This window comes from Sphaerotilus sp. (assembly GCF_031429695.1).
In the GTDB taxonomy this organism is placed as follows: Bacteria; Pseudomonadota; Gammaproteobacteria; order Burkholderiales; family Burkholderiaceae_C; genus Sphaerotilus.
Genome location: NZ_JANPAB010000008.1, coordinates 1 through 56425, shown reverse-complemented (window position 1 = coordinate 56425; position 56425 = coordinate 1). Strand labels below are relative to the sequence as shown.

51 protein-coding genes, 1 tRNA gene, 2 pseudogenes and 2 riboswitches are annotated in these 56425 nt (G+C 66.6%); of the genes and pseudogenes, 32 read left to right on the top strand and 22 right to left on the bottom strand.

Going from position 1 to position 56425, the window contains the following annotated elements:
• Positions 1-384 precede the first annotated feature (384 nt).
• On the bottom strand, positions 385-1221 hold the full coding sequence (locus RMP06_RS01220; RefSeq protein WP_310459953.1) for an AraC family transcriptional regulator: 837 nt from the start codon (positions 1219-1221) through the stop codon (positions 385-387).
• An 88-nt stretch (positions 1222-1309) separates the two neighbouring features.
• Here RMP06_RS01220 and RMP06_RS01215 point away from each other — a divergent pair, with 88 nt between their 5' ends.
• A complete protein-coding gene (locus tag RMP06_RS01215) occupies positions 1310-2572 on the top strand; it encodes an MFS transporter (RefSeq protein WP_310459952.1) in 1263 nt (420 codons plus the stop codon).
• 61 nt (positions 2573-2633) lie between these two features.
• Here the strand turns inward: RMP06_RS01215 and RMP06_RS01210 are convergent, their stop codons facing one another.
• The 3 genes from RMP06_RS01210 to RMP06_RS01200 form a co-directional block, all read right to left on the bottom strand.
• Positions 2634-3146 (bottom strand): phasin family protein, encoded by a 513-nt coding sequence (locus RMP06_RS01210; RefSeq protein WP_310459951.1) that lies wholly within the window; start codon positions 3144-3146, stop codon positions 2634-2636.
• A 188-nt stretch (positions 3147-3334) separates the two neighbouring features.
• Positions 3335-3817, bottom strand: a complete 483-nt coding sequence (locus tag RMP06_RS01205) for a copper chaperone PCu(A)C (RefSeq protein ID WP_310459950.1) — start codon at positions 3815-3817, stop codon at positions 3335-3337.
• A 180-nt stretch (positions 3818-3997) separates the two neighbouring features.
• Positions 3998-4558 (bottom strand): phasin family protein, encoded by a 561-nt coding sequence (locus tag RMP06_RS01200; protein ID WP_310459949.1) that lies wholly within the window; start codon positions 4556-4558, stop codon positions 3998-4000.
• Positions 4559-4655: 97 nt separating this feature from the next.
• Here RMP06_RS01200 and RMP06_RS01195 point away from each other — a divergent pair, with 97 nt between their 5' ends.
• From RMP06_RS01195 to msrA, 6 genes and pseudogenes are all read left to right on the top strand, one after another.
• Positions 4656-5654 carry a histone deacetylase family protein gene (locus RMP06_RS01195; RefSeq protein ID WP_310459948.1) on the top strand — a complete coding sequence of 333 codons (999 nt, stop codon included), beginning with the start codon at positions 4656-4658 and terminating at the stop codon, positions 5652-5654.
• 11 nt (positions 5655-5665) lie between these two features.
• Complete coding sequence (locus RMP06_RS01190) at positions 5666-6364, top strand: nitroreductase (RefSeq protein WP_310459947.1); 699 nt, start codon at positions 5666-5668, stop codon at positions 6362-6364.
• The gene (locus tag RMP06_RS01185; RefSeq protein ID WP_310459946.1) at positions 6357-6992 is read left to right on the top strand and encodes an LbetaH domain-containing protein; all 636 of its coding nucleotides are present in this window, start codon (positions 6357-6359) and stop codon (positions 6990-6992) included. Before RMP06_RS01190 ends, RMP06_RS01185 begins: the two co-directional genes overlap by 8 nt.
• Before the next feature lie 90 nt (positions 6993-7082).
• A pseudogene (locus RMP06_RS01180) lies at positions 7083-8497 on the top strand (sodium:proton antiporter).
• Positions 8498-8528: 31 nt separating this feature from the next.
• Complete coding sequence (locus RMP06_RS01175) at positions 8529-9497, top strand: 2-hydroxyacid dehydrogenase (protein ID WP_310459945.1); 969 nt, start codon at positions 8529-8531, stop codon at positions 9495-9497.
• Between the two features lie 31 nt (positions 9498-9528).
• On the top strand, positions 9529-10029 hold the full coding sequence (msrA, locus tag RMP06_RS01170; protein ID WP_310459944.1) for a peptide-methionine (S)-S-oxide reductase MsrA: 501 nt from the start codon (positions 9529-9531) through the stop codon (positions 10027-10029).
• A gap of 12 nt (positions 10030-10041) precedes the next feature.
• Here the strand turns inward: msrA and RMP06_RS01165 are convergent, their stop codons facing one another.
• Complete coding sequence (locus tag RMP06_RS01165; RefSeq protein WP_310459943.1) at positions 10042-10608, bottom strand: LuxR C-terminal-related transcriptional regulator; 567 nt, start codon at positions 10606-10608, stop codon at positions 10042-10044.
• A 77-nt stretch (positions 10609-10685) separates the two neighbouring features.
• Between RMP06_RS01165 and RMP06_RS01160 the strand changes: the two genes are divergently transcribed.
• The 12 genes from RMP06_RS01160 (at position 10686) to RMP06_RS01105 (ending at position 28973) form a co-directional block, all read left to right on the top strand.
• On the top strand, positions 10686-11387 hold the full coding sequence (locus tag RMP06_RS01160; protein ID WP_310459942.1) for a CoA transferase subunit A: 702 nt from the start codon (positions 10686-10688) through the stop codon (positions 11385-11387).
• Between the two features lie 29 nt (positions 11388-11416).
• Positions 11417-12055: a 3-oxoacid CoA-transferase subunit B gene (locus RMP06_RS01155; protein ID WP_310459941.1), complete on the top strand. Its 639-nt coding sequence runs from the start codon at positions 11417-11419 to the stop codon at positions 12053-12055.
• 82 nt (positions 12056-12137) lie between these two features.
• The gene (locus tag RMP06_RS01150; protein ID WP_310459940.1) at positions 12138-14396 is read left to right on the top strand and encodes an arginine/lysine/ornithine decarboxylase; all 2259 of its coding nucleotides are present in this window, start codon (positions 12138-12140) and stop codon (positions 14394-14396) included.
• A gap of 17 nt (positions 14397-14413) precedes the next feature.
• On the top strand, positions 14414-15379 hold the full coding sequence (locus RMP06_RS01145; RefSeq protein ID WP_310459939.1) for a DMT family transporter: 966 nt from the start codon (positions 14414-14416) through the stop codon (positions 15377-15379).
• A 131-nt stretch (positions 15380-15510) separates the two neighbouring features.
• Positions 15511-15762, top strand: coding sequence for a hypothetical protein (locus tag RMP06_RS01140; RefSeq protein ID WP_310459938.1), 252 nt, complete (start codon positions 15511-15513; stop codon positions 15760-15762).
• Positions 15763-15875: 113 nt separating this feature from the next.
• Positions 15876-17525, top strand: a complete 1650-nt coding sequence (locus RMP06_RS01135; protein WP_310459937.1) for an alpha-glucosidase family protein — start codon at positions 15876-15878, stop codon at positions 17523-17525.
• Between the two features lie 14 nt (positions 17526-17539).
• The gene (glgB, locus tag RMP06_RS01130; protein WP_409050070.1) at positions 17540-19801 is read left to right on the top strand and encodes a 1,4-alpha-glucan branching protein GlgB; all 2262 of its coding nucleotides are present in this window, start codon (positions 17540-17542) and stop codon (positions 19799-19801) included.
• Positions 19801-21888: a glycogen debranching protein GlgX gene (glgX, locus tag RMP06_RS01125; RefSeq protein WP_310459979.1), complete on the top strand. Its 2088-nt coding sequence runs from the start codon at positions 19801-19803 to the stop codon at positions 21886-21888. Before glgB ends, glgX begins: the two co-directional genes overlap by 1 nt.
• Positions 21889-21946: 58 nt before the next feature.
• Positions 21947-23581, top strand: a complete 1635-nt coding sequence (locus RMP06_RS01120) for an alpha-D-glucose phosphate-specific phosphoglucomutase (RefSeq protein WP_310459936.1) — start codon at positions 21947-21949, stop codon at positions 23579-23581.
• Between the two features lie 74 nt (positions 23582-23655).
• On the top strand, positions 23656-24930 hold the full coding sequence (glgC, locus tag RMP06_RS01115) for a glucose-1-phosphate adenylyltransferase (protein WP_310459935.1): 1275 nt from the start codon (positions 23656-23658) through the stop codon (positions 24928-24930).
• Positions 24931-24957: 27 nt separating this feature from the next.
• The gene (gene glgA / locus RMP06_RS01110) at positions 24958-26424 is read left to right on the top strand and encodes a glycogen synthase GlgA (protein ID WP_310459934.1); all 1467 of its coding nucleotides are present in this window, start codon (positions 24958-24960) and stop codon (positions 26422-26424) included.
• A 65-nt stretch (positions 26425-26489) separates the two neighbouring features.
• Positions 26490-28973, top strand: coding sequence for a glycogen/starch/alpha-glucan phosphorylase (locus tag RMP06_RS01105; protein ID WP_310459933.1), 2484 nt, complete (start codon positions 26490-26492; stop codon positions 28971-28973).
• A gap of 26 nt (positions 28974-28999) precedes the next feature.
• Here the strand turns inward: RMP06_RS01105 and RMP06_RS01100 are convergent, their stop codons facing one another.
• Positions 29000-30415 (bottom strand): sensor histidine kinase, encoded by a 1416-nt coding sequence (locus RMP06_RS01100; protein WP_310459932.1) that lies wholly within the window; start codon positions 30413-30415, stop codon positions 29000-29002.
• A 118-nt stretch (positions 30416-30533) separates the two neighbouring features.
• Entirely contained in the window at positions 30534-31268 is a 735-nt protein-coding gene (gene ompR, locus RMP06_RS01095) for an osmolarity response regulator transcription factor OmpR (protein WP_310459931.1), read from the bottom strand.
• 182 nt (positions 31269-31450) lie between these two features.
• On the opposite strand from ompR, the gene RMP06_RS01090 reads away from it, so the two are divergent.
• Positions 31451-32188 carry an SIMPL domain-containing protein gene (locus RMP06_RS01090; RefSeq protein ID WP_310459930.1) on the top strand — a complete coding sequence of 246 codons (738 nt, stop codon included), beginning with the start codon at positions 31451-31453 and terminating at the stop codon, positions 32186-32188.
• 18 nt (positions 32189-32206) lie between these two features.
• Here the strand turns inward: RMP06_RS01090 and RMP06_RS01085 are convergent, their stop codons facing one another.
• Positions 32207-32977: a 3-hydroxybutyrate dehydrogenase gene (locus RMP06_RS01085; RefSeq protein ID WP_310459929.1), complete on the bottom strand. Its 771-nt coding sequence runs from the start codon at positions 32975-32977 to the stop codon at positions 32207-32209.
• A gap of 85 nt (positions 32978-33062) precedes the next feature.
• On the opposite strand from RMP06_RS01085, the gene RMP06_RS01080 reads away from it, so the two are divergent.
• From RMP06_RS01080 to phaR, 4 genes are all read left to right on the top strand, one after another.
• Complete coding sequence (locus tag RMP06_RS01080) at positions 33063-33941, top strand: alpha/beta fold hydrolase (RefSeq protein WP_310459928.1); 879 nt, start codon at positions 33063-33065, stop codon at positions 33939-33941.
• Positions 33942-33996: 55 nt separating this feature from the next.
• Positions 33997-36216, top strand: a complete 2220-nt coding sequence (locus RMP06_RS01075) for a RelA/SpoT family protein (RefSeq protein ID WP_409050071.1) — start codon at positions 33997-33999, stop codon at positions 36214-36216.
• Positions 36217-36270: 54 nt separating this feature from the next.
• Positions 36271-36347 (top strand) — tRNA-Val (locus RMP06_RS01070).
• 174 nt (positions 36348-36521) lie between these two features.
• Positions 36522-37103 (top strand): polyhydroxyalkanoate synthesis repressor PhaR, encoded by a 582-nt coding sequence (gene phaR, locus RMP06_RS01065; protein WP_310459927.1) that lies wholly within the window; start codon positions 36522-36524, stop codon positions 37101-37103.
• A 7-nt stretch (positions 37104-37110) separates the two neighbouring features.
• Here the strand turns inward: phaR and RMP06_RS01060 are convergent, their stop codons facing one another.
• Positions 37111-37785 carry an arylesterase gene (locus RMP06_RS01060; RefSeq protein WP_409050069.1) on the bottom strand — a complete coding sequence of 225 codons (675 nt, stop codon included), beginning with the start codon at positions 37783-37785 and terminating at the stop codon, positions 37111-37113.
• Between RMP06_RS01060 and RMP06_RS01055 the strand changes: the two genes are divergently transcribed.
• From RMP06_RS01055 to RMP06_RS01045, 3 genes are read left to right on the top strand one after another with little or no spacing between them, the layout of a single operon-like run.
• On the top strand, positions 37784-38452 hold the full coding sequence (locus tag RMP06_RS01055) for an ABC transporter ATP-binding protein (RefSeq protein ID WP_310459925.1): 669 nt from the start codon (positions 37784-37786) through the stop codon (positions 38450-38452). The genes RMP06_RS01060 and RMP06_RS01055 overlap by 2 nt on opposite strands.
• A 16-nt stretch (positions 38453-38468) precedes the next feature.
• The gene (rlmB, locus tag RMP06_RS01050) at positions 38469-39218 is read left to right on the top strand and encodes a 23S rRNA (guanosine(2251)-2'-O)-methyltransferase RlmB (protein ID WP_310459924.1); all 750 of its coding nucleotides are present in this window, start codon (positions 38469-38471) and stop codon (positions 39216-39218) included.
• Positions 39215-39571, top strand: a complete 357-nt coding sequence (locus RMP06_RS01045) for a hypothetical protein (RefSeq protein ID WP_310459923.1) — start codon at positions 39215-39217, stop codon at positions 39569-39571. Before rlmB ends, RMP06_RS01045 begins: the two co-directional genes overlap by 4 nt.
• Positions 39572-39579: 8 nt before the next feature.
• On the opposite strand, the gene RMP06_RS01040 is transcribed toward RMP06_RS01045, so the two are convergent.
• The 5 genes from RMP06_RS01040 to RMP06_RS01020 are packed head-to-tail and all read right to left on the bottom strand — an operon-like array spanning position 39580 to position 44131.
• The gene (locus RMP06_RS01040; protein WP_310459922.1) at positions 39580-40128 is read right to left on the bottom strand and encodes a chromate transporter; all 549 of its coding nucleotides are present in this window, start codon (positions 40126-40128) and stop codon (positions 39580-39582) included.
• A gap of 4 nt (positions 40129-40132) precedes the next feature.
• On the bottom strand, positions 40133-40711 hold the full coding sequence (locus RMP06_RS01035) for a chromate transporter (RefSeq protein ID WP_310459921.1): 579 nt from the start codon (positions 40709-40711) through the stop codon (positions 40133-40135).
• The gene (locus RMP06_RS01030; protein ID WP_310459977.1) at positions 40704-41909 is read right to left on the bottom strand and encodes an MFS transporter; all 1206 of its coding nucleotides are present in this window, start codon (positions 41907-41909) and stop codon (positions 40704-40706) included. The genes RMP06_RS01035 and RMP06_RS01030 overlap by 8 nt, the downstream gene beginning before the upstream one ends.
• A 7-nt stretch (positions 41910-41916) precedes the next feature.
• The gene (locus RMP06_RS01025) at positions 41917-42930 is read right to left on the bottom strand and encodes a D-2-hydroxyacid dehydrogenase family protein (RefSeq protein WP_310459920.1); all 1014 of its coding nucleotides are present in this window, start codon (positions 42928-42930) and stop codon (positions 41917-41919) included.
• Positions 42931-42973: 43 nt separating this feature from the next.
• Complete coding sequence (locus tag RMP06_RS01020) at positions 42974-44131, bottom strand: tyrosine-type recombinase/integrase (protein WP_310459919.1); 1158 nt, start codon at positions 44129-44131, stop codon at positions 42974-42976.
• Between the two features lie 153 nt (positions 44132-44284).
• Here RMP06_RS01020 and RMP06_RS01015 point away from each other — a divergent pair, with 153 nt between their 5' ends.
• Complete coding sequence (locus RMP06_RS01015) at positions 44285-45175, top strand: DNA-binding protein (protein ID WP_310459918.1); 891 nt, start codon at positions 44285-44287, stop codon at positions 45173-45175.
• Positions 45176-45180: 5 nt separating this feature from the next.
• Here the strand turns inward: RMP06_RS01015 and RMP06_RS01010 are convergent.
• Positions 45181-45456, bottom strand: a pseudogene (locus tag RMP06_RS01010) (hypothetical protein); the annotation flags it as partial.
• Positions 45457-45812: 356 nt separating this feature from the next.
• Between RMP06_RS01010 and RMP06_RS01005 the strand changes: the two are divergent.
• The gene (locus tag RMP06_RS01005) at positions 45813-46379 is read left to right on the top strand and encodes a hypothetical protein (RefSeq protein WP_310459917.1); all 567 of its coding nucleotides are present in this window, start codon (positions 45813-45815) and stop codon (positions 46377-46379) included.
• A 205-nt stretch (positions 46380-46584) separates the two neighbouring features.
• Here RMP06_RS01005 and RMP06_RS01000 read toward each other — a convergent pair whose 3' ends face one another.
• From RMP06_RS01000 to RMP06_RS00990, 3 genes are all read right to left on the bottom strand, one after another.
• Positions 46585-47838 carry a D-amino acid dehydrogenase gene (locus RMP06_RS01000; protein ID WP_310459916.1) on the bottom strand — a complete coding sequence of 418 codons (1254 nt, stop codon included), beginning with the start codon at positions 47836-47838 and terminating at the stop codon, positions 46585-46587.
• A 36-nt stretch (positions 47839-47874) separates the two neighbouring features.
• Positions 47875-47983, bottom strand: a riboswitch (glycine riboswitch).
• Between the two features lie 6 nt (positions 47984-47989).
• Positions 47990-48079: riboswitch (glycine riboswitch) on the bottom strand.
• 17 nt (positions 48080-48096) lie between these two features.
• Complete coding sequence (locus RMP06_RS00995; RefSeq protein WP_310459915.1) at positions 48097-49296, bottom strand: M20 aminoacylase family protein; 1200 nt, start codon at positions 49294-49296, stop codon at positions 48097-48099.
• Positions 49297-49317: 21 nt separating this feature from the next.
• Positions 49318-50322, bottom strand: coding sequence for a Bug family tripartite tricarboxylate transporter substrate binding protein (locus RMP06_RS00990; RefSeq protein ID WP_310459914.1), 1005 nt, complete (start codon positions 50320-50322; stop codon positions 49318-49320).
• Positions 50323-50442: 120 nt separating this feature from the next.
• On the opposite strand from RMP06_RS00990, the gene RMP06_RS00985 reads away from it, so the two are divergent.
• Positions 50443-51372 carry a LysR family transcriptional regulator gene (locus RMP06_RS00985; protein WP_310459913.1) on the top strand — a complete coding sequence of 310 codons (930 nt, stop codon included), beginning with the start codon at positions 50443-50445 and terminating at the stop codon, positions 51370-51372.
• 3 nt (positions 51373-51375) lie between these two features.
• On the opposite strand, the gene RMP06_RS00980 is transcribed toward RMP06_RS00985, so the two are convergent.
• Genes RMP06_RS00980 through RMP06_RS00965 form a run of 4 tightly spaced genes read right to left on the bottom strand, consistent with a single transcriptional unit; the run spans position 51376 to position 55414 of the window.
• A complete protein-coding gene (locus tag RMP06_RS00980) occupies positions 51376-52353 on the bottom strand; it encodes a Bug family tripartite tricarboxylate transporter substrate binding protein (protein ID WP_310459912.1) in 978 nt (325 codons plus the stop codon).
• Positions 52354-52380: 27 nt separating this feature from the next.
• Entirely contained in the window at positions 52381-53082 is a 702-nt protein-coding gene (locus tag RMP06_RS00975) for a fumarylacetoacetate hydrolase family protein (RefSeq protein ID WP_310459911.1), read from the bottom strand.
• A 37-nt stretch (positions 53083-53119) separates the two neighbouring features.
• On the bottom strand, positions 53120-54178 hold the full coding sequence (locus RMP06_RS00970) for a cupin domain-containing protein (protein WP_310459910.1): 1059 nt from the start codon (positions 54176-54178) through the stop codon (positions 53120-53122).
• Positions 54179-54202: 24 nt separating this feature from the next.
• Positions 54203-55414 carry a 3-hydroxybenzoate 6-monooxygenase gene (locus tag RMP06_RS00965; protein WP_310459909.1) on the bottom strand — a complete coding sequence of 404 codons (1212 nt, stop codon included), beginning with the start codon at positions 55412-55414 and terminating at the stop codon, positions 54203-54205.
• Positions 55415-55513: 99 nt separating this feature from the next.
• Here RMP06_RS00965 and RMP06_RS00960 point away from each other — a divergent pair, with 99 nt between their 5' ends.
• Both RMP06_RS00960 and RMP06_RS00955 read left to right on the top strand, forming a co-directional pair.
• Entirely contained in the window at positions 55514-55954 is a 441-nt protein-coding gene (locus RMP06_RS00960; RefSeq protein WP_310459908.1) for a MarR family winged helix-turn-helix transcriptional regulator, read from the top strand.
• 60 nt (positions 55955-56014) lie between these two features.
• Complete coding sequence (locus tag RMP06_RS00955) at positions 56015-56218, top strand: hypothetical protein (RefSeq protein ID WP_310459983.1); 204 nt, start codon at positions 56015-56017, stop codon at positions 56216-56218.
• The last annotated feature ends 207 nt before the right edge of the window (positions 56219-56425 follow it).

Sequence of the window (56425 nt, the reverse complement as noted above, 5' to 3'; positions counted from 1 at the left end):
TCGTTGGTGCCGTCGGGATCTGTGCCGGCGCGATCATGGGAGCCGGGGGCTTGGACGGCGTCCGGTTGCAGGCGCTCAGCACCAGCGCCATCACGACCCAGCCCGCCACCTGGACCGTGGATGTACGCGACGCCCTCCAAGAGATGGGGGATCGGCGAACCACTGCAACGGCGTTCGAGGGATTCATGGGTTTCGCTCCTGCATCCGGATTCAGTCCTTGCGGGTCGTCTTCTTCTTCACGTGGCCTCGCTCAGCCACAGGCTCATGGTCGGTAACCCGGGCGTGTGAAGCACAGGCAACCGAGACTGGGGCCATCGAGTCTTGCGGTCTGTGCGTTAGCGAACCTCTCGGCGCCTCTTGGGTGCCCTGCGGGCCAGACCCGTTCTACCCTCGGCTTGACGCCGTTGAGCCGGTTGCCTCGCCGCCGAAGAAGCGGCTGGGTGCCATGCCCACGGTGCGGGTGACCATCGCGCTGAACGCGCTCGGGCTGGCGTAGCCCAGCTCGGCGGCGATGTGGCTCATCGGCTTGCCGCGCGCTGCCAGCGCCAGCGCGCGGGCCAGCAGCACCTGGTGTCGCCATTGCACGAAGCTGGTGCCCAGCTCGTCCCGGAACAGCCGCGCGACCGTGCGTGCACTGGCCCCGGACTCGGCGGCCCAGCCGTCCAGCGTGGCGTGGCGGGTCGGCGCATCCAGCACGGCTTCGCAGAGATGGCGCAAGCGCTTGTCCTGCGGCAGTGCCACACCCAGCGGAAGCGGCTGGGCGCGGCGCAGCTCATCGAGTGCCAGCGTGCCGAGGCAGCGTTCGCGCAAGGCATCGGCCTCGCCGGGCGGCGTGTCCGGGTCGATGTCGGTGAGGACGTGGACCAGTTCGCGCAGCAGGGGCGACACTTCGATGACGCGGCAGCGGCGCCAGGCTTCGTCCAGCGGCGCAGCGGGATGGACGTAGAGCGTGCGCATGTCCGCGTCCTGCACCACGGCGACGGTGTGCACCACCAACGGTGGAATCCAGACCGCCCGCGACGGCGGCACCAGGTAGGTGTTGTGGTCGGCGGTGACGCGGGTGACGCCGGTGGCAGAGAACGCGACCTGCGCCCAGGCATGGCTGTGTGGCGCGACGCGGGTATCGGCCTCCAGCCGGCGCGACTTGCCGCGCACCGGGCGGGCTTCGGTCGGCGCATAGCGCTGGGGATCGAGCGGGGCGATGCTGCGGTGCGGGAGCATGGGCACTGAGACCGGGTTGGCTGAATCGCGACAGAGAATGTCGTTCTATCGTAACCCGGCCGCTTCGGCGCCCTCTACAGTGGCTGGCATGAACTCCACCACCTTGCCCTCGAACGCCGCTGCTGCGACCGACGACGAACGCATCCGGGCGCGACGCGATTTTTCCACGATCGGCCTGATCGGCTTGGCGCACGGCACCTCGCACTTTCACCACCTGCTGCTGCCGCCGCTGTTTCCGCTGTTCATCCGCGACTTCGGGCTGAGCTACTCGGAGCTGGGGCTGCTGGTCACGGTATTTTTCGTGATCTCTGGCATCGGACAGGCTCTGTCCGGTTTTCTGGTCGACAAGGTGGGTGCACGGCCGGTGTTGTATGCCGCACTGGGGAGTTTCATCGCCGCGTCGCTCGCCGGGTTCATGGCGCAAGGCTACGGGGGGTTGATGCTGGCCTCGGCGCTGGCTGGGCTGGGCAATGCGCCGTTTCACCCGGTGGACTTCACGATCCTGAACAAGCGTGTTTCGCCGCAGCGGCTGGGCCATGCGTTCTCGGTCCACGGCATCAGCGGCAATCTGGGCTGGGCGGCGGCCCCGGTGTTCCTGATCGGGGTGTCGACGGCCTTCGGTGGATGGCGGTCGGCCTATCTGGCGTCGGCGATGGTGGCGGTCACGGTGCTGGTGCTGCTGTTCCTGAACCGGGATGCCATCGACGACCGGCAGGGCGCCTGGTCGCACCAGCGGGCCGGCGCCAAGGTCGATCCTTCCCTGGCGGACGAACACCCGATGGCCTTCCTGCGGCTGCCTTCGGTGTGGCTGTGCTTCTCGTTTTTCTTCTGGACAACCGCGGCACTGACGGCGATCCAGAGCTTCGCCAGCCCGGCCCTGGGCAAGATGTACGGTCTGCCGGCATCGGCCACGGCCTACGTCGTCACGGGCTACATGCTCTGCGGCGCCGTGGGCATGGTGATCGGCGGTTTTCTGGTGCCCCGCGTGGCCCGGCTGGAACGCACGATTGCCGTGGCCATGGCGTTGTCGGCGGCGCTGCTGCTGCTGGCGGGCACGGGCTGGTTGTCGGGGATGGCGTCGGCGGCGGCCGCTGCGCTCGCGGGGCTGGGCACCGGACTGGCCGGGCCGTCGCGCGACATGCTCATCAAGCGGGCGGCGCCGCCGGGGGCGACCGGGCGTGTCTATGGCACCGTGTATTCAGGGCTGGACGCCGGCTTTGCGCTGGCGGCACCGGTGTTCGGCATGCTGCTCGACCGCGGACTGGCCGGTGCCATCTTTTTTGGCTCCGCCGCCGCCCTGCTGCTCGGCATCGCGTCGGCCACCGTCGTCGGCCGCGGGATGCGGACGTGAAAAAGCCCGGCAGTTGCCTGCCGGGCTTTCATGGTCCATCAAGACCAGGGTGATCGGGTGATCAGACCTTGGCAGCCTTGGTCATCGACTGCATGTTGGCTTCAGCGGCGCTGACAGCTTGCTTGGCAGCCTTCTGGGCCGATTCCATGGCGGTGGTGCTGGCGGTCATGGCCTGCTTCATGAACGCGACGGCGCCTTCGCTGCCAGCGGGCACGTTCTTCAGAGCGGCTTCGACGAAGCCTTGCACTGATTGCTGCGAAGCGGCGACCTGGCCTTCGAACAGCTTGCTGATGTCGGCTTGCGTGGCAGCGGCAATTTCATAGATCTGGCGGCTGTAGGCGGTGGCCTTTTCAGCGGCGGGCTGCAGCACGGTGGCTTGCAGGGCGGCGAAACCTTGTGCGTCCTTGACCGACAGCAGGGCCTTCGCGCTGGCAGCCGATTCGTCCAGAGCGGCACGGGCGGTTTGCAGGTTCAGTTCCACCAGCTTTTCCACGCCACCGAAGGCCTTCTGGCCCAGAGCGACAGCAGTGTCCAGATTGGATTGGGCGGCGGCGGAGATTTGGTCAGCGTTCATCATGGTGAGCAGTCCTATTGTGGAAAAAGGATACCGGTGGACCCGGTTTTGCTGCACTGCAGCATGATTCTCAGTATAGGGATTGCAAGCGGGATTGCAAGTAGCCATGTTGCAATGCAGCATAAATTAGATCACAACCCCTAAAGGACAAATCACGGCGCGGTTGATGTTCGCTTCGATCTGCGCGGTCAGTGCTGGTGCTGGCCGGCCATCGGTTTGGCTGCACCCATTGCCTGTGCCACAGCCTTCACCTCGACCGTGGAACGCCGCTTGTCCGCGTCCTCGATGACGAGGGTGAGCGTCACGGTGTCGCCGGCCTTGATGGGCTGCTTCAAGTCCATGAGCATGACGTGGTAGCCGCCTGGTTTCAGCTCGACCGCCTTGCCGGCAGGCAGATCCAGTCCAGCGACGGCGCGCATGCGCATCGTGTCACCCTCCATGGCCATCTCGTGGAGTTCGACCACGCTCGCAGCGGCCGAGCGGACTTCCACCAGACGAACGGGCGCCGCAGACTGGAGCTTCATGAACGCGCCGGTGGCTTTCTGCTCGGTGGCGGTGGCGCGCACCCACGGGGCGCTCACGGTGACGGACTGGGCACGCACTGCACCGGCGAAGGCGCATGCGGATGCAGCAACCAGCAAGGCGCCGCGGACGAATCGAATGGTTTGCATGGCAATCCAAAAAAAAGCCCGATGGGTTCACCATCGGGACTGAAGGTACCTGAAAGCATTCTTTCGCGCGGTACCGAGGAGACAACCAGTCGCGCAACCCCGAAGCGGGAGCCACGCCCTTGAGATGATCAAGTCGATGCGCGAAAGTTCAACCCGATGCGGGAATCTTTTTGCACTGCCTCAACGCTTGCCGGTCACCCGGGTGGACTTTTCGGCGGGGGCTGCGGCTTGCGGCGCGGCGTGGCGCATCGCCTCGAAATTGGCCTCGGCCACGCTGACCGCCTGCTTGGCCGCCTTCTGGACGTTTTCCAGCGCACCATTCGCCGCGGTGACCGCCTGCTTGATCATCGCCAGCGAACCTTCACCACCGGCGGGAGCATTCTTCACCGCTGCATCGACCAGGGCCAGGATCTTCTCCTGCGCGGTGGCCATCTGGGACTCGACCAACTTGGACACCTCGGACTGGGTGCTGGTGGCGATGTCGTAGACCTGCCGGCCGTAGGCGGTCACCTTCTCGGTGGCAGGCTGCACCAGATCAGCTTGCAGCGAGGCCAACCCCTGCGCATCCTTGACCGCGAGCAGCGCCTTGGACCGCTCTGCCGAATCGCCCATCGCGGAGCGCATGGCCTGCAGGTTCAGCTCGACCAGCTTTTCGACGCCCTCGAAACTCTTGCGGGTGAGTTCGACCAGCGCATCCAGGTTGGCCTTGTTAGCGGCGGCGAATTGTTCCGGGGTCATCATGGTCGAGCTCCAGTCGAGGGGTGAAATGCTGCGTTGCAACAATATGTGACTATAGAGCGGCCTGTCCGACGGAGCAAGCCTTGGTCACAATGTCGCGATGCGCGCCTATTACGCCGACCATTTTGTCCTGCCATTGCCGCCCGGTCACCGGTTTCCGATGCAGAAATACCGCCTGTTGCGCGACGCGATCGTGGCGGAGCTGCCGGAGGTGCGCCTGTCGCAGGCATTGGCGGCCAGCGAAGGCGAACTTGCGCTGGCGCATACGCCTGGCTATGTCGACGCGGTGATGCATGGCACCCTCAGTGCGGCTCAGCAGCGCGAGATCGGCTTCCCCTGGTCGCCCGCCATGGCCGAACGAGCCCGCCGCTCGGTGGGTGCCACGGTCAGCGCGGCCCGTGACGCGCTGCGTGAGGGCATCGCGGCCAATCTGGCCGGCGGCACTCACCACGCCAGCGCCGACAGCGGTAGCGGCTATTGCGTCTTCAATGACCTTGCGGTCGCTGCGCGGCTGATGCAGGCCGAATGGCACCGTCTGCAGCGCCGCCTGCTGCGGGTGGCCGTGGTCGATCTGGATGTGCACCAGGGCAACGGGACGGCGGCCATCTTTCGCGACGATCCGACGGTCTACACCCTGTCGGTGCACGGCGCGAAGAACTTCCCGTTCCGCAAGGTGGCCAGTGATCTGGACGTCGATCTGCCCGATGGCTGCACAGACGAGCCGTACCTCGGCGCGGTCGATGCTGCGCTGGACAGGCTCTGGCTCGATCACCGTGACCAGATGCCCGGACTCGTTTTTTACCAGGCAGGGGCCGATCCGCACGAAGGTGACCGGCTTGGCCGGCTGAAAGTCAGCGCATCCGGCCTGGCCGAACGGGACCGGCGTGTGTTCACGGCCTGTCGGTCACGCGGCATCCCGGTCGTGCTGACCATGGGCGGCGGCTACGGCCATGTCATTGAGGACACGGTGGCGGTGCAACTGCAGACCTACCGAGAGGCGCTGACCGTCTGGCGTATCGGCAACCCCGGCAAACCCGAGGTGCCGGCCATGCTGCAACGCGGAAATAATGCACCGCACGCGACCGACACCCCGAACTGAAAGCCCACCCCATGCTCACCGACGACCAGCGCCGCACCGCCGTGGACGACGCCATCACCTCCCGCCGCTCGCTGCGGGCCTATCTGCCGACGCCTGTGCCACGCGAGACCATCGAGGCCATCCTGAGCGCCGCCTCACGGGCACCGTCGGGCACGAACACCCAGCCGTGGAAAGTGCATGTGCTGACCGGTACGGCCCGCGATGCCCTCAGCGCCAGCATCATGGCCGCACACAATGACCCCGCCGTCGCCGCGGCCCATTCCGAGGAATATGCCTACTACCCGACGCAGTGGCAGTCACCCTACATCGACCGCCGCCGCAAGGTGGGCTGGGATCTGTATGGCCTGCTCGGGCTGGACAAGACCGACAAGGCCGGCATGCACCGCCAGCACGGCCGCAACTACGCCTTCTTCGACGCGCCGGTCGGCCTGATTTTCACCATCGATCGCGTGATGCAGCAAGGATCGTGGCTCGACTACGGCATGTTCCTGCAGAACATCATGGTCGCTGCCCGCGGTCGCGGGCTCGATACCTGTCCGCAAGCCGCCTTCACCCAGTACCACCGCCTGATCGCCAAACACCTCGGCCTGGGTGAGCACGAGATGGTGGTCTGCGGCATGGCACTCGGTCACGCCGATCCGGACGCCGTGGAGAACACGCTGGTCACGGAGCGCGCGCCGGTGAGCGAGTTCGCACGGTTCCATGACTGACGGGATTCGCATCGGCGACCACATCGACCAGGTCGCGGCCTCTCCATTGGCACGGTTCGCGGACCGGACGCCATGGGCGCTGGTGGCGGAGGCACCGGTGATCGTGAGAGTGTTGTTGGCGGAACTTACCGCCACGGACTACGTATTCACCGGTGACATCGCTATCCACCGCAGCGCCACCGTGGAAATCGGGGCTGTGCTGAAAGGCCCTCTGATCATCGGCCCACGAGGGTTCCTCGCTACCGGTGCTTATGTGCGCGGCGGTAACTGGCTGGGTGCGGACTGCCTGATCGGCCCGGGTTCGGAGCTGAAGACTTCGTTCCTGTTCGCGGGCACCAAGCTGGCGCATTTCAACTTCGTCGGTGACTCGGTGCTCGGAGCAGGGGTCAACATGGAGGCCGGCAGCATCATCTGCAACTACCGCAACGAGCGGCCGGGCACATGCGTGCGGGTACTGGTCAATGGCCTGCTGCACGATACCGGAGTGGAAAAATTTGGCGCAATGGTGGGCGACGGGAGTCGAATAGGCGCAAATGCGGTGATCGCCCCCGGAGCGATTCTGCGAGCACGGCAGATCGTGCAGCGCGCATCACTGCTGGACCAGGAGTCATTCGTCAATCCTGCGTAAGGGATGCTGACGGCCAGCGACACGCCGAATTGCCGCTCGACTCTGACGACGGTCGAGACCACTGGGCAACAAGAGGACGATTCCCCATTTATGAATCTGAGCAAATCCGCACGCTGGCTGATCGCCTTCCTATTGAGCGCCACGCCGCTGCTGTCCCAGGCGGCCGAGATCGACGGCGCCACGCTCTCGGCGTGGTGGAGCGTGCCGTTCGCCGGCATCCTGCTGTCGATCGCGCTATGTCCGCTGCTGCTGCCGTCGGTCTGGCACCACCACTACGGCAAGATCGCCGCAGGCTGGGCGCTGGCCTTCCTGCTGCCGTTCGCGGCGTTGCATGGCGCGGTGCCTGCCGCTCAGGCGTTCGTGCATGCGCTGGCGGCGGAGTACCTGCCGTTCATCGTGCTGCTGACGGCGCTCTACACGGTGGCCGGTGGCATTTACATTCGCGGCAACTTCCACGGCAGCCCAGGCTTCAACACCGTGCTGATGCTGATCGGCGCGGTGCTGGCGAGTTTCATGGGCACGACCGGTGCGTCGATGCTGATGGTCGGCCGCTGATCCGCGCCAACGACAACCGCAGGCACGCCGCGCACGTGCTGGTGTTCTTCATCTTCATCGTCAGCAACGCGGGTGGCTCACTCACGCCGCTGGGTGATCCGCCGCTGTTCCTCGGCTTCCTGAAGGGCGTGGAGTTCTTCTGGACTGTCGGGCACATCTTCCCCGAGACGCTGTTCCTGACGGGGGCACTGCTGGCGATCTTCTTTGCGATCGATACCTGGTATTACCGCCGCGAGGGCGTCACCCGCGCTGATCCGACGCCGGATGACGACACCTTCGGCATCGAGGGTGGCGTCAACGGCTTGCTGCTGCTGGCCATCGTCGGGCTGGTGCTGATGAGCGGCACGTGGAAGCCCGGGACCGCGTTCGACCTGTTCGGCACCCCGGTCGGGCTGGAGCAGTGGGTGCGCGACGGCGCGCTGGTGGTCGTGACCCTGTTGTCGCTAAAACTGACCTCGGCCGATGCCCGCGAGAAGAACCAGTTCAACTGGGCGCCGATGCAGGAGGTCGCCAAGCTCTTCGCCGGCATTTTCCTGACCATCACGCCGGTGCTGGCCATGCTCAAGGCGGGCATGGGTGGCGCCTTCGCGCCCGTCGTGGCGCTGGTGACTGGGCTGGACGGGCAGCCGGTTCCGGCGATGTACTTCTGGGCATCTGGTCTGCTGTCCTCGTTCCTGGACAACGCCCCGACCTACCTCGTGTTCTTCAACCTCGCTGGCGGTGACCCGCAGGTGCTGATGACGACGCTGGCTCCCGTGCTGGCAGCCATCTCGGCCGGTTCGGTGTTCATGGGCGCCAACAGCTACATTGGCAACGCACCGAACCTGATGGTCAAGGCCATCGCCGAAGACCGTGGCGTACGGATGCCGAGCTTCTTCGGCTACATGGCCTGGAGCATCGGCATACTGGTTCCGCTGTTCGTGGTGATGACCTTCCTCTGGTTTTGCTGACTCCGCCGCCCATTGCTGAAAGCTTTTCGACATGACCCGACCCACCGTTCTCGTCACGCGCCGCCTGTTCCCGTCCGTCGTGGCGCGTCTGGCCGCCCAGTTCGACGTCGAGACCAACGACGCTGACACGCTGTGGACCCGCGATGAGCTGATCGCCCGGCTGCAAGGCAAGCAGGGTGTGTTCGTCACCACTGGCGAGCCGATCGATGCCACGCTGGTCACCGCATGCCCGGACCTGAAAGCCGTGTGCTCGATGGCGGTGGGTTACAACAACATCGATGTGGCCGCCTGCCGCGCGCGTGGCATCACCGTGACCAACGCGCCGGACGTACTGACTGAAACAACCGCCGACTTCGGTTTCGCGCTGATGATGGCGGCCGCCCGGCGCATCACCGAGAGCGAGCATTTCCTGCGCCGCGGCGAGTGGACCAAGTGGGCACCGGATTTCTTTGTCGGTTCGGACATCCACGGTGCAACGCTCGGCATCCTCGGCATGGGCCGCATCGGGCAGGCGATCGCGCGGCGCGGTGCGCTCGGTTTCGGCATGAACGTGATCTACCACAACCGGTCCCGGCTGGCGCCCGAGGCCGAAGCGCCGATCGGCGCCCGCTGGGTAAGCCAGGCGGAGTTGCTGGCCGAGGCCGACCACCTGATCATCGTCGTGCCGTATGGCCCGGCGTCGCACCACCTGATCGGCGCGGCTGAACTGGCCCGCATGAAACCCACCGCCACGCTGACCAATATCGCCCGCGGTGGGGTGGTTGACGATGCGGCGCTGGCGATGGCGCTGCGGTCGAACCGGTTGGCTGCTGCCGCGCTGGATGTGTTCGAGGGTGAACCGGCGGTTCACCCCGCGCTGCTGGCGGTGCCCAATGTCGTGCTGACCCCGCACATCGCCAGCGCCAGCCTGCCAACACGGCTGGCCATGGCCGATCTGGCCGCGGACAACCTGATCGCGCTGCTCACAGGCGGCGTGGCCCGCACCCCTGTGCCCGGATGAAAACCTGAACACCTGAAAGGAAGGCGCTGACATGACCAACGCTGCATTCGATACCACCTACCTCGCTGGCGGCTGCTTCTGGGGCATGGAAGAGCTGCTGCGCCGCATTCCCGGTGTCATCGACACGGAGGTCGGCTACACCGGCGGCTGGCTGGACAACCCTTGCTACGACGACACGCATGACTCGAAGTCCGGCCACGCCGAGGCGGTGAAGATCGTGTTCGATCCGGCGGTGCTGCCGTTCGAGGAACTGCTTGTGCACCACTTTTTCCACATGCACGACCCCACGACCCCGGACCGCCAGGGCAATGACCGTGGCACCCAATACCGCTCGGCGATCTTCCACGTCGATGACGCGCAGCGGGTGGCGGCGAACGCGGCGGTCGAACGTGTCAACCAGTCGGGGTTCTGGCCGCGGCCGATCGTGACGCAGATCACCCCGTTCAGCCGCTGGTGGCCAGGGGAGGGCTACCACCAGGACTATCTGGTCAAGCAGCCCCACGGCTACACCTGCCACTATTACCGGCGCTGACCAGCGCCCGGCTCAGTTGCTCAGCAGCTTGTTGACCAGCTCCGGCGTGGTCGCTGCCTCGTACTTGCGCATCAGCCGCGCCCGGTAGACATCGACCGTGCGCGGGCTGATCCCCAGGCGCCGCCCGATCAGCTTGCTCGTCAGGCCTTCGACCAGCAGGGCGGCAATCTCGCGCTCCCGCGGCGTCAGCTCGGCCTTGATCTGGCGCTTGGCCGAGAGATCGTCGAAGGACCAGATGCCCGCGGCGTGCGGGTCTGCCGGGTCCAGCGCACGGCCGGAGACATGGCACCAGAACAGCGCCTCCCGACCGGCGGGCGCGCTCAGGCGCTTCATGACGCGGTCGTCCGCATAACGCCCGGTCACGTCCAGGCTGGCGGCGATCCGGGCACCTGTGCGCTCGAATTCCGCGTGGCTGGGATACAGCACCTCGAAACTCAGCCCGATGAGCTGCTCGCGATTGGCGCCGAACATCCCCAGCACGTGCTGGTTGCAGTCCACCATCAGGCGGTGGCGCGACAGGATCAGCCCCATCGGGGCGAGATCGAACGCAATGCGGTAGTCGAGATCAAGGGCAACCATTACTCAATTCTACGTACCCCCTACGTAAAGCATTACGTATTACAGTGCGTCGTCGGAAATTTGCGGAGACTCTGCATATGAACAAGGTTTACCCGAGCGCCGCAGCCGCGCTCGAAGGCATCGTCCGTGACGGTCAACTGATCGCGGTGGGCGGGTTTGGTCTGTGCGGCATTCCCGAGGCGCTGATCGACGCGCTGGCGGCCAGCGGCGTCCAGAACCTGACCGCTATCTCCAACAACGCCGGCGTCGACGGGTTCGGCCTGGGCAAGCTGCTGAACACGCGCCAGATCAAGAAGATGATCTCCAGCTACGTGGGTGAAAACAAGGAGTTCGAACGCCAGTACCTGGCCGGTGAACTCGCCCTCGAATTCACGCCCCAGGGCACGCTGGCCGAGAAGCTGCGCGCCGGTGGTGCCGGCATCCCCGCGTTTTTCACCAAGACCGGTGTGGGCACGCTGGTGGCCGAGGGCAAGGAGTTGCGCGACTTCGACGGCGAGACCTACGTGATGGAGCGGGCGCTGATGCCGGAGATCTCGCTGGTCAAGGCGGATGTGGCCGACATGTCCGGCAACCTGCGCTTCAACAAGACTGCGCGCAATTTCAATCCGGCGGTGGCGATGGCCGGCAAGATCTGCATCGTCGAAGTCGAGCGCATCGTGCCAACCGGCGAGATCGCACCGGACGATGTCCACCTGCCGGGCATCTACGTGCACCGCATCGTGCTCAACGCGACCCCCGAAAAGCGCATCGAGAAGCGCACCACGCGTGACCGCGCCTAAGCCTCAAAGCACTCCAGGAGATCCACACCATGGCATGGACCCAAGACCAGATGGCCGCCCGCGCAGCCCAGGAGCTGCAGGACGGCTTCTACGTCAACCTCGGCATCGGCATTCCCACGCTCGTCGCCAACCACGTTCCCAGTGATGTCGAGGTCTGGCTGCAGAGCGAAAACGGGATGCTCGGCATCGGCCCCTTCCCCTACGACGACGAGGTTGATCCTGATCTGATCAACGCCGGCAAGCAGACTGTCACCACGATGAAGGGTTCGTCGATCTTCGGCAGCCACGACAGCTTCGCCATGATCCGTGGCGGCAAGATCAACCTGTCCATCCTCGGTGCCATGCAGGTGACCGACAAGGGCGATCTGGCCAACTGGATGATCCCCGGCAAGATGGTCAAGGGCATGGGCGGCGCGATGGACCTCGTGGCTGGCGTCAAGCGCGTGATCGTGCTGATGGAGCACGTTGCGAAGAAGAAGGACGGTTCGACCGACCTGAAGATCCTGCCTGCCTGCACCCTGCCGTTGACGGGCGTGGGCGTGGTGGACCGGATCATCACGGATCTGGGGGTGTTCGACGTGACACCTGAAGGGCTCAAGGTCGTGGAGATGGCAGCTGACGTGACACTGGAGGAAATTGCCTCCAAGACAGGCGTGCCGCTGGTCTGACGCACCGCCGCCGTGGCGGCGACTCCGGCTAGCCCTACACTTCGCGGTTTTCTTTTCGTCCACAGGTTCCGGAGTCGCCCGCATGCAGCGTTTCAACTTTCCCATCGTCATCATCGATGAGGACTACCGTTCGGAGAACACCTCCGGTCTGGGCATCCGCGCACTGGCGCAGGCGATCGAGAAGGAAGGGTTCCAGGTCCTCGGCGCCACCAGCTACGGTGACCTGAGCCAGTTCGCGCAGCAGCAGAGCCGGGCCAGCGCCTTCATCCTGTCGATCGACGACGAGGAGTTCACGCCCGGTCCCGAGCTGGACCCGGCGGTGCTGAACCTGCGCAAGTTCATCGAGGAGATCCGGTTCCGCAACACGGACATCCCGATCTACATCTACGGCGAAACGCGCACCTCGCAGCACATCCCGAACAGCATCCTGCGCGAACTGCACGGCTTCATCCATATGTTCGAGGACACGCCCGAGTTCGTGGCACGTCACATCATCCGGGAAGCCAAGAGCTACCTCGACGGACTGGCTCCGCCGTTCTTCAAGGAGCTGATGGACTACGCGCAGGACGGCTCGTACTCGTGGCACTGCCCGGGCCACTCGGGCGGCGTCGCGTTCCTGAAAAGCCCGGTCGGCCAGATGTTCCACCAGTTCTTCGGCGAGAACATGCTGCGTGCGGACGTGTGCAACGCAGTGGAAGAACTCGGTCAGCTGCTCGACCACACCGGCCCGGTGGCCGCGAGCGAGAAGAACGCCGCACGCATCTTTAACGCCGACCACTGCTTCTTCGTCACCAACGGCACGTCCACGTCCAACAAGATGGTGTGGCACCACACGGTGGCGCCGGACGACATCGTGGTGGTGGACCGCAACTGCCACAAGTCCATCCTGCACGCGATCATCATGACCGGCGCGATCCCCGTGTTCATGACGCCGACGCGCAACCACTACGGCATCATCGGTCCGATCCCGCAGAGCGAGTTCACCCGCGAGGCCATCGAGGCCAAGATCGCGCGCAATCCGCTGCTGGCCGGCATCGATGCCAAGACGGTCAAGCCGCGCATCATGACGCTCACACAGAGCACCTATGACGGCGTGCTCTACAACACCGAAGTCATCAAGGGCATGCTCGACGGCTGGATCGACACGCTGCACTTCGACGAGGCCTGGCTGCCGCACGCCGCGTTCCACAAGTTCTACGGTTCTTACCACGCGATGGGCAAGAACCGTCCGCGCCCGAAGCACGCGATGGTCTACGCCACGCAGTCCACCCACAAGCTGCTGGCCGGTCTGAGTCAGGCGTCACAGGTGCTGGTGCAGGATGCCCAGAACCAGAAACTTGACCGGCACCTCTTCAACGAGGCCTACCTGATGCACAGCTCCACCAGCCCGCAGTACGCGATCATTGCCTCGTGCGACGTCGCCGCGGCCATGATGGAGCCTCCGGGCGGCACGGCGCTGGTCGAGGAGAGCATCAAGGAAGCGCTCGATTTCCGCCGCGCCATGCGCAAGGTCGAGGACGAGTTCGGTCTGGACTGGTGGTTCAAGGTCTGGGGACCGGAGGCGCTGGCCGCCGACGGCATGGGCCATTCGGACGGCTGGATCCTGGAGGCCAACGAGACGTGGCACGGCTTCGGCGATCTGGCGCCGGGCTTCAACATGCTCGACCCGATTAAGTCCACCATCATCACGCCCGGGCTGAACATGTCCGGCTCCTTCGACAAGACGGGCATCCCGGCGTCGATCGTCACCAAGTTCCTGGCCGAACACGGCGTGGTGGTGGAAAAGACGGGGCTCTACTCCTTCTTCATCCTGTTCACCATCGGCATCACCAAGGGCCGCTGGAACACGCTGCTGACCGCGCTGCAGCAGTTCAAGGACGACTACGACCGCAACCAGCCAATCTGGCGCATCCTGCCCGAGTTCGCGGCCAAGTACCCGATGTACGAACGCATGGGCCTGCGCGACCTCTGCCAGCAGATCCACGAGGCCTACGCCGAGGGCGACATTGCCCGGCTGACGACCGAGATGTACCTGTCGGACCTGCATCCGGCGATGAAGCCGAGCGAGGCGTACTCCTACATCGCGCACCGCAAGACCGAGCGCGTGGAGATCGACCAGCTCGAAGGCCGCATCACCACCTCGTTGCTGACACCGTACCCGCCGGGCATTCCGCTGCTGATTCCCGGTGAGCGCTTCAACAAGAAGATCTGCGACTACCTGCGCTTCACGCGCAAGTTCAACGACCGCTTCCCCGGCTTCCACACCGACGTGCACGGACTGGTGGAAGAAGAGATTGGGGGCGGTCTTCACCGCTACTACGTCGACTGCGTGAAGCAGTGACCTGAGCGCTGCGGCACATGGCATTAGGGGTTGTCTTCGCCCTGATGGCGGGGCTCGTCTGGGGGCTGGTGTTCGTCGCGCCACTGCTGCTGCCGGAGTATTCGGCCGCGCTGCTGACCTGCGGGCGCTATCTGGCCTTCGGCCTGGTGGCGCTGCCGCTGGGCTGGTTCGACCGGGCGCGCCTGCGCCACTTCGCCGTGGCCGACTGGCTGGAGGCGCTCAAGCTCTCTGCCATCGGCAACATCCTGTATTACCTGTGTCTGGCTGCAGCGATACAGCGCGCGGGCGGGCCGCTGCCGACGATGGTCATTGGCACGCTGCCGGTGGTGATCGCGGTCAGCTCGAATCTGCGCGACGCGCGGCGCGACGGGCGCCTGCCGTGGCTGAAGCTGCTGCCGTCGCTCGGGCTGATCGCCACCGGCATTGCTTGCGTGAACCAGGTGGAACTGCAGCAACTGCGTTCGCAGGCGGATTTCAACGCCGCGCGCTATGCCAGCGGAGCCCTGCTGGCGGTCGGTGCCGTGGTGTGCTGGACGTGGTACCCGATGCGCAACGCGGACTGGCTGCGCGCACACGCCGACCGCAGCCCGCGCACCTGGGCCACCGCGCAAGGGCTGATGACGCTGCCGCTGGCGGTGGTCGGCTATGGCGCGCTCTGGCTATGGAGCGCGTTCGATGGTGACCCCGGGCAGTTGATGCCGTTCGGGCCGACACCGCAGCGCTACCTGCTGCTGATGCTGGCCGTCGGGCTATTGGCGTCCTGGCTCGGCACACTTTGCTGGAATGAAGCCAGCCAGCGCCTGCCGACGGCACTGGTAGGGCAACTGATCGTGTTCGAGACGCTCTCGGCGTTGACCTACGCGCTGCTGCTGCGCGGTGCCTGGCCGGACGGCATGACGCTGGCCGGCATCGGTCTTCTGGTGGCCGGGGTGGTGTGGGCACTGCGCATTCGCCCGGAATCCTTGCCTCTGCCAATCCCCTGAATGCGTGTCCGATCCCTGACGCCAACGTCAGCGGGATTCCGACACCGGTTTTGCCGGTTCTCCAATGGGCACGATACCGCTGCGTCCCTAGAGTTGCTCCATCGATCCTCTCCGGGTCGCTGGAGAACCCCATGAACGCTCAGCAGCACGTCAGCCATCCCTTCGCCCTGATGATCAACGCACAGGACGTCCTGGAGGCCATGGAATGCTCCGAGCGGCTGCAGCACCTGCAGCGCAGGATCTGCCGCCCGCTGGACAAGCCGCTGATCCCGCACGCGCTCAGTGATCTGGAGCTGTACGACCGCAGCGTCGACGCCGGCATGGTCGAGGACGACAGCACGGACCTGCCGGACCTGCCGGACCTGGCGCCGGTCGTCGAATGAGTCGCTGAGCGCCGCCGTCGCCGCATCGTCGCCAGCGCGCAGGTGCCTGCGGGAATTCCTCAGGCTGGGTTCCAGCGCGGTTACATGGCAAGATGGTTTGCATGTTGAAAATCATGCAAAACCGCTCGGACTGGTGGCGCGGTGCCGTCATTTACCAGATCTACCCCCGCAGTTTTCAAGACAGCAACGCAGACGGTGTCGGCGACCTGCCTGGCATCACTGGCCGACTGGACTACGTCGCCGCGCTCGGCGTGGACGCCATCTGGATTTCGCCGTTCTTCAAGAGTCCGATGAAGGACTTCGGCTACGACGTTTCGGATTACCGCGACGTCGATCCGCTGTTCGGCACGCTGGCGGATTTCGACGCGCTGCTGGCCCGTGCGCACCAGCTCGGTCTGCGCGTGATGATCGACCAGGTTCTCTCGCACACCTCCGACCAGCACGCCTGGTTCCAGGAGAGCCGCCTCAGTCGCGACAACCCGAAACAGGACTGGTACGTCTGGGCCGATGCAAAACCGGACGGCACGCCGCCGAACAACTGGCTCAGCGTCTTCGGTGGCTCGGCCTGGCAGTGGGACACCCGCCGCCGGCAGTACTACCTGCACAGCTTCCTTACCTCGCAGCCGGACCTGAACTTCCACAACCCGCAGGTGCAGGACGCCATGCTGGGCGAGGTGCGCTTCTGGTGCGAGAAGGGCGTGGACGGCTTCCGCTTCGATGCCTGCAACCACCAGGTGCATGACGCCTTGCTGCGCGACAACCCGGCGGCCGATGGCGGCGACGTGAGCACCGTGCGCGCCGACAACCCGTATGCGATGCAGCGCCATCTCTTTGACAAGAGCCAGCCCGAGAACCTCGTGTTCCTGGAACGCCTGCGCGGCGTGCTCGATGCGTTTGGCGCGGCCAGCATCGGCGAGGTGGGTGACGAACACTCCCCACCGATCATGGCCGACTACACCGAGGCCGGAAAACGCCTGCACATGGCCTACAGCTTCAGCCTGCTGACCAGCCGCTGCACGCCCGCCCATCTGCGCGCAGAAGTCTCGGCGCTGGAGCGGGAAATCGCCCGCACTGGCGGTTGGGGCTGCTGGGCGCTGTCCAACCACGACGTACCTCGCATCGCCACGCGCTGGTCCTCCGACGGACGGGCCGACCCACGGCAGGCCCGCATGCTGTTGTCGATGCTGCTGAGCCTGCGCGGCAGTGTCTGCCTGTACCAGGGCGAGGAGCTGGGCCTGCCGGAAGCGGACGTGCCCTTCGAGCGTCTGCAGGATCCCTATGGCATGGCGTTCTGGCCCGAGTTCAAGGGCCGGGATGGCTGCCGCACGCCGATGCCGTGGGTCGCAGCGGATGCGCAGGGTGGGTTTTCACCGGTCGAGCCGTGGCTGCCGGTGTCTGCTGCGCAACGGGCGCTGGCGGTCGATGTGCAGGAAGCCGATGCAGATTCGGTGCTGCACGCCACCCGTGCGCTGCTGGCCTGGCGCCGGGTGTCGGCGATGGTCCATTCCGGTGACTTGCATTTCCTCGGCACCGAGCGCGATGACGTGCTGGTGTTCGAGCGCGCACTCGGGGTCGAGCGCATGCTGTTCGCATTCAATTTCAGCGACACCGAGGTGTCGCTGGCACTGCCGCCAGGCTGGCAGTCTGCAACGATCGATTCCGCAGCTCCGTTGAGCGGTGCGCGCCTGGACATGGCCGCCGCCCGACTGATTCTTTCCCCTTTCGGCGCGCTGTGTTCACAGTCGTTGCCCACCCAGCACTGAGCGAGACCTGAACCATGGCGAACAAGACTCCTGCAGCAAAGCCCCCCGCCCGCAAGGCACCCGCCAAGAGCGTGACACCCGACGTCGGCCGCGTCGACGCCGACACGCTGGCTGCGCTGATGCGCGCCGACCATGGCGATCCGTTTGCCGTGCTCGGCATGCACCACACTGGCACGGCGCTGGTGGCGCGGGCGCTGTTGCCGATGGCGGAGCGGGTCGAGCTGCTCGACACGCTGGACCGCTGCCTGTGCGAGCTGACGCGGCAGGATGGCAGCGACCTGTTCACCGGAGCCATCCCGCGGCGGCGCAATGCGTTTGCGTACCGATTGCGCGTGCAATGGCGTGCCCATGACGGCCAGCCAGCGCATACCACCGAGCTGGAAGACCCGTACCGCTTCCCCGCTCTGATCACCGAAACCGACATCTATCTGCTCGCCGAAGGCACACACCACCGGCCCTACGAGTGGCTGGGTGCGCACCTGAACACTGTCGATGGAGTAGCTGGCACACGCTTCGCCGTCTGGGCGCCGAGTGCGCGCCGCGTGTCGGTGGTCGGCAACTTCAACCAGTGGGACGGCCGCCGCCACATGATGCGGCTGCGCCACGAATGCGGCGTGTGGGAAGTGTTCGTGCCGCAGGTGGGCGAGGGCGATCTCTACAAGTTCGAGATCCTGGGCGCGGACGGGGCCGTGCAGTCCAAGGCCGACCCCTTCGCCTTCCGCGCCGAGATCCGGCCGCAGACCGCATCGGTCGTCCAGCGCCTGCTGCCCGGCGTGGCCATCAGCGAGCAGCGCCAGCGTGCCAACGCACTGGACGCCCCGATCTCCATCTACGAAGTTCACCTCGGCTCCTGGAAGCGCAACGGCGAAGGCGAGTGGCTGACTTACCGTGAACTCGCCGAGCAACTGGTGCCCTATGTGCGTGACATGGGCTTCACGCACATCGAGCTGCTGCCGATCCACGAGCACCCGTTCGACGGATCGTGGGGCTACCAGCCGACGGGCCTGTACGCGCCCACCTCGCGCTTCGGCACTCCGTGGGACTTCCGCGCCTTTGTCGATGCGGCGCACGAGGCTGGTCTCGGCGTCATTCTCGACTGGGTACCGGCGCATTTCCCGACCGACGCCTTCGGTCTGGCGAACTTCGACGGCACGCACCTGTACGAGCATGCCGATCCGCGCGAAGGTTTCCACCAGGACTGGAACACGCTGATCTACAACTTTGGCCGGGCCGAGGTGCGCAACTACCTTGTCGGCAATGCGCTCTACTGGATCGAGCGCTACGGCATCGACGGGCTGCGCGTGGACGCCGTGGCCTCCATGCTCTACCGCGACTACAGCCGCAAGCACGGCGAGTGGATTCCCAACAAGGACGGTGGCCGCGAGAACCTGGAAGCGATCGAGTTCCTGCGCCGCGTCAACCACATCGTCGGCACGCAGCGCCCCGAGGCGATGACCGTGGCCGAAGAGTCGACCGCGTTCCCGATGGTGACCCGCCCGCCGTCGCCCGACCTGCAATCCGGCGGTCTCGGCTTCCACTTCAAGTGGAACATGGGCTGGATGAATGACACGCTGAGCTACTTCGCGTGTGACCCGCTGTACCGCAAGTACCACCACGACCAGATCCGCTTCTCGCTGATGTACGCGTTCAGCGAGAACTTCCTGCTGCCGCTCTCGCACGACGAGGTGGTGCATGGCAAGGGCTCGCTGCTGCAGAAGATGCCGGGGGACGCGTGGCAGAAGTTTGCCAACCTGCGCGCCTATTACGGCTTCATGTGGGGGCATCCGGGCAAGAAACTGTTGTTCATGGGCTGCGAGTTCGGCCAGAACACCGAGTGGAACGCCGAGGCCAGCCTGCCGTGGCACCTGCTGGACCAGCCGCTGCACGCCGGTGTGCAACGCCTGGTGCGTGACCTGAATGCCGTGCAGCGCCACTACCCGGCGCTGTACCAGCGCGATGTCAGCGAGGACGGTTTCGCGTGGATCAACCATTCGGATGCCGAACATTCGGTGCTGGTGTTCGAGCGCCGTGCGGCCAATGGCCAGCGGGTGGTGGTCATCAGCAGCCTGACGCCCGTGGTGCACCGTGGCTGGCGCATCGGGGTACCGACTGCAGGCGTCTGGCGCGAACTGATCAATACCGATCTGACCGTGTATGGCGGCTCCGGTGTTGGCAACGGCCTGATGCGCAGCGAGCCGGTGGCGTGGCACGGACAGGAGCAATCCATCACCGTCACGCTGCCGCCGCTGGCCACGCTGATGCTGGTGTGCGATTGATGATGGAGCGCGGCTCGGCCTGGCCCCTGGGGGCCGCAGTGGTCCCGCACGGGGTGAACATCGCCGTGTGGGCGCCGGATGCGACACGGCTGGAGGTCTGCGTCTTCGGTGCGGACGGTGCGCAGGAACTGGTGCGGCACGACCTGCCCGTCTGCACCGACGGGGTCTGGCACGGTTGCCTCGGCGGCGCAGCGGCGGGTCTGGTGTATGGCCTGCGCGCCCACGGCCCTTGGGATCTCGCGCAAGGGCACCGGTTCAACCCGGCCAAGGTGCTGCTGGATCCGTGGGCACACGCCGTGGTCGGGCGTTACGGCGGCACACCCGATGCCGATCTCAGTCTGTACCTGGGCCACAGCGAAGCCGATCCGACACAGCCCGACATCCGCGACAACGCCGGCGTGGCGCTCAAGGCCCGTGTGCTGCCACCAGCGCCTGCGGTGGACGACGCCGAACGCCCACGCCGCAGCGCCGACCGCACCGTGCTGTGCGAGCTGCATGTCCGCTCGACAACGATGCTGCACCCGGATATTCCTGCTGCGCTGCGCGGCAGCTATGCGGCACTGACACATCCCGCGATGCTCGATCACTGGCAGAGCCTGGGCGTGACGAGCCTGAGCCTGCTGCCCGTGCACGCGCGCGCGGACGAAGCCCGTCTGCAGCAGCAGGGCCTGAGCAACCACTGGGGCTATTCGAGCATCGCCTTCCTGGCACCGGAGCCGCGCTACTGGAGCGGCACGCCCGGCACCAGCCCGGAGTCCGAATGCCGCGAGATGGTGCGCGCTGCCCATGCAGCGGGGCTGGAGGTGGTGCTCGATATCGTGTTCAACCACACGGGGGAGACCGACGAACACGGCCCGACGCTGTCGATGCGCGGGCTGGCCAATGCCCGCTACTACCACCTGGAGGCCGAGCAGCGCGACCGCTACGTGAACTGGACCGGCTGCGGCAATTGCCTGAATCTGGCCGAGCCGCGGGTGGTGGAGCTGGTGCTCGGCTCGCTGCGGCATTGGGTGCAGGCGTACGGCGTGGACGGCTTCCGCTTCGACCTGGCGCCGGTGCTGGCCCGCGGGCGCGACGGACAGTTCAGCGCAGCGTCCGGCTTCTTCGCGGCGTTGCAATCCGACCCGGTGCTGTCACGGATCAAGTTGATCGCAGAGCCTTGGGACATCGGCCCTGGTGGTTACCAGCTCGGCGCCTTTCCGCCCGGCTGGTCCGAGTGGAACGACCAGTACCGCGACACCATCCGTGCCTGGTGGCTGCGTGGCGCGGGGGACCGCGGCGTGTTCGCCCACCGCTTCGCAGGCTCCAGCGCCCAGTTCCACCACGACCGCCGTCAACCCACCGCCAGCGTCAACTTCATCACTGCCCACGACGGCTTCACGCTGCGCGACCTCGTCACCTACGACCACAAGCACAACCACGCCAACGGCGAGCACAACCGCGACGGCCACCACCACAACAGCAGCTGGAACTGCGGCGTGGAGGGCGAGGCCAGCGCCGCTGCCGTGCTGGCCTTGCGTGCGCGGTTACAGCGGGCGCTGCTGGCCACCTTGCTGCTGTCGCAGGGCACGCCGATGCTGCTGGCGGGCGACGAGATCGGCCACAGCCAGCAGGGCAACAACAACGCGTACTGCCAGGACAACGCGCTGTCGTGGCTCGACTGGGCTGGCCTGGACACGGACCTGCTCGCCACCACCCGGCGCCTGACCACGCTGCGCAGCGAACTGCCCGCCCTGCGGATCGGCCAGTGGCTCGCGGGTCAACCGGATGCATTCGGCCGCACCGACGTGGTCTGGTGGCACCCGGACGGCCACCGCCTGCACGACGCCGATTGGCGCTCCACCTCCGACCGCGCACTGCTGGTGCAACTGCACGCGGACACCGGTGCGCAGGTGCTGCTCGTGTTCAATCCCGAGACGGACGACCGGCGTTGCCAGCTTCCGGCCAGTGCCGACTGGCGGGTGGTGTTCGACAGTGCCCGTACGCGGGCCGAGCCTGACCCGCGCGGCCTTGCACACGGCGCGGCCACGGTGGTCTGCTCGGCGCGGAGCGTGCTGGTGCTGGTGCGCCACGCGGGCGCGCAGTAGCCTGGATTCCCTGCAAACGTTCAACGACCCCAAGCCCCACAAGAAGGAGACCCATCCCATGTCCGCCATGACCGTTACCACCCAGCCATTCGTCGGCCAGCGCCCGGGCACCTCCGGCTTGCGCAAGAAAGTCACGGTCTTCCAGCAGCCGCACTATCTGGAAAACTTCGTGCAGTCGCTGTTCGACATCCTGCCGGACCGCGCCGGGAAGACCTTGGTGCTGGGCGGGGACGGCCGCTTCCACAACCGCGTTGCCGTGCAGACCATCCTGCGCATGGCTGCAGCCAATGGGTTCGGATGCGTGCTGGTGGGGCAGGGCGGATTGCTCTCGACGCCAGCAGCCAGTGCCGTGATCCGCAAGCGCGGCGCCTATGGCGGCATCATCCTGTCGGCCAGCCACAACCCGGGCGGCCCGGACGGTGACTTCGGCATCAAGTACAACATCGGCAACGGCGGTCCGGCGCCCGAGAAGATCACCGAAGCGATCTACCAGCGCACCACCGAAATCACCGCATACCAGACCACGGGCGACACCGCAGACCTCGATCTCGACACGCTCGGGCGCACCATGCTGGGTGGCATGGCCGTCGAAGTGATCGACTCGGTCGCGCTGTACGCCGATCTGATGCAGACGCTGTTCGACTTCGAGGCGATGCGCGCCTGGTTCGCCGCTGGCAAGCGCATGCGCATGGACACGATGTGCGCTGCGGGTGGCCCGTATGCCACGGCGGTGCTGGAAGGGTTGCTTGGCGCTCCGGTCGGCACGGTGGTGAACGGCGAGCCGCTGGAGGACTTCGGTGGTTACCACCCGGACCCCAATCCCGCCCACGCCACCGAACTGATCGCGGCCATGACGGGCGCCGCGGCCCCGGACTTCGGCGCCGCCTCCGATGGCGACGCCGACCGCAACATGATCCTCGGCCGCGACTTCGTGGTCACGCCGTCGGACAGTCTGGCCGTGATGGCCGCGCATGCCACCAAGGTGCCGGGCTATGCCGCCGGCCTGAAGGGCATCGCGCGTTCGATGCCGACCTCGTGTGCCGCCGACGCGGTCGCCAAGGCGCTGGGCATTCCGAGCTACGAGACACCTACCGGCTGGAAGTTCTTTGGCAACCTGCTGGACGCGGGCCGCGTCACGCTCTGTGGCGAAGAAAGCTACGGCACCGGATCGGACCATGTGCGCGAGAAGGACGGCCTGTGGGCCGTGCTGTTCTGGCTCAACCTGCTGGCGGCGACGGGCGAGTCGGTGGAGTCGCTGGTGCGCGGGCACTGGGCGCGCTTCGGGCGCCACTACTACTCGCGCCACGACTGGGAAGGCATCCCCACCGAACGCGCTGATGCGTTGATGGCGGCGCTGCGGGCGCAATTGCCGGCGCTGGCGGGTCAACCGTTCGGCGCACTGACGCTCACGCAAGCCGATGACTTTTCATACACCGATCCAGTGGACGGTTCGGTGTCGAGCCGCCAGGGTGTGCGCCTGCTCTTCGAGGGCGGAGCGCGCATCGTGTTCAGGCTGTCCGGCACGGGCACGGAAGGCGCCACCCTGCGCGTCTACCTGGAACGGTACGATGCCGATCCCGCGCGGCATGACCAGCCCACGCAGGACGCACTGGCCGATCTGATCGCACTGGCGGACCGCGTGGCCCGCATCCGCGAACTCAGCGGCCAGGACGCCCCGGCCGTCATCACCTGACCCTGCGGTTTCCCATCTCCCCACGCCGCCATTTCGCGCATATCGTTTCCCACCACCAAGAACAGGAGACCTCCATGGACATCACCCGACTGGCCGAAAGCCGCACACTCGCCCGCCGCACGCTGGCCCTCGTCCTCGCGGGCGGCCGAGGCTCGCGCCTGAAGGACTTGACCGACCGCCGTGCCAAGCCCGCCGTCCATTTCGGCGGCAAGTTCCGCATCATCGACTTCGCGCTGTCGAACTGCATGAACTCCGGCATGCGCCGCATCGGTGTGATCACGCAGTACAAGTCCCACTCGCTGCTGCGCCACCTGCAGCGCGGCTGGAGTTTCCTGCGCAACGAAATGGGCGAGTTCGTCGATCTGCTGCCCGCACAGCAGCGCCTGACCGAAGAACACTGGTACCGCGGTACCGCGGACGCCATCTACCAGAACCTGGACATCATCCGCAACTCGACGCCACCGGACTACGTCGTCGTGCTCGCCGGGGACCACATCTACAAGATGGACTACTCGATCATGCTGGCCGACCACGCCGCCAGCGGTCGTGGCGTCACGGTCGGCTGCATCGAGGTGTCGCGCGAAGAGGCCAAGGGCTTCGGCGTGATGGCCATTGATGAACACCGGTCCATCATCGAATTCGTCGAAAAGCCCTCGGATCCGCCGCCGATGCCAGGCAATCCGGACGTGTCGCTCGCCAGCATGGGCATCTATGTCTTCTCGGCCGAGTACCTGTACAAGCTGCTCGAAGACGACGCCAACGATCCGAATTCCGAGCACGACTTCGGCAAGAACCTGATCCCGCGCGCCGTGGCTGAGCAGCAGGCGCTGGCGCATCCGTTCTCGATGTCGGCGGTGGCGAATCCGCCGTACTCGCGGGCCTACTGGCGTGACGTGGGCACGGTCGATGCTTACTGGGCCGCCAATCTGGACCTGGCCACGACCACGCCCGAGCTGAACATGTACGACAAGGACTGGCCGATCTGGACCTACCAGGAACAGCTCCCGCCGGCCAAGTTCGTGCATGAAGAAGAAGGCCGCACGGGGCAGGCGATCAACAGTCTCGTTTCCGGTGGCTGCATCGTCTCGGGTGCGACGGTGCGCAACTCGGTGCTGTTCTCGAACGTGCTGGTGCGCTCGTTCAGCGAGATCAACGAGGCGGTGGTGCTACCTGATGTCCACATCGGGCGCGGTTGCCGACTGAGCAAGGTGGTGATTGACCGGCGCTGCCGGGTTCCGGATGGCCTGGTGGTCGGTGAGGATCCGGTGCTGGATGCCCAGCGCTTCTTCCGCACCGAGAATGGTGTCGTGCTGGTCACGCGCAAGATGCTGGCCGATCTGCAGGCCTGATGCCCCGCTGAGACGGAAATCGAGACGATGCGTATCCTTCAAGTCTGTGCCGAAATCTTTCCGCTGCTCAAGACGGGCGGGCTGGCCGATGTCGCAGGAGCCTTGCCTCCTGCGCTGCAGGCGCGTGGACACGAGGTCCGGGTGCTGCTGCCCGGCTTCGACACCATCCTGGCCGGGCTGGAGGATGCTGTCGTCGTCTGCGATCTCGCACCGCCGGCGGGGTTGTCCTGGGGAGCGGGCCGGGCGCGGCTGCTCTTCGGGCGGCTGCCTGCGGCGGATGTCGACGCCTACGTGATCGACGCGCCGGGTTTCTATGCCCGACCCGGTGGTCCTTATGCCGACGCCCAGCAGCAGGCCTACGGCGACAACCACCTGCGTTTCGGCTTGCTGGGCTGGGTGGCGGCGGAACTCGCACAGGGCATGGATCCGTACTGGAGCCCCGCTGTCCTGCACGCCCACGACTGGCACGCCGGACTGGCACCGGTCTACCTGCGTGCTGCCCAGCAGGCGCGCCACCAGCACTTGGCCGGCAGCGTGTTCACAGTCCACAACCTGGCCTACCAGGGTTGTTTTGCCGCCAACCATTTCGCCGAGCTGGGACTGCCAGCGCAGTTCTGGGGTGTCGAAGGGGTCGAGTTCCACGGCCAGCTCGGTTTCATGAAGGGCGGTCTCTACCACGCCGACCGCCTCACCACAGTCAGCCCCACCTACGCTGCGGAGATCCAGGGCGTGGAGCAAGGCTGCGGCCTGGATGGCCTGCTGCGCACGCGGGCAGGCGATTTGTCCGGGATCCTCAACGGGGTCGATGACGCGGTCTGGCATCCGGCCGTCGACACCTTGTTGCCGGCGGCCTTCGATCAGACGGACCTGTCGGGCAAGGCGCTGTGCAAGGCCGAGCTGCAAGGTGAGCTGGGTCTGGCCATCGACCCTGACCGGCCGATCGTGTGTGTGGTCAGTCGCCTGACCGAGCAGAAGGGTCTGCACCTCGTGCTGCAGGCGCTGCCCGGATTGGTTGCGCAAGGCTGGCAGTTCGCCATGCTCGGCAGTGGCGACGCCTGGATGGAAGCGGCGTTCCGTGACGCCGCGGCCGCACAGCCTGCGTCGATCGCTGTGCGCCTGGGCTATGACGAACGCTTTGCCCACCGCCTGATCGCCGGGAGCGACGCGATCCTCGTGCCCTCGCGCTTCGAGCCTTGCGGGCTGACGCAGCTCTATGGCTTGAAGTACGGCACGCTGCCGATCGTGCGGCGGGTGGGTGGTCTGGCCGATACCGTGGTCGATACGCAGCTCGACACCATCGACACGGTCGCCACTGGCATCGTGTTCGACGACTTCTCGGCCGCAGCCCTGCTGACGGCAACGGCCCGCGCCCAGGCGCTGCACCGCCGTCCCGCCGACTGGGCCACGGTGCGCAGCCGTGCCATGCAGCAGAGCTTCGGCTGGGCAGATGCCGCCCGGCAGTACGAGGCGCTGTACCAGCAAGTGCAGGGCTGACGGCGCCTGGGGCTCCCTCACTCCTCACTCTTCACCTATCTGTATTGACGCAATCGATTCCGATCATGGACCTGACCCAGTTCGAACACCAGTACGACCACCTCGCCCGCGACGTGCCCGCCTTCAAGCGCGCGATTTCCAACAAGCTGATGTACACCGTTGGCAAGGATCCCGTCTCGGCGCTGCCGCAGGACTGGCTGCACGCGGTGTCCTACGCCGTGCGTGACCACCTCGTCGAGCGCTGGATGAAGACCACCCGCGCCCAGTACGCGCAGGATGTGAAGCGCGTCTACTACCTCTCGATGGAGTTCCTGATCGGCCGGACGTTCTCCAACGCCATCCTCGCGCTGGAGCTGATGCCGACGATCCGGCAGGCGTTGTCGGAGCTGGATGTCAACATCGACACTGACAAGCTGTTCGATCTGGAGCCGGATGCTGCGCTGGGCAACGGCGGCCTTGGGCGGCTGGCGGCGTGTTTCCTGGATTCGATGGCGACGCTGGGCGTGCCGGGTTTCGGCTACGGCATCCGCTACGACTACGGCATGTTCCGCCAGCAGATCGTCGAGGGGCGGCAGGTCGAGGCGCCGGATTACTGGCTCACCACCGGCAACCCGTGGGAGTTTCCGCGGCCCGAGGTGCAGTACCGGGTGCGGTTTGGTGGTCAGTTGGAGCAGCATGGCGAGACGGTGCGCTGGGTCGGCACCGACGACGTGCTGGCGATGGCCTACGACACCATCATCCCCGGCTATGGCACCGAGGCGACCAACACATTGCGGCTCTGGTCTGCCAAGGCGACCGAAGAGATGAACCTGCGGGCCTTCAACCAAGGCAACTACTTCGGTGCAGTCGAGGGCAAGAACCACTCCGAGAATGTCTCGCGCGTGCTCTACCCGGACGACTCGACGCCCTCAGGTCGCGAGCTGCGGCTGCGGCAGGAGTATTTCTTTGTCTCGGCCAGCCTGCAGGATCTGGTGCGCCGCTACCTGCGCACACATACCGGCTTCGACGCGCTGCCGGACAAGGTCAGCATCCACATGAACGACACGCACCCGGTGCTGGCGATTCCGGAGCTGATGCGTCTGCTGGTGGACGAGCACTGCGTGCCGTGGCTGCAAGCGTGGACGCTGTGCCAGAAGGTGTTCTCGTACACCAACCACACGCTGATGCATGAAGCGCTGGAAACCTGGCCCGTGGAGATGTTCAGCCGCGTGCTGCCGCGGCACCTGCGCATCATCTTCGACATCAACGCACACTTCCTCGGCGATGTCAGCGCTGCGTACGGCCATCAGCCGGAGCTGATGCGCAAGCTGTCGCTGATCGACGAGTCGGGCGAGCGGCGGGTGCGCATGGCCTATCTGGCGGTGGTCGCCAGCCATTCGATCAACGGTGTTTCGGCGCTGCACTCGCAGCTGATGACGGAGTCGATCTTTGCCGACTTTGCCGCGCTCTGGCCCGAGCGTTTCAACAACAAGACCAATGGCGTGACCCCGCGCCGCTGGCTTGCGCAGGCGAATCCGGGCCTGGCGGCGCTGCTTGACCAGCGGCTCGGGCGCGGCTGGCGCCGGCAGCTCGACCAGCTGGAAGGGCTGCGCCACGCGATCGAGCTACCCGGTTTCTTGGGCGCCGTGCGCAAGGTGAAGCGCCAGAACAAGGAGCGGCTGGCCCGCCTCGTGCTGAAGCAGCTCGGTGTCGATCTGAACCCGGACGCGCTGTTCGACGTGCAGGTCAAGCGCATCCACGAGTACAAGCGCCAGCTCCTCAACGTGCTGCACGTCATCACCCGCTACCAGCGCATCCTGGCCAATCCGGATGCGCAGTGGGTGCCGCGCGTGGTCGTGTTCGCCGGCAAGGCGGCGTCGGCCTACCACCAGGCCAAGCTGATCATCAAGCTCATCAACGATGTCGCCACGACGGTCAACAACGATCCGCGCGTCGGCGGCCGGTTGAAGGTGGTGTTCATCCCGAACTACAGCGTGAGTCTGGCCGAGGTCATCATTCCGGCAGCAGACCTCTCAGAGCAGATTTCCACCGCTGGCACCGAAGCCTCGGGCACCGGCAACATGAAGTTCGCCCTGAACGGTGCGCTGACCATCGGTACGCTGGATGGCGCCAATGTGGAAATGTGCGAGCAGGTGGGGGCGGAGAACTTCTTCATTTTCGGCAATACCACGCCGCAGGTGGCCGAGTTGCGCGCCCAGGGCTACCAGCCGCGCACCTGCTACGAGTCGAACGCCGAACTGCGGGCCACGCTGGACGCGATCCGCAACGGCATGTTCAGCCCGTCCGAGCCGGCGCGTTTCCAGCCGATCTTCGACGCGCTGGTGAACTGGGGTGACCACTACCTGCTGCTGGCCGACTACGCCGACTACGTGGCGACGCAGGACCGGGTCGATGCGCTCTACCGGAATGCGGACGAGTGGTCGCGTCGGGCGGTTCTGAACATTGCAGGGATGGGCGCCTTTTCGTCCGATCGCACGATTGCCGAGTACGCACACGGTATCTGGCACTCGAAGCCAGTGCTGCTACCCACGCCGCACACGGTGGATTGAACGCCGCAGGCAAGGCGCCCCCGCCGTCAGGGCGCCTTGCGCAGCTTCACATAAGCCACGAAGCCGCCACCGGAGGCATTGCTCAGCTCCAGTTGCCCACCCATGCGCGTGACCGTCTTGTCCACGATGGCGAGGCCGAGGCCAGCGCCCGTGCTATGGGTATGGGTGCGCGCCTTGTCACCGCGGTAGAACGGTGTGGTCAGCCGCGCCAATTGCTCCGGACTCACTCCCGGGCCTTCATCGCGCACACTGACCAGCACCCACTCGCCCGAGCGTGCATAGGTCACAGTGACCCGCGCGACACCATCCTCAGTCTGGGCATAGCGCCGGGCGTTTTCGAACAAGTTGGCGAAGACACGGTCGAGATCGGTTTCGTCGGCCAGTACCCGCACGTCGGTGGTCACGCGGGCGACGACCTTCAGGTGGTCGCCGTTGACGCGCCGGATCACCGTGTCGAGCAGCACGGCCAGCACGATCGGCATGAGCTTGACCTCCGTCGGCCGGGCGTAGTCCATGAACTTGTCGATGATGGCGTCGAGCTGGTCGATGTCGGCGGCCATGTTGCGTTTGGCCTCCTCGTCGTAGACGCTCATCTCGGTTTCCAGCCGGATGCGCGCCAGCGGCGTGCGCAGGTCATGCGAAATACCGGCCAGCATCACCGCGCGGTCGTCCTCGATCTTGGCCAGCTCGCGGGCCATGCGGTTGAAGCCCCGGTTGACCTCGCGGATCTCGCGGGTCGTGGTGTTCTCGTCGAGGCTGGGGGTGTACTCGCCGTCACGGATGCGGCTGGCGGCGATCGACAACTGGCGCAGCGGGCGGTTGATCAGACCAGCGATCAGCGCCGAGCCGCCCAGCGTGAGCAGGAAGGTCAGGCCCATCACGGCAAACGTCGTCTTGCCGGTGACGGCAGGCTGGACCCGGCCGCGGTCTGCCTGCAGCCAGTAATTGTCGGTTTCGATCAGGAAGCCGACCCAGAGACCGGACTTGCCGTTCACGCTGCTGGCGATGATGGTCTGGGGCCCTAGCTGGCTGCGCAATTCCGAGCCGATGGCGCGGGTGAAGCGGTCGATCTCGAAGGGTTCCCAGCGGTCATTCGGTTCGCGTGGCTGCAGCTTCACGGCCTCCTGCTCGGCGATGTTCTTGACCAGCGCCACCCGGTTGACCTGATCGGTATAGCGCAGCGCGGCGCGCGAGAGGTTGACGAGGCTGGCGATCTGCTGAGCGGCCTGCACGCCGCGGGGTTCCAGTTCGAGGAAGCGCAGCGTGTAGACCCAACCCAGGATGCCGACTCCGAGCATCAGCGACAGCAGCAGGAACGTGCGCCAGAACAGGCTCATCGGCATGTAGCGGCGCACGACCGTGCCCAGTCCACGGGCCAGCAGACTGAACAGCGACTCGCGGGAGGCTTGGGGTGGGGGGTAAGAAGAACTCGTGGAGGCCATGAAAGGGGTCAGCAACGTCGGTTAGTCACCACGCGCTGGCCGAGCCGCTCGCAGTGGATCCCCTGACTACAGATGATGGTTGCAGAAAATGAAACCAAATGTATCAGGGGCGGGGAAATCACGCAGCACCATCCGGCACGAACACATAGCCCACACCCCAGACGGTCTGGATGTAGCGCGGCTGCGAGGGGTCCGGCTCGATCATCTTGCGCAGGCGGGAGACCTGGACGTCCAGGCTGCGGTCGAAGGGCTCGAACTCGCGGCCGCGGGCCAGCTGCGCCAGCTTGTCGCGGCTGAGCGGCTGGCGCGGGTGGCGCACCAGGGCCTTGAGCATCGAGAACTCGCCCGTGGTCAGCGAGATGACTTCGCCTTCGCGTGTCAGGCGGCGCAGGGCCAGATCGAACTCGAAGGGGCCGAAGATGACGGTCTGCGCGTCGCGCGACGGCGCACCGGGCGCTTCCATGACCGGACGGCGGCGTAGCACGGCGTGGATGCGGGCGAGCAGTTCGCGCGGGTTGAAGGGCTTGGGCAGATAGTCGTCGGCGCCGACTTCCAGGCCAACGATGCGGTCCACATCCTCGACCTTGGCCGTGAGCATGATGATCGGCGTCAGGTCGTTGGCGGCACGCAGGCGGCGGCAGATCGACAGACCATCTTCGCCCGGCAGCATCAGGTCCAGCACGATCAGGTCAATGGTTTCGCGGGTCAGGATGCGGTTCAGCGCCTTGGAATCTTCGGCGAGCAGCACCTCGAACCCTTCCTGAGTGAGGTAGCGGCGCAGCAGGTCGCGGATGCGGGCGTCGTCGTCCACAACGACGATTCGGTCGGTGCGCAAGGCGTTGGCGGTGGTCATGAGGCGTGCTCCGAATTTGTAACAGTGGCGATTCTGCGCAGGTCCGCCAACTTTTTCATCCAGTCTGACCCCCTGTTACATTTATTGCGCTCTGGCTCATCGCTGTCAAGCGTGAATTATTCCCGACCTTTCGCTGACCCCCAATCGTTGAAACTACCCAATCCACGCTTGAAGGACACCCGATGACCCCGATGAACAACAGCCGCAGCCGCCCGCATTGGCCCAGGACGCTGGCAGCACTCAGTCTGGCCTGCGTCGCACCACTTGCCGCCGTGGCCGCGGACAGCCCGCCCGCCCACCAGCTCGCCTTCAGCGCCAGCGCCAGCCTGGAGATCGCGCACGACGTGCTCACCGTGTCCTTGCAGGCGATGCGCGAGGGCAATGACGCCGCCGTGGTGCAGTCGGCGCTCAAGCAGGTGCTCGACACCGCCTTGAACGAAGCGCGCAAGGCGGCCGATCCCGCCGCGCTGGCGGTGCGCACGGAGGGCTTCAACCTGTCGCTGCGCTACGGCCGCGATGGAAAACCCAGTGGCTGGACGGGCACTGCAGGTCTGGTGCTGGAGGGCAGGGACATCGCCCGCGTGGCCGCGACGGCCGGCAAGCTGACCGGCATGAACATCGTCGGCACTGGCTACAGCCTGTCCCGCGAGTTGCGCGAACGCCACGAATCCACGCTCACGGCGCAGGCGATCCAGAAATTCCGCAGCCGCGCCGACGAGATGGCACGCCAGTTCGGCTACAGCGGCTACCAGTTGCGCGAGGTGAATGTACAGACCAGCGACAGCGAACTCGGTGGGCGCCCGCCGGTCGTGATGATGCGGTCCAGCGCCGTCCAGGCCGATGCTGCGCCACTGCCCACCGAAGGCGGCAAGGGCCTGCTCAGCGCCACCGTGCAGGGAACGGTGACGCTGACGCGCTGACCGGATGGCCCGGCTGCGTTATTGGGCCGTCCAGCCGCCGTCCACGTTCCAGGCCACGCCGCGCACGTTGTTGGCGGCGGGCGAGCACAGGAAGACCGCGAGTTCGCCCAGCTCTTCCGGCGTGGTGAACTGTAGCGAGGGCTGCTTTTCACCCAGCAGGCGGCGCACGGCCTCCGCGTTGTCCACACCGTCCTTGGCCGCGCGGGCATCGACCTGCTTCTGCACCAGCGGCGTCAGCACCCAGCCCGGGCAGATGGCGTTGCAGGTCACGCCGGTGGTGGCGTTTTCCAGCGCGGTCACCTTGGTCAGGCCGACGACGCCGTGCTTGGCCGCCACGTAGGCCGCTTTCTGCGTGGACGCCACCAGGCCGTGGATCGACGCGATGTTGATGATGCGGCCCCAGTTCTTCGCCTGCATGGACGGCAGCGCCAGCCGCGTCGTGTGGAAGGTGGAGCTGAGGTTGATGGCGATGATCGCGTCCCAGCGCTCGATGGGGAACTCTTCGATCGGTGCCACGTACTGGATACCGGCGTTGTTCACCAGAATGTCCACGCCGCCGAACTCGGTCTGCGCGTAAGCCATCATCGCCGCGATCTCGGCGGGCTTGCTCATGTCTGCCCCGTGGTAGCCGACCTGCACGCCCAGCGCCGCCACCGCCGCCTTCGGGCCGTCCACGTCGCCGAAGCCATTGAGAATGACGTTGGCGCCCTGACGTGCCAGGCACAGCGCCACGCCCAGCCCGATCCCGCTGGTGGAGCCGGTGACCAAGGCAGTTTTACCTTTCAGCATGAATTCATCCTCTGGTGGTTGGTTAACATCCATTATCGGGCGCGAATCCGAGCCGTCCCTGACACCATTCCCGATGCCGTCTCCCATGCCTGAACCCCGTCTGCACCACGTCACCTGCGCCAATCCCAAGGGCCTGCACCGCATGGCTTACTGGGAGTGGGGTGCGCAGGACAACCCCCGCGTCGTCGTCTGCGCCCATGGCCTGTCGCGCCAGGGCCGCGATTTCGACACGCTCGCGCAGGCGCTGGCGGCCGATTTCCGGGTGGTCTGCCCGGATGTCGTCGGGCGCGGCCGGTCGGACTGGTTGCCGGACCCGATGCTCTATGCCGTGCCCACCTATGTGGCGGACATGGTCACGCTGCTGGCGCGGCTGAATGTGGAGCAGGTGTCGTGGGTCGGCACGTCGATGGGCGGGCTGATCGGGCTGTCGTTGGCGTCGCTGCACGCGCAGGGTGTGGCGTCACCGATCAGCCGTCTGGTGCTGAACGATGTCGGGCCGGTGATCGAATTCGCCTCGCTGCAGCGCATTGGCACCTACCTGGGTGCGCCGATGCGGTTCCCTTCACTCGAAGCGGGTGCGGATTTCCTCTGGAGCATCTCGCAGAGCTTTGGCCCCCACACCCGCGACCAGTGGCTGGCACTGACCCGGCCGCAGCTCAAGCCAGCGCCGGAAGGCGGCTGGATGTTCACCTACGACCCCGCGATTGCCGTGCCGTTCCGGGCCTTCACTGCGGACCTCGCCGCGTTCAGCGAGGCCATGCTCTGGAAGGCCTACGACAGCATCACGGCGCCGACGCTGCTGGTGCGGGGTCAGGCGTCCGACCTGCTGTCGGCGGAGACGGCCAGGACCATGGGCCAGCGCGGACCGAAGGCGCCATGCGTGGAGTTTGCCGGTATCGGGCATGCACCGACCCTGATCGCCGACGACCAGATCGCCTGCGTGCGCGAGTTTCTGCTCGCCTGAGGAGATTGTCCGCGTGAAGAGCATCCGCCTCGAACCCGCCGAGGCCGCCGCGCCCATTGTCCAGCTGGCGGCAGACACGACTGGCGATACCGGTGAGCTGATCTCCATCTCGCAGGAGATGGACCGGCTTGACCGGGCACGCCAGTTCGCACAGCCGCTGCTGGCCAATAGCCGCTTTGACACCGGTGAAAACGCGCTCGACCACGCCGACGGTGTGGCCGAGATCCTGCGCGGCATCGGCGCGGCGCCCTCGATGCAGGCGGCGGTCTATCTGGTGTACGCCGGCGACTACCTGAGCGAGCCGGAAAACGTGGTCGAGCAGGCGTTCGGTGCCTCGTACGCGAGCCTGGTGGCGCACACACGCCAACTGGTGCGCATCCAACGCAACGCGCGCAACGCCTGGACCGACGAAACCGACCGCGAGCTGCTGGCCGAGCAGCTGGAGCGGGTGCGCAAGATGCTGCTGGCGTTCTCGCGCGACCTGCGGGTGGTGTTGCTGCGGCTGGCGTCGCGGCTGCAGACGCTGCGCTTCTACGCGGTCACCAAGGCGCCGTGCCCGGTCGCGTTGGCGCGCGAGGCGCAGCAAGTGTTCGCGCCGCTGGCGAGCCGGCTGGGTATCTGGCAGATCAAGTGGGAGCTGGAGGACCTGGCCTTTCGCTTCCTGCGTCCGGACGACTACAAGCGCATCGCGACCGAGCTGGCCGAAAAGCGCACCGAACGCGAGCAGGGTGTCGACGCCGCGCGGGACCATCTGGTGCGTGAACTGGCCAGGGTCGGCTTGCAGGCAGAGGTCTCCGGTCGCCCGAAGCACCTGTATTCCATCTGGAAGAAGATGCAGGGCAAGCAACTCAAGCTGTCCGGAGTGTTTGATCTGCGTGCGCTGCGGGTGATCGTCGCCTCGGTGCCAGACTGCTACGCCGCGCTGAGCCGGGTGCACGACGTCTGGCGCCCGCTGCCGGAGGAGTTCGACGACTACATTGCCCGGCCCAAGCCGAATGGCTACCAGTCGCTGCACACCGTCGTGTTCGACGAGGACGATCGGCCGCTGGAGATCCAGATCCGCACCCGCGAGATGCACGACCACGCGGAGAGCGGCGTGGCGGCGCACTGGGCATACAAGGAGGCTGGCACCAAGGGCTATGCCGGTGTGAGCGCTGCGGGCGACTTCGAGGGCCGGGTGGCACAGGCGCGGCGTGCGGTGCTGCAGCAGCTGCTGGCCTGGGAGCGCGATTTCATTGGCCACAACACGCCGGCGCAGGGCATTTTCGAAGACCGCATCTACGTCTTCACGCCACAGACCCGGCTGATCGAGCTGCCTGCAGGCGCCACCGCGGTCGATCTCGCCTACAACCTGCACACCGATCTGGGCCACCGCTGCCGCGGCGCGCGCGTGGATGGCCAGATGGTCCCGCTGAACACGCCGCTGGTGAGTGGCCAGACGGTCGAGGTGATTTCTGCGAAGGAGGGCGGACCGTCGCTGGACTGGCTCAACCCGCAGCTTGGTTACCTCAAGAGCCAGCGGTCGCGGGCCAAGGCGCGGGCATGGTTCAACGCGCGGGCCTTGCAGGAGACGATCGCCCGCGGGCGCGAGGCGGTGGACAAGCTCCTGCAGCGTGAGGGCAAGACGTCGGTCAAGCTTGATGATCTCGCCGGGCAGCTCGGTTTCCGCAATGCCGAAGCCCTGTTCGAGGTGGTCGGCAAGGACGAGTTCTCGCTGCGCAACATCGAGAGCGTGCTGAGACCGCCTGCGCCTGTCGCGCCACCGACACCCGAGTCCGAGATGCCGCTGTTCAAGCCGGCGGCGACCGGGTCGGGCGGACGCAGCGCGGTGCTGGTGGTCGGCGTCGAGTCGCTGCTCACCCAGTTGGCCCACTGCTGCCGGCCGGCGCCACCCGATGCCATCGGCGGCTTCGTTACACGCGGCAAGGGTGTGGCGGTACACCGCGCTGACTGCGCCAACCTGCGGCAACTGGCCTGCCGCAATCCCGAGCGCATGATCGATGTCCAGTGGGGCGAAGCCGCCTCGGTGCTGGGCCGTCCGGCGGTATATCCGGTCAATCTCTCGGTCATCGCGCAGGACCGGCAAGGGCTGCTGCGCGACATCTCCGAGGTTTTTGCCCGCGAAAGATCCAATGTCATCGGCGTCAACACCCAGACTGTGCGCGACACGGCCCGGATGACGTTCACGATCGAGGTCCGTGACTCCACGGCACTGGCGCATGTGCTTCGCCAGGTGGGTGAAGTGCCCGGTGTTCAAAGTGCCAGAAGAAAATAAGTGGCCTGAAACGATTGACTGAATCCAAAAATACGCTATAGTTCGAGGCTCTTCAGGCGCATAGCTCAGTTGGTTAGAGCACCACCTTGACATGGTGGGGGTCGTTGGTTCGAATCCAATTGCGCCTACCAGAATGAAAAATTGAAAAGGCGCTGACATCCCTGTCAGCGCCTTTTTCATTGTCCGGCGTCATCGGACACCGTTCGTACCCGTTGATCTGGGTGAAGTCCGGGGCAAACCCTAGCGAGTGATCCTGCCGGGGGCTGCCTAGAATCTTTGTGCAGACGCACACAGGAGAGAGTTGCATGCCATCGAATCGCCGCGCCGCGGAAACGGCCACAGGTCAGCCCGACGGACCGCGCGTGCTCAAGAAGTATCCCAACCGCCGCCTCTACGATACCCAGACGAGCAGTTACATCACGCTCACCGACGTCAAGCAGATGGTGCTGGATGCGGAAAACTTCGAGGTGCGGGACGCGAAGTCCGGCGAAGAGTTGACGCGCAGCATCCTGCTGCAGATCATCCTGGAAGAAGAAAGCGCCGGCATGCCGATGTTCTCGACCCAGATGCTGGCGCAGCTCATCCGGTTCTATGGCCATACCATGCAAGGCATGATGGGCGAGTATATGGAGCGCAATCTGCAGGGCTTCGTCGATCTGCAGAAACGGTTCGCCGACCAGACCGGTGGCCTCTACGAAGGCAAAGCGTTCAACCCGGACGCCTGGGCGCAGTTCATGGCGGTGCAACCACCGGCCATGCAGCACATGATGAGCAACTACCTCGACCAGTCGAAGTCCATCTTCACGCAGATGCAGGAGCAGATGCAGAAGCAGGCCGAGAGTTTCTTCCCCGGCATGGCTGGCTTCCCTCCGCCGGTCAAGCCCTGAATCTGCATCAAGACTTCAGCCAAGGCTGGAGTACCAGCCAGACGTTGTCGAGGATCCGTGGGTGTGCGGCGGCGTTCGGGTGGATGCGGTCCGCCTGGAACCAGCGCACCGGGTCCGGGTCATCGGCCACGCCGGTCAACAGGAACGGTACCAGCGCCGCGCCTTCCGACTTGGCCACCTGCGCGAACATCGCGGCAAAGTCGCGCGCATAGGCCCCGCCGTAGTTCGGCGGCACCTGCATTCCCACCACCAGCACCTTCGCACTGGCTGCTTTGGCCGCCTGGGCAATGGCGGCCAGATTGTTCTGGCTACTCTTCAATGGCAGACCGCGCAGCGCATCGTTGCCGCCCAGTTCGACCACGACATGCGTAGGTCGGTGCTGCGCGAGCAGGGCACCGATGCGCGACCGCCCACCCGAGGTGGTGTCGCCGCTGATGCTCGCATTGACCACGCTTGCGGCGATCTTTTCCGTCGTCAGCCGTGCCTCCATCAACGCGACCCAGCCCGCACCCCGGGCAAGCCCGTATTCTGCAGACAGGCTGTCGCCGAGCACCAGGATCTTGTGGGGTATCGCCGCACGGGCAGTGCCGGCCACACCGCCAACACCCGCTGCCACGCAATACACCAGCCCCGCGATACAGTCGCGTCGCGTCCAAACAGAGGTGTCAACAGGGTTCAGCATGGGTATAGCGATCATTGAAGTCGACAGCGTGAGCAAGCGCGTCCGGGATTCCGCAGGTGAGCTGACAATTCTGCATGAGATCGGTTTCCAGCTTGCTCCGAGGGAATCGGTGGCGATCGTGGGGGCATCAGGCTCGGGCAAGAGCACGCTGCTGTCGATTCTGGCCGGTCTGGACACGCCCAGCAGCGGCACGGTCCGGCTCGATGGCATCGATCTGTTCGCGCTGGACGAGGATGCACGGGCGGCGGTGCGTGGCGAGCGCATTGGTTTCGTGTTCCAGAGCTTTCAGCTCATGGGCCACCTGAGCGCACTCGAGAACGTGATGCTGCCGCTGGAGCTGCGCGGCGAACGCAAGGCGCGGGCGCTGGCCACCGACATGCTCGGCCGTGTCGGCCTGGGACAGCGGCTCGGGCACTATCCCAAGCTGCTGTCCGGCGGCGAACAGCAACGGGTAGCGCTGGCGCGGGCCTTCGTGGTACGCCCGGCGCTGCTGCTGGCCGATGAGCCGACCGGAAGCCTGGACCATGCGACCGGCGAGTCGGTGATGCAGTTGATGTTCGAGCTGAACCGTGAGGTTGGCACGACGCTGATCCTCGTCACGCACGATCCGCGCATCGCCGAACGCTGCGATCGGCAGATCCGGCTGGAGGCCGGGCGCATGGTCTGAGCTACCATCACAGGCTATGTCAGGAACACTACTTTTCGGTTTCCACGCAGTGCAGGTCCGTCTGAAGACGGCGCCCGAGTCCGTGCGTGAGGTCCACATCGACACGGCCCGCCGTGATGCGCGCATGCGCCAGTTCATCGAGCGCGCGCAGGCCAGCGGTCGCACCATCGTCGAGAGCGATGGCGCCCGTCTGGACAAGCTCGCGGGCACGACGCGCCACCAGGGTGTCGTTGCACGGGTCACTGTGCTCGCCGTGAACCACTCGATCGACGACCTGCTCGACAGCGTCGAGGGCCCGCCGCTCGTGTTGCTGCTGGACGGCGTCACCGATCCGCACAACCTGGGCGCCTGCTTGCGCGTGGCCGACGGCGCGGGCGCGCACGCGGTCATTGCGCCGAAGGACCACGCGGTCGGTGTCAACGCCACGGTCGCCAAGGTGGCCAGCGGTGCGGCCGAGTCGGTGCCGTACTTCATGGTGACCAACCTGGCGCGCACGATGGGCGAGCTGAAGGAGCGCGACATCCTCATCGTTGGCACCAGCGACGACGCCAAGCAGTCGATCTATGACCTGGACCTCACCGGACCGGTCGCTGTCGTGCTGGGGGCCGAAGGCGCCGGCAAGCGGGCGCTGACGCGCAAGACCTGCGACGTGCTGGTGCACATCCCGATGCACGGCGCGGTCGAGAGCCTGAACGTGTCGGTTGCCTCGGCGGTGTGTCTGTACGAAGTGCTGCGCCAGCGTTTGCGCAAGGGAGTGTCCGCATGACGACCAAGTGGCCCCATCGCCTGTCTGTTCCCGTCCTGGTGCTTGCCGTGGCCACGCTGGTCGGCTGCACCCAGGAAAAGCAGAACGAGATCCGCCGCAGCGTCCAGAACTGGACGGGCACGAACGGCGTGCTGGAAATCTATGCTGGCGACAAGCTGGTGCGGCGCTTCATCCGCATCGACAAGATGAGCACTGCCTACGGCACTGATGACAAGCTGCCGCGTCCCTACCGCTATGGCTATGGCGTGCTCGACGAGAACCTCAACGGCACGCAGGACGAGGGCGAGAAGCGCGTCTACTTCGAGATCAGCGACTACTCGACGTCCTACGTCTTCTACGAGAGCCCGCGCTGAGGGGCGATTCAGGCCTGGTCGAGCGCACCCACCACGGCGCCCAGCCCGATCAGCCACATCGGGCTGATCTTCGTCCACAGCATCACCACGACCGTGACCGCGATCAGCACGAGGCCGCCTGGCTGGCCGTGGCCCAGCACCGGCTGCGACAGCACCCAGCCGGTGGACAGCAGCAGCCCGACCGTCAGCGGCGTCAGCCCGTTCGTGAAGACGCGCACCGCCAGGTGCTCCGGCCGCTGCCGACCCCAGCGCGTGACGGCCCAGGCGATGGCCGAACTCGGCAGCAGGATGCCCGACATTGCCGCTACCACGCCCAGCGGCCCGGCGACGTTCCAGCCGAGCACGGCGATGAACAGCAGGTTTGGCCCCGGCGCCGCCTGTGCGAGGGCGATCGAGTCGGTGAACTGGGTGTCGGTCAGCCAGTGGTGCTCGTGGACGAGGTAGCGGTGGATGTCCGGCGCGGTCGTGATGGCGCCGCCGACCGAGAGCAGCGACATCAACGTGAAGTGCAGGAACATCTGCAGCAGGTCAGTGGCGGAGAGGGCGGCGATGGTCATGTCGTCATGCCGTCCGGCGCTTCAGCAGCCACGCCACATGGCCCATCGTCACGGCACCCAGCCCGATGACCACCGCCGCCATCGGAAACCGCAGCGCGCCGATCAGCACCACTGTCAGCGCCGCGTAGCAGAGGCTGATGCGCAAGCCAAGCGGGTTCTTGCGCAAGCCCCGAATGGCTTTCAAGCCGGTCGCGATGATCATCCCTGCCGCCACCGCGCCCATGCCGCGCAGTGCACCCGAGACCTGCGGCAGGTCGGACCACCGGCCGTACAGCGCTGCCGCCGCCAGAACCACCAGCATCGGCAACAACAGCATGCCCGCGACCGACGCCACCACGCCGCGCCAGCCGAAATAGCGGTCGCCCAGCATGAGCGACAGGTTCACCACGTTCGGCCCCGGCAACACCTGGCTGACCGCCAACAGTTCCAGGAACTCGGCCGTCGACAGCCAGCGCTGGCGCTCGACCAGCTCCCGCTGCGCGATGGCGATCACGCCGCCAAAGCCTTGCAAGGCCAGCTTGCTGAAGACCCAGAACATCACCATCGGCGAAGCAGGGTGCTGCCGTGCCCCTGTGTCAGACATGGGCCGGATCACGCAGCATGCGGCGCGCTGCCCAGCCGCTGAGCGTCAGTGCGAGCAAGGTCCAGACCAGTCCGACCCAGTGCAGCGAGCCAAAACCGGCCGCACTGATGATCGCGCCGCCCGACATCGCACCAATCGCCTGTCCGAGGTAAATCGCAGAGGTGTTGAGCGCCAGCAGCGCCGGAGCCAGCAGCGGCGCCGCATGGCCGAGCCGGGCCTGTTGCGCCGAGTTCGAGGCGAACGTGCCAAACGCCCAAGGGATCATCACCAGCGCCATCACCCCCGGCCGTGCCGCGACCGGCAGGACCAGCAGGCTCAGTGCGATGCCGGACAGGTACAGCCCGACCGCACGGGCCGCGCCGATTCGGTCCACATGGCGGCTGAGCACCACGTTCCCCGCCAGCCCCCAGGCGCCGAACCACATGAACAGCAGGCTCACCTCCAGCGGCGTCGCACCCAGCACCTGGCGGTAGTAGGGCGCGATGTAGGCGAACAGGGTGAACTGGCCTGCGCCGCTCAGCGCCGTGACCACGATCACCGCCATCAGCACCGGGTGCGTGAACACCTCGGACCACGCCCGCAGCGACAACACCGGCGGCTTGACCCCGGACGGGAGCGCCCGCCAGACCCAGCCCGCACCGATCAGGCCCAGCACCGCCACCAGCCCGAATGCCCAGCGCCATCCGAACGCCTCGCCGATATAGGCGTGCAATGGCATCCCCAGCACCGAGGCGAAGGACCAGCCGAGAAAGATGGTGGTGATGGCCCGGCCGCGTCGCTCGGGCGGTGCCATGAAACCCATGGCTGCACCCGCTTGCGGCGTGAACACTGCCGCGCCCAGCACGGCCAACGCCCGCAGCGGCAGCAGCGCGGCATAATTCGGGGCGAGGGCGCAGAGCAGGTGCCCGAGTCCGTACCAGAGCAGCGTCAGGGTAAGCAGGTAGCGGCGGTCCCAGCCGGCCAGCAAGGCAGCCAGCAGCGGTGCTCCCAGGCACAAGCCGATGGCGCCCACGCTGATGAGCTGCCCGCCCAGTGCGACTGAAATCTCCAGGGAGCGCACCAGGTCATTGAGCGAGCCGGGCACCACCATCACGCCGCAGCCGATGGTGAAATTGCCGAACAGCAGGGCGCGCTGGCTGGCCGCCAGCGCCGGGCCGTCCACGCTGCCCGCAGCGACCACGGGCGAGGGCGCTGCCACGGTCAAGTCAGAGCCCCGGGTGGAGCTTGAAAGCGTCCGGGTTGACGATGTTTGTCGGTGTGCCAGCCAGGTAGGCGGTCACGTTGTCGAACGCGGCACGGAAGTAGTTCTCGTAGGTGTCGAGTTCCACGTAGCCGATGTGCGGCGTGCAGACCGCGTTTTCGAGGCGCAGCAGCGGATGGCCTTGCAGGATCGGCTCGCTCTCGAACACATCGACTGCTGCCATGCCGGGGCGGCCCCGGTTGAGCGCCGTCACCAGCAAGGTGTCGCCGACCAGCTCCGCCCGCGAGGTATTGACGAACAGCGAAGTCGGTTTCATCCGCGCCAGATCGTCCATGGTGATCAGGCCGCGGTTGTCGTCGCTCAGGCGCAGGTGGAGGCTGAGCACGTCCGCATCGCCGAAAAACGCCTCGCGGCTCTCGGCGGCCTCGAATCCGTCCGCCACTGCCTGCAAGCGGGAAAGCTCGCTGCCCCAGATCTGCACCTTCATGCCGAAGGCTCGGCCGTAGCCCGCCACCAGCTTGCCGATGCGGCCATAGCCCCAGATACCGAGCGTTTTGCCATGCAGACGCATGCCAAGCCCGAAGTTCGGCGGCATGGAGCCGGCCTTGAGGCCCGAGTGCTGCCAGGCGCCGTGCTTGAGGTTGCCGATGTACTGCGGCAACCGGCGCATGGCCGTCATGATCAGCGACCAGGTCAGCTCGGCCGGCGCCAGCGGCGAGCCAACGCCCTCGGCCACGGCGATCCCCAGCCGGGTGCAGGTCTCGACATCGATGTGCGTGCCGATGCGCCCGGTCTGGGCGATCAGCTTCAGGCGCGGCAGCTTTTCCAGCAGGGCGCGTGGAAACTGGGTGCGTTCACGGATCAGGACGAGGATTTCCGCGTCCTTCAGCCGCACGGACAACTGGCCGATGCCCTTGACCGTGTTGGTGAAGACCTTGACGTTCTGTAGTTCCAGACGTTCGGCACACCGCAGCTTGCGCACGGCGTCCTGGTAGTCGTCGAGGATGATGATGTTCATGTAGTGGTCGCGCGCGGGAACCCGATATTGTGCCTGCCTTTGCTCACTTGTCCTTTTTGCCCCCCGAGTCCCCACCGCCATCCAGCAGAGCCGCCCCACGCATGCCGAGCACCTCGCCCTTGCGGAAGTAGCCCAGCACGGAGGCGGGAGAGCGGTGGCCGGTGAGGGCCATGGTCTCGGCCATGGGGATGTTCTGAGCCGCTGCCTCGGTGACGAAGCCGGAGCGCAGGGAGTGGGCGGAGAAGCCGGCGCCCAGCCCGGCCAGCGCACAGCGGGCCTGGACGATGAGGCGCACGGACTGCGCGGAGAGCGCCGCGCCGGGGACGCCGGACTTGCCGATGCGCCGGAAGATGGCGCCGCCGGGGGCGGGCTGGCCGGCGGCGGCGGCCGCCAGCGCCCAGGCGTCGAGCCAGGCCTGCAGCGCCTCGGCGGCGCGGCCGACGATGGGCTTGTGGCTGTCGGCGCGGGCGCGGCCGGCCTGGTTCGACTTGGACACCCCCATCTGGTAGACCCAGCCCCCGGCCTGCGCGCGGGTGTTGTCCAGCGTCGCCGCCGTCACCTCCGAGCGCCGGCGCCCGCCGCTGGCAAAGGCGAACAGCAGCAGCGCCCGGTCCCGCCGCCCGACCAGCGAGGCGTCACAGGTGGCCAGCAGCGCCTCCAGCGGCTCGCGCGTCAGGGCCGGCTTGGCGTTGACCTGCTGCGCCCCCCGGCGCGCGTAGCCCCGGCGCATGCGGGCCATCAGCTCGCGCACCCGGCCGTCCTCGCAGGGGTTGTCCAGCCCCTGCAGCTGGTGCAGCTTGGACAGCACGCTGACCCGGTGCACCAGCGTGGCCAGCGCCGGCGCGCCCGGGGCGGCCTTGTGGCCGGCCGCCACCAGCGCGGCGTCCACGGCAGGAGGCAGCCCATGCACCAGCCGGCCAGCCTCGTCCAGCCGCTCGGCGTGGTCGACGATGAACTGCAGCACCACGGGCACCGGCAGCGGCAGCGCCAGGCGCAGGCCATAGCGGACGCTGAACCAGGCGGCCCAGTAGCGCAGCCCCGAGCGGTAGCTGCGCACGGTGTTGGGCGACTCGCCCTGGTCGAGCAGCGCGCGCACGGCGGCCTGGCTGCTCTCGGGCAGCTCGTCCACGACCAGCAGCGGCGTGCGGCCATCGGGGGTGAGCACGACCAGGTCGGAGGAAAACGCAGCGGCAGCGGTCATGGGGGAAGGTTGTCCAGTGAATGTATGAAATACGGTGTGTGCTGTATGATATCTGACAGATAAGCAGCATCACTAGCGATAAGCTTCAATTATCGTTAGTTATTCATCCAAACGAAAGAGGGCGCTTCACCGCGCCTCAGGAGCCCCCCGCACATGGCCAAAGGCATCACCGACCAGGACGTCTGGCGCGCCGCCGACGCGCTCCTCCTCGACGGCCAGCGCCCCACCATCGAGCGCGTGCGCCAGCACATCGGCCGCGGCTCGCCCAACACCGTCAGCCCGCACCTGGACAGCTGGTTCGCCCGGCTCGGCGCCCGCATCGCCGATCCGCAGGTCTTCCGTGGCCTGGAGGCTGCTGCGGCTGCCGACGCCGCCGCGCCCGAGCCGGTCCAGGCGCTCGCCCGGCAGCTCTGGGACACCGCGCAGGCCCTGGCCCGTGGACAGGCCGAATCGCGGGCGCTGGACGCCGAAGCCCTGGCCGCCGCCGCACAGGCCGAGCGCGACGCCAGCCAGGCCGCGCTGGCCACCGAGCGCGCCCGCAGCCAGGCCCTGGCCGCCGAACTCGACGCCCTGCGCATCGCCCACGCCGCCGAACACGCCAGTCTCACCGAGCGCCTGCGCACGCTCGACCGCCACGCCCAGGCCAGCGCCGACGCCCTCGCCGATGCCCGGCAGCGGCACGCAGACGCCCGCCAGCAGCACGCCGCCGACCTCGCCCACACCCAGGTCGACGCCGCCCAGCGCGTCCTGCAGGCCGAGCGCCGCGCCAGCGCCGACATGGACCGCGAGCGCCAGGCCCGCCTGCGTGCGGAAACCCTCGTCCAGGACGAGCGCACCGCCGCCGCGCAGGCGCTGGCCGACGAACGCACCCGCGCCCAGGCGCAGTTCGTCGCGCAGGTGCAGGCGCTGGGGCGGATGGAGGTGCGCGCGCAGGCGCTGCAGGAGCGGCTGGATCGGGTCGAGGCCGAGCGGCTGCGGGTCAAGCTGCGTGAGCGGCGAGGCGTGGGCGTGGGTGCCCGCCTTCGCGGGCATGACGGGAAGTAGCGCCATCATCCTCGCGAAGGCGAGGATCCATCACCCACCAGAAACCGCTCCGCCAGCCGCACCCAATACGCCGCCCCCACCGCCAGGTTCGCGTCGTTGAAGTCGTACCCCGGGTTGTGCACCATGCAGGCCGACGACGCCGGGCTGCCGTCGCCGCCCTGCCCGCCCTGCCCCCCCAGCCCATTCCCGATCAGCAGGTAACTGCCCGGCACCCGCTCCAGCATGAACGCGAAGTCCTCGCTCCCCGTCAGCGGCGGGCCGTGCAGCGTCACCTGGTCAGGGTCCGAGGTCCAGTGGAACAGGAAACCGGCATAAGCCAGCCGGATATAAAAACCATGGCTTTTCAGCTTGATGAGCTATGACGACTCAGCGCTGAGGCCTCTTCTCGGGATGCTTCGGCAGCATTCCTGGGGACGAAGACCCGTTAGGTTAACCGGCCAGCGGCTTCGCGTTCGGATCAGGGCGCGGCGTGGGGTGACGGCCGCGGGTGAAGGCGGTACAGGCTCGCCTTCGGCCTCGCGGGCGCGGCGGGCCGCGCGCTGAGGGGCTTACCTACAATCCTCCCAAGCGTTCCCCGCAATGCCATCAGGTTGGGGGTCGAAAAAGAACAGGGGGCTGCCTGATGACAATGATTTCAATGGATGACCACATCGACGCGGTCACGGATGGCCATCGATTTTCGCCTTTGGTATACGGGGGTGAGCTGTGGACGTTCGAGCATCTGGAGGCGTTTGCATTCAACACGCAAGTAGAGGCCTCCCCAGGCGGCTCCGTGAGCGTTGCTGTCGTTGTCTTCTTCTCGAACCACTGCTTCTCTCGTGAAGTTGAAGAAGGGGAAGATGTCGATGAGGCCCATGTCGTGATGGATGGCAGCATCCGCCGCGTCCTGGACAAGACGCGGTACGAACTTTCTCGCGAATACCTGCCCCGACTGATTCAGAAACTTCAGACTAGGCCCATCAAGGTTGCCGACCCTGCCAGGCCCAACTTCGTGACGTTCGAGATACGGCCTGCGGAGCCTGGAGCTGTTCCGTCGAACTACGCTGTCTTCTTTGAAGTGAGACGAGACAGCAAGCGCAAGCGCCGCCTACTCTTGCGCGTCCAGAGCGGCTATGTCCTGGAGACATTGACCAAGCGGCTGCGGGAAGCTCCGAAGATGAGCTTTCGTGTGATCTTGAAGAACACATACACCCGAGGACGCTAGAAAAGACAAACGGCCACCTTTGGGGTGGCCGTTGCATGCAAGTTTCTCTACCCTTTCGGGACTCCCACTCCAGGTGGGACCAAGTTGCCTTGGCGGCGCTTCCTTTTGCACTTGCTCGGGAAAGCCTTTCAAGACTGTATCGTAGCATCAGATGTACATCGGAATGTGCAATTGGCTGTTGCTTTTGACCGAAAGAGGGAGCCCGTCACCCCACAAACGCAAACCCCACCTCCGGCGCCAGCCCGCTGACGATGCGCGCCACGCTCTTGCCCGAGCCGCAGGCGTGGGTCCAGCCCAGCGTGCCGTGGCCGGTGTTGAGGAACAGGTTCGGCAGGCGGGATTGGCCGATGATCGGCACGTTGCTCGGCGTCGCGGGGCGCAGGCCGGTCCAGAACTGCGCCTGCGCCGTGTCGCCCGCACCCGGAAAAAGCTGTTCCGTCCGCCGCACGATGGCCTCGCAGCGCACGGCGTTCAGGTCACGGCTGTAGCCGTTCAGCTCCGCCGTCCCGGCGATGCGCAGCCGGTCGCCCAGGCGCGAGAAGACGAGCTTGTATTCGTCATCGGTCAGCGAGACCTCGTGCGCCATCGACGCATCCTTCACCGGCATCGTCACCGAGTAGCCCTTGGCCGGGTAGATCGGCAGGTGGATGCCCAGCGGCCGCACCAACAGCGGACTCAGGCTGCCCATCGCCACGACGAAGGCATCGGCGCGCAGCCGCTGGAATGCTCCATCGGCGTCCGTCACCTCGACGTGCTCGATCCGGCCGCCCACCTCGTGCAGCGCGGTGACGGTGTGGCCCATCCGGAAGCGCACGCCGTCCTGCCGGCAACGCTCGGCCAGCGCGAGCGTGAACTGCCGCGCGTCGCCCGACTCGTCCTCCGAGGTGTAGGTCGCACCCGCCAGCGTCGGCCGGATGTGGCGCAGCGCCGGCTCCAGCCGCACCGCCTCGTCGGCCGAGATCACGCGCCGGTCGCAGCCGAGTTCGCGCATCTGCGCGGCGGGCGCCTCGGCGGCGTCGAACTCCTTCTGGCTGGTGTAGAAGTGCAGGATGCCCTGCGTGCGCTGGTCGTACTGCAGGCCAAGGTCGCGCCGCAGTTGCTGCAGCGTCTCGCGGCTGTAGGTGCCCAGGCGGACAATCTGCGCGATGTTGTGCCGCGTGCGGGCCGGCGTGCATTCGCGCAGGAACTGCAGCGCCCAGCGCCACTGCTGCGGATCGGCGCGCAGCCGGAACAACAACGGGGCGTCTTCCCGGCCGAGCCACTGCAGCACCTTGAGCGGCGCCGACGGGTTGGCCCACGGCTCGGCGTGGCTGACGGAGACCTGCCCGCCATTGGCGAAGCTGGTTTCGGCGGCGGGGGTGGCCTGCCGGTCGATGACGGTCACGTCATGGCCGAGCTGGCGCAGGAAATGGGCGGACGTGGTGCCGAGCAGGCCGGCACCGAGGACGATGACTTGCATGAGGTAGTCGCTTTCGCGTTCTTCATGCCGCTCCCCCTGTCCTTGGTACCTGAGAGATTCAGCGCCGGGTCGGTCCCGGGGCCTTGCTCCTTCGGCGCTTCACGCTGCACACCGTGTCAGCGGTGCGGGCGTGGAGTCTCTCCAGACGGCGTGTGTGGTTGCAGTACGTGGACCTGAGCGTTCATGGGAGTTTGCGCCTTCGGTGACCGGCTCGGGGCCGGTGCTCTCCTGCAGAAAACGGGTGCAGCGGGCTTGCCGTCAGCCCTTCACCAGAAACCGCTCGGCCAGCCGCACCCAGTAGGCGGCGCCGACCGGCAGATTCGCGTCGTTGAAGTCATAGCCGGGGTTGTGGACCATGCAGGCCGACGCTGCCGGGCTGCCGTCACCGCCCTGCCCGCCCAGCCCGTTCCCGATCAGCAGGTAACTGCCCGGCACCCGCTCCAGCATGAACGCGAAGTCCTCGCTCCCCGTCAGCGGCGGGCCGTGCAGCGTCACCTGGTCCGGGCCGAGCAGCTCCAGCGCCACGGCGCGCGCAAACGCGGTCTGCGCCGGCGTGTTCACCAGCACCGCGTAGCCCGGCCGCCAGTCGATGCGCGCCGTGCAGCCAAAACTCTCCGCCTGCGCCGCCACCACCGCCCGGATGCGCCGCTCCAGCAGCGCGCGCACCTCGCGGTCCAGCGCCCGCACGCTCAGCTCCAGCCGCGCGCTCGCCGGGATCACGTTGTTGGCCTGGCCCGCGTGCAGCGCGCCGACCGTCACCACCGCCGCGTGCAGCGGATCGACGTTGCGCGACACCACGGTCTGCAGCGCCATCACCAGGCTGGCCGCCGCGACGATCGGATCGGCCGCGCGGTGCGGCATCGCGCCGTGGCCGCCGGTGCCGTCGACCGTGATGGTGGCGTAGTCGGACGAGGCCATCGCCGCGCCGTCCCGGAAGACGAGGTGGCCCTGCGCGATGCCGGGCATGTTGTGCATCGCGAAGATGGCGTCGCACGGATAGCGCTCGAACAGCCCGTCGGCCATCATGCGCAGCGCCCCGCCGCCGCCCTCCTCCGCCGGCTGGAACACCAGGTGCAGCGTGCCGTCGAAGTCGCCGTGTTCGGCCAGGTGCCGGGCCGCGGCCAGCAGCATCGCCGTGTGGCCGTCGTGGCCGCAGGCGTGCATCAGCCCGGGGCGCACGCTGGCCCAGGCCGTGCCCGAGGCCTCCTCGATCGGCAGCGCGTCCATGTCGGCCCGCAGCCCGAGCCGCCGCGCCCCGGTGCCGCGCACCAGCCGCCCGACCACGCCCGTGCCGCCGATGCCCCGCTCGACCGCGTAGCCCCAGCCGTCGAGCTTGTCGGCGACCAGCGCGGCGGTGCGGTGTTCCTCGAAGGCGAGTTCGGGGTGCTGGTGGAGGTCGCGGCGCAGGTGGACGAATTCACCGATCCGGGCGTTCAGCGCGTCGAGCAGGTAGGTCATGGCGTGGGGCTCACTGCAAGGTCACTGCGCTTCGAGCTTGATCGACTTGGCGATGGCGCGGAAACGGGCCGTCTGCGCCTCGTACTCCTTCGTGGCTTCGGCCGGGGTCATCGGCGCCGGCAGCATCCCGCCGATCTGTTCCAGCTGCTTGCGGGCATCCGGATCGGCCATCGCCGTGGCCAGCGCCTTGTTCAGGGCCTGCACCACCGGCTCCGGCGTGTCCTTGCGCACGAAGTAACCCGTCCAGGCGTTGTAGGCGAAGTCCTTGACGACCTTGCTGTCGTTGATGCTCGGGAACGCCTTCAGGAACGGCGCCTCGACCTTGCCCGCCGGCGCCAGCGTGCCCAGCACCTTCATGCGGCCCTGCTCGATCAGCCCCATCTGCTGCGCGCCGATGACGATGAAGGACACGTCCACCTGCCCGCCGGCCAGATCCTGGAACAGGGGGGCTGCGCCCTTGTACGGCACATGCGTCATCGCCGCGCCGACCTGGTGCGCGAAATGCTCGCCGAGGATGTGATAGAACGACCCGACGCCCACGCTGCCATACGTCAGCGGCTTGCCCTCGGCGGCGGACTTCTTCGCCAGCGCCGCCAGCTCCTCGATGTTGTTCGCGCCCAGCTCCTTGCGCGCCAGCACCGCCATCGGGAACGCCCCGATGATCTGCACCATTCGGAAATCCTCCGCCTTGTACTTCACCGCCTGCAGGGCCAGCGGCGCCAGGATCAGCTCGTTGGGCGAGCCCTGGTAGACCAGGTAGCCATCCGCCGGCGAGGCCAGCACCTTCTGCGCCGCCAGCGCGCCGCCGACGCCGCCGAGGTTTTCCACGATCACCTGCTGGCCGAATGCCTTCGCCAGCGGGCGCTCCACGATCCGCGCGATCGCGTCCGACAGCCCGCCCGCCGGGTACGGCACCATCAGGTTGACCTGCTTGGCCGGGAAGGTCTGCGCCATGGCGGTCGCGCCGGTCAGGCACAGGCCCGCGAACAGGGCCAGGGTGCGGTGGTGGAAGGTCTTGCGGTTCATGGGTTTGTCTCCGGTGGAATGTTGGGAATGTTGGGCGTGCGGGTGGTCTCGGATCTATCCTAGGATGGACGCCACTGCACGTCCAATGCATTGTTTTTCAGATAACGATGAGTTGAAGTCATGACACTGGTCCAGCTCAAGCACCTGATCGCCCTGGCAGAAAACGGCTCCTTCAGCCGCTCCGCCGAGACCCTGTTCCTGACCCAGCCGGCGCTGAGCCGCAGCATCCGGGCGCTGGAGGACGAACTTGGCCAGCCACTGTTCGACCGCATCGGGCGGCACAGCGAGCTGACGCCGTTCGGCCGCGAGGTGCTGGCGCGGGCGCGGCAGGTGGTGCTGGACGCGGACGATCTGCTCGACAGCGGCCGGCGCATGGCGGCGGGCGAGGTGGGCGTGCTGCGCATCGGCATGGGTTCGGGGCCGGGGGTGATGCTGATGACGCCGCTGCTGATGACGGTGGCGGAGCGCCATCCGGGGCTGCACCTGGAGGTGTCCCGGGCGACCACGGCGCTGCTGGTGCAGGCACTGCGCGAGCGGAAACTGGATGCGCTGGTGGTCGATGCACGCTCGCTGACCCCGGCGCCAGACCTGTGCATCGACACCTTGCTGGAGATGCGCGGGGCGTTCATGTGCCGGCCGGGGCATCCGCTGCTGGTGCAGTCGCCCCCGTCACGGCAGGCCGGTGGTGTGTCTTTCGCCGAGGTGCAGCGTTACCCGATCGCCTCGACGCCGCTGAGCGACGAGGTGGCGCGGGTGCTGATGGAGCGTTACGGCCCCGAGGCGCACCCGGCGCGCTGCGTCACGCTGCGCTGCGAGGAGGTTCCGAGCCTGGTGGCGGTGGCCACACACAGCGACGCGGTGCTGATCGCGATCCGCGCGGCAGGGCCGGGGCTGGTGGAGCTGCCGATGCAGCCACCGCTGGACACCCGTGCCCGCTTCGGTCTGGTGACGCTGGCGGGGCGCACGCCCGCGCCGAGCCTGAGCGTCGTGCGCGACCTGATGCGCACGACGCTGCAGGACACAGACATCACCCAGGTCAATACAGCCTGATGATCAATCCAGGCTGATGTTCGCCTTCTTCACCAGGATCTCGTAGACCTTGGACTTGGCCTCGACGCCACGGGTGATGTCCTCGGGCGTCCAGGTGATCGGCTCGAAGGCGAAGGTGTCGAAGCGCGCCTTGATCTCCGGGTCGGCGATGACCTTGGCCACGTCGGCGTTGATCTTGTTGCGCAGCGCCACCGGCAAGCCCTTGGGCGCCACCAGCACGACGAAGGCGTTCACGTCGAACCCGGCCGGCGCGCCCGCTTCCTGCACGGTCGGTACATCGGGCATCTGCGGCAGGCGCTTGGGTGAAGCCACCGCCAGATAACGCAGCTTGCCCGCCTTGTACGCGCCGGAACTCGACGGCAGCGTGCCCAGGCTCCACGCCACATCGCCTGTGGCGACGGCGGGGAACAACTGGCTCACCTCGCGGTAGGGGACGTGCTGCATGCGGATGCCGGTCAGCTCTTCCAGCAGCTCGGCGCCGAGGTGGCCGGGGCTGCCGACACCCCACGAGCCATACGTGACCTTGCCAGGCTCGGCCTTGGCGGCGGCGATCAGGTCGCCCATGTTCTTCCACTTCGACTCGGATCCCACCGCCACCATGAAGGTGGTGCGGAAGATCGACGCCACCGGCTCGAAATGCTTCACCGCATCGGCGCCGCGCTGCTTGTAGAGGTGCGGCACGGCGGCAAGGTGGTCACTGTCGAGCTGCAGCAGCGTGTAGCCGTCCGGTGCGGCGCGCTTGACGGTGTCCATCGCGATGAAGCCACCGCCACCAGGGCGGTTTTCGACCATGACACGCTGGTTCCACAGCTTGCCGAGCTTCTCGGCGACGAGGCGCAGCGTGGCATCCGGGCCGCTGCCCGGGGCGAAGGCGGTGTAGAGCGACACCGGCTTGGATGGGAAATCGGCTTGGGCGTGTGCTGGCAGGTGGGCGAAAGCGGTGGCGCCGATCAGGGCAGCAAGAAAAGTCTGGCGGTTCATGGCGGTGTCTCCAAGCGTTTTCAGGGGTTATTCGGCTGCGGCGATTGTCAGAGAAACCTCGCCCACGCCGGCCACCTGCCCGGTGATGCGGTCGCCGGCCACGACAGCACCTACGCCTTCGGGCGTGCCGGTGTAGATCAGGTCACCGGGTTCGAGGTGATAGAACTGCGACAGGTCGGCGAGGATTTCGCGGATGTTCCAGATCAGCTTGTCCACATCAGAGTGCTGCTTGGTGACACCGTTGACCTGCAGGGCAATCTCGCCCGACTCGATCACGACACCGGGCATCGGCACCACTTCGCTGCACACGGAACCTTGTTCGATGTCCTTGCCGAGATCCCACGGCCGGCCCTTGTCGCGGGCGACGAGCTGCAGATCGCGGCGCGTCATGTCCAGACCGCAGGCGTAGCCGTAGACCAGCTCGTGCGCGTCCTCGGCGGCGACGCGGAAACCCGCCTTGCCGACGACGAGCACCAGCTCCATCTCGTAGTGGTAGTTCGACGTGCCGGGCGGGTAGGCGACGGTCGCGCCACTGTCTACCAGCGTCTGCGGCGACTTGGTGAAGTAGAAGGCACGCTCGACCGACTTGTCCACCGGGCGGCCCATCTCGATGGCGTGGGCGTGGTAGTTGCGGCCGACGCAGAAGATGCGGTTGATCGGCAGGCGGGCATCCGAGCCGCGGATGGGCAGGGATTGGACGGCGGGCGGATTCCAGAGGTAGTTCGTCATGGCGTTCAGTGCTCGGTGTTCAGTGGTCAGAGGAGATTCAGGCGCGGACTTCGTAGACACCGAGCTTGCGGTGCAGCGGCGATTCGTCGGCCAGAAAGAGGAAGGCGGGCTGGTCGGCGGACAGGTTGCGCAGCGTCACGCCCGTGTAGCCAGGGGCGCAGCAGGTGTCGGCTTCGACCAGGGTGAAGGTGCTCGGCGTGTCGGCCTGCACCGCGATTTCGACGCCTGCGCTGCCTTCGATCAGGTGGAAGACACAGGCGGGCGAGCGCGCTGGCAACGTCAGCGTCTGGCCGGGGCGCAGCATCTGGGCGTAGAAGCCGAGGATGTTTTCCGCGTCCTCGCCGGTTTCAGGGTTGACGTAGGTGATCTGCACGTCGTCGAGCGCGGGCTGGTCCTCGGACAGGGCGATCAGCGCGGCGCGGGTGTCCACCCAGGGATAACGCAGCATCGGATACCGCTTGCCGCTGCGGCCGAACACGGTGCTGGGGGTGACGCCAGCGCGTCGGTAAGCGTTGTCGCCACGCCCCGGCTTGGTTTCCTGCCGCCCGCCGTTGAGGTGGTAGCTGACTTCGAGGTAGTAGGCCAGCGGCAGGTCCAGCACGTCGAGCCAGATCACCGGCTCGGTGCCGTCGTGGCCGTGTTCGTGCCACAGGCCGGTGGGCGTGAGGATCAGGTCGCCGCGGGACATCGGGCAGCGTTCGCCGTCCACCGTCGTCCAGGCGCCCTCGCCTTCGACCACCATGCGCACCGCGTTGGGCGTGTGCCGATGTGACGGCGCCCATTCGCCGGGCAGCAGCAACTGCATCCCGAGGTACATCGCGCTGCTGGCCTGCATCTTCTCCAGCGTGTGGCCGGGGTTGGCCAGGACCAGCACGCGGCGCTCGGCCTTCTCGATCGGCGTCAGCTCGCCGGCCTGCAGCAGCAGCGGCTTGATCTGCGCGTAGGCCCAGCGCGTGGGCTGCGTCTGGCGGGTCGGGATCTTCGGCGGCAGCACGCCGCGCAGGCTCGGCCACAGCGGCACGAGGTTCTGGTCGCGCAGCGCCTGCACGTAGGCGGGCGGCAGGTCTTCGAGGCGGGCGAGTTGAGCGTCTTCCATGGGGAAACTCCTTGAACCTTGCATTCAGCGTTGAGCGGCGTCGAGGCAGTTGCCGACGTTCCAGCCGTACAGCCACTCCATCGCGTCGTAGAAACGGTCGGCCGAACGCCCGCGCCACAGGTCGTTGCGCACCAGCCGCTCGACGCCCTTGGCGTGGTAGATGCGGCCCATTTCGCGCGACGACAGCACGATGCGGGCGGTGCGGGCCACGCGGGCGCGCTGGTAGAGGTCGAGCGCCTGGGTCCAGTCATTGCCGCAGGTGCGCAGGGCTTCGCCGAGCGTCACGGCATCTTCCATCGCCATGCAGGCGCCTTGGGCCATGTATTGCGTCGTCGGGTGCGCGGCGTCGCCGAGCAACGTGACACGGCCGTAGCTCCATTGGCCGATCGGCTCGCGGTCGGCGGTGGCCCAGCGTTTCCACGACTTGGGCAGGTCGATCAACTGGCGTGCCTTCGGACAGATGTTCTGGAAGTAGCTCTGCACCTCCTCCTTGCTGCCTTCGCGCACGCCCCATTCCTCCTGCTCGCGGCTGTGGAAGGTGACGACGACGTTGTACTGCTCGCCGCCACGCAGCGGGTAATGCACGAGGTGGCAGTTCGGGCCGACCCAGATGGCCGCGGCGTTCCAGCGCAGTTCCTCCGGGAAATCGTCCTTCTCGACCACGGCCCGGTAGACGACATGCCCGGTCACGCGGGCCGGGTCACCGACAAACTGCTCGCGCACCACCGACTTGACGCCATCCGCTCCAATCAGCGCGATGCCGCGGAAGGTGCGGCCGTCCTGCACCGTCACGGTCACGCCGTCGCTGTCCTGCGCGATGGCCACGACGCGGGCTGAGGTGTGGAAGTCCACCAGCCCGGTTTCCTGCGCGCCTTCGAGCAGCGACAGATGCACGTCCGCCCGGTGGATCACCGCATACGGATTGCCAAAACGCTGGCGGAACGCCTCGCCCGTGGGGATCTGGCCGACCTGGTACTCGTCCACCGCGTCATGCATGACCATGTAGTCGGTGTAGACCGCCCGACCACGCGCCTTCTCGCCGATGCCGAGCGCATCGAAGGCGTGGAAGGCGTTCGGGCCGAGCTGGATGCCGGCGCCGATCTCGCCGATCTCGGGCGCCTGCTCCAGCACCGTCACCCGGAAGCCTTGTCGCACCAGGGCCAGTGCCGTCGCGAGGCCGCCGATGCCACCACCGGCCACCAGCACGACCGGGGCCTTGTTCGTCATGTTGTCCATGTCATTGCGCTCCATCAATCAGTATGCACATAGTCAGTATGCTGATGATAAGTGTAGTGCTAGGATTGATCCATATCTATACCGTGAAAACCCGTACCCATGCCGACGCTTGACCTCAACAGCCTGCCCGGCCACGACATCCGCCGCCTGCACCAGATCGCCGTGGCGCTGTTCATGGCAGAGACCGAACCGTTCGGCGTCACCCCCGTGCAGTACGCCGCGCTGCAGGCGGTGCAGAACTCCCCTGGCCTCGACCAGCGCACGCTCGCCCGCACGATCGGCTTCGACACTTCGACCATCGCCGGGGTGATCGACCGGCTCGAAGCGCGGGGCCTGATGCTGCGCAGCGCATCGGCGCAGGACCGGCGCGTGCGGCTGCTGACGCTGACGGAAGCGGGTCAGCAGCTTCTGGCGGACGTGACCCCGTCGATGCTGCGGGCGCAGGAGCGCATCCTGGCGCCGCTGCCGACGCAGGAGCGGGGCGAGTTCATGCGGATGCTGGCGGTGTTGATCGCCAATGCCGTTGATGATGCAGTTTGATTCATTACATGCCGCGATTGACAGCATGAAACAGCATGATTGAGCAATATACTGCTTGTCATGCACACCTCCACTGAACTCCTTTCCAACCACCTCGGTGGCCGATGGACCGCTGGCACGGGCACCGCAACGCCCTTGTTCGACCCCGTGCTCGGCACCGAACTGGTCCGCGTGACCCTAGATCGTCAATTGGCGCATCAACTGCGGATCACTTCTGAGAATGCTTACGAATTCACCCAACATCCGCGTAGTAAATTCCGATGAATTCATAGCATCTTCCGTCTGCCTCACCACAGATGTAATCCGCTCATCCGTCCCTACAGGCAGATCCAACTTGATACGGAATGGGGCCGAAGGCTTCGCCATGTACCCGCTACCACCTGCCGCTGCTGCCGACGTAGTGACTGCGCTAGCCCCTGTGAGCGTCTGCCCTACGATGTTCTCACGCATTGCCGCGTTCAGTTCGGCGCT

Coding starts and splice junctions, on each gene's coding strand:
- RMP06_RS01220 (WP_310459953.1), bottom strand. CDS start 1,221: ATGCTCCCGCACCGCAGCATCGCCCCGCTCGATCCCCAGCGCTATGCG.
- RMP06_RS01215 (WP_310459952.1), top strand. CDS start 1,310: ATGAACTCCACCACCTTGCCCTCGAACGCCGCTGCTGCGACCGACGAC.
- RMP06_RS01210 (WP_310459951.1), bottom strand. CDS start 3,146: ATGAACGCTGACCAAATCTCCGCCGCCGCCCAATCCAATCTGGACACT.
- RMP06_RS01205 (WP_310459950.1), bottom strand. CDS start 3,817: ATGCAAACCATTCGATTCGTCCGCGGCGCCTTGCTGGTTGCTGCATCC.
- RMP06_RS01200 (WP_310459949.1), bottom strand. CDS start 4,558: ATGATGACCCCGGAACAATTCGCCGCCGCTAACAAGGCCAACCTGGAT.
- RMP06_RS01195 (WP_310459948.1), top strand. CDS start 4,656: ATGCGCGCCTATTACGCCGACCATTTTGTCCTGCCATTGCCGCCCGGT.
- RMP06_RS01190 (WP_310459947.1), top strand. CDS start 5,666: ATGCTCACCGACGACCAGCGCCGCACCGCCGTGGACGACGCCATCACC.
- RMP06_RS01185 (WP_310459946.1), top strand. CDS start 6,357: ATGACTGACGGGATTCGCATCGGCGACCACATCGACCAGGTCGCGGCC.
- RMP06_RS01175 (WP_310459945.1), top strand. CDS start 8,529: ATGACCCGACCCACCGTTCTCGTCACGCGCCGCCTGTTCCCGTCCGTC.
- msrA (WP_310459944.1), top strand. CDS start 9,529: ATGACCAACGCTGCATTCGATACCACCTACCTCGCTGGCGGCTGCTTC.
- RMP06_RS01165 (WP_310459943.1), bottom strand. CDS start 10,608: ATGGTTGCCCTTGATCTCGACTACCGCATTGCGTTCGATCTCGCCCCG.
- RMP06_RS01160 (WP_310459942.1), top strand. CDS start 10,686: ATGAACAAGGTTTACCCGAGCGCCGCAGCCGCGCTCGAAGGCATCGTC.
- RMP06_RS01155 (WP_310459941.1), top strand. CDS start 11,417: ATGGCATGGACCCAAGACCAGATGGCCGCCCGCGCAGCCCAGGAGCTG.
- RMP06_RS01150 (WP_310459940.1), top strand. CDS start 12,138: ATGCAGCGTTTCAACTTTCCCATCGTCATCATCGATGAGGACTACCGT.
- RMP06_RS01145 (WP_310459939.1), top strand. CDS start 14,414: ATGGCATTAGGGGTTGTCTTCGCCCTGATGGCGGGGCTCGTCTGGGGG.
- RMP06_RS01140 (WP_310459938.1), top strand. CDS start 15,511: ATGAACGCTCAGCAGCACGTCAGCCATCCCTTCGCCCTGATGATCAAC.
- RMP06_RS01135 (WP_310459937.1), top strand. CDS start 15,876: ATGCAAAACCGCTCGGACTGGTGGCGCGGTGCCGTCATTTACCAGATC.
- glgB (WP_409050070.1), top strand. CDS start 17,540: ATGGCGAACAAGACTCCTGCAGCAAAGCCCCCCGCCCGCAAGGCACCC.
- glgX (WP_310459979.1), top strand. CDS start 19,801: ATGATGGAGCGCGGCTCGGCCTGGCCCCTGGGGGCCGCAGTGGTCCCG.
- RMP06_RS01120 (WP_310459936.1), top strand. CDS start 21,947: ATGTCCGCCATGACCGTTACCACCCAGCCATTCGTCGGCCAGCGCCCG.
- glgC (WP_310459935.1), top strand. CDS start 23,656: ATGGACATCACCCGACTGGCCGAAAGCCGCACACTCGCCCGCCGCACG.
- glgA (WP_310459934.1), top strand. CDS start 24,958: ATGCGTATCCTTCAAGTCTGTGCCGAAATCTTTCCGCTGCTCAAGACG.
- RMP06_RS01105 (WP_310459933.1), top strand. CDS start 26,490: ATGGACCTGACCCAGTTCGAACACCAGTACGACCACCTCGCCCGCGAC.
- RMP06_RS01100 (WP_310459932.1), bottom strand. CDS start 30,415: ATGGCCTCCACGAGTTCTTCTTACCCCCCACCCCAAGCCTCCCGCGAG.
- ompR (WP_310459931.1), bottom strand. CDS start 31,268: ATGACCACCGCCAACGCCTTGCGCACCGACCGAATCGTCGTTGTGGAC.
- RMP06_RS01090 (WP_310459930.1), top strand. CDS start 31,451: ATGACCCCGATGAACAACAGCCGCAGCCGCCCGCATTGGCCCAGGACG.
- RMP06_RS01085 (WP_310459929.1), bottom strand. CDS start 32,977: ATGCTGAAAGGTAAAACTGCCTTGGTCACCGGCTCCACCAGCGGGATC.
- RMP06_RS01080 (WP_310459928.1), top strand. CDS start 33,063: ATGCCTGAACCCCGTCTGCACCACGTCACCTGCGCCAATCCCAAGGGC.
- phaR (WP_310459927.1), top strand. CDS start 36,522: ATGCCATCGAATCGCCGCGCCGCGGAAACGGCCACAGGTCAGCCCGAC.
- RMP06_RS01055 (WP_310459925.1), top strand. CDS start 37,784: ATGGGTATAGCGATCATTGAAGTCGACAGCGTGAGCAAGCGCGTCCGG.
- RMP06_RS01060 (WP_409050069.1), bottom strand. CDS start 37,785: ATGCTGAACCCTGTTGACACCTCTGTTTGGACGCGACGCGACTGTATC.
- rlmB (WP_310459924.1), top strand. CDS start 38,469: ATGTCAGGAACACTACTTTTCGGTTTCCACGCAGTGCAGGTCCGTCTG.
- RMP06_RS01045 (WP_310459923.1), top strand. CDS start 39,215: ATGACGACCAAGTGGCCCCATCGCCTGTCTGTTCCCGTCCTGGTGCTT.
- RMP06_RS01040 (WP_310459922.1), bottom strand. CDS start 40,128: ATGACCATCGCCGCCCTCTCCGCCACTGACCTGCTGCAGATGTTCCTG.
- RMP06_RS01035 (WP_310459921.1), bottom strand. CDS start 40,711: ATGTCTGACACAGGGGCACGGCAGCACCCTGCTTCGCCGATGGTGATG.
- RMP06_RS01025 (WP_310459920.1), bottom strand. CDS start 42,930: ATGAACATCATCATCCTCGACGACTACCAGGACGCCGTGCGCAAGCTG.
- RMP06_RS01020 (WP_310459919.1), bottom strand. CDS start 44,131: ATGACCGCTGCCGCTGCGTTTTCCTCCGACCTGGTCGTGCTCACCCCC.
- RMP06_RS01015 (WP_310459918.1), top strand. CDS start 44,285: ATGGCCAAAGGCATCACCGACCAGGACGTCTGGCGCGCCGCCGACGCG.
- RMP06_RS01005 (WP_310459917.1), top strand. CDS start 45,813: ATGGATGACCACATCGACGCGGTCACGGATGGCCATCGATTTTCGCCT.
- RMP06_RS01000 (WP_310459916.1), bottom strand. CDS start 47,838: ATGCAAGTCATCGTCCTCGGTGCCGGCCTGCTCGGCACCACGTCCGCC.
- RMP06_RS00995 (WP_310459915.1), bottom strand. CDS start 49,296: ATGACCTACCTGCTCGACGCGCTGAACGCCCGGATCGGTGAATTCGTC.
- RMP06_RS00990 (WP_310459914.1), bottom strand. CDS start 50,322: ATGAACCGCAAGACCTTCCACCACCGCACCCTGGCCCTGTTCGCGGGC.
- RMP06_RS00985 (WP_310459913.1), top strand. CDS start 50,443: ATGACACTGGTCCAGCTCAAGCACCTGATCGCCCTGGCAGAAAACGGC.
- RMP06_RS00980 (WP_310459912.1), bottom strand. CDS start 52,353: ATGAACCGCCAGACTTTTCTTGCTGCCCTGATCGGCGCCACCGCTTTC.
- RMP06_RS00975 (WP_310459911.1), bottom strand. CDS start 53,082: ATGACGAACTACCTCTGGAATCCGCCCGCCGTCCAATCCCTGCCCATC.
- RMP06_RS00970 (WP_310459910.1), bottom strand. CDS start 54,178: ATGGAAGACGCTCAACTCGCCCGCCTCGAAGACCTGCCGCCCGCCTAC.
- RMP06_RS00965 (WP_310459909.1), bottom strand. CDS start 55,414: ATGGACAACATGACGAACAAGGCCCCGGTCGTGCTGGTGGCCGGTGGT.
- RMP06_RS00960 (WP_310459908.1), top strand. CDS start 55,514: ATGCCGACGCTTGACCTCAACAGCCTGCCCGGCCACGACATCCGCCGC.
- RMP06_RS00955 (WP_310459983.1), top strand. CDS start 56,015: ATGCACACCTCCACTGAACTCCTTTCCAACCACCTCGGTGGCCGATGG.